Origin of the sequence: Shewanella sp. SP2S2-6 (assembly GCF_031931965.1) — a bacterium.
Classification (GTDB): Bacteria; Pseudomonadota; Gammaproteobacteria; order Enterobacterales; family Shewanellaceae; genus Shewanella; species Shewanella baltica.
The window spans coordinates 1-57,671 of the sequence record NZ_JAUOEQ010000015.1; the positions used below are offsets into that span (position 1 = coordinate 1).

The 57,671-nt window shown below is 45.7% G+C and carries 52 protein-coding genes (1 of these 52 running past the window's edge); 25 read left to right on the forward strand and 27 right to left on the reverse strand.

The genetic code is table 11. The features are described 5' to 3' along the window. Positions 1-333: 333 nt before the first annotated feature. From Q4Q57_RS11830 to Q4Q57_RS11840, 3 genes are all read left to right on the forward strand, one after another. Positions 334-681: a hypothetical protein gene (locus Q4Q57_RS11830; protein WP_226060031.1), complete on the forward strand. Its 348-nt coding sequence runs from the start codon at positions 334-336 to the stop codon at positions 679-681. A 204-nt stretch (positions 682-885) separates the two neighbouring features. After that, entirely contained in the window at positions 886-1,611 is a 726-nt protein-coding gene (locus tag Q4Q57_RS11835; protein WP_259541327.1) for a DUF2971 domain-containing protein, read from the forward strand. A gap of 400 nt (positions 1,612-2,011) precedes the next feature. Continuing rightward, positions 2,012-2,416, forward strand: coding sequence for a GNAT family N-acetyltransferase (locus Q4Q57_RS11840; RefSeq protein WP_311890935.1), 405 nt, complete (start codon positions 2,012-2,014; stop codon positions 2,414-2,416). Positions 2,417-2,454: 38 nt separating this feature from the next. On the opposite strand, the gene Q4Q57_RS11845 is transcribed toward Q4Q57_RS11840, so the two are convergent. Both Q4Q57_RS11845 and Q4Q57_RS11850 read right to left on the reverse strand, forming a co-directional pair. Beyond that, positions 2,455-2,805, reverse strand: coding sequence for a hypothetical protein (locus tag Q4Q57_RS11845; protein ID WP_311890936.1), 351 nt, complete (start codon positions 2,803-2,805; stop codon positions 2,455-2,457). 80 nt (positions 2,806-2,885) lie between these two features. Further along, positions 2,886-3,428 (reverse strand): GNAT family N-acetyltransferase, encoded by a 543-nt coding sequence (locus Q4Q57_RS11850; RefSeq protein ID WP_311890937.1) that lies wholly within the window; start codon positions 3,426-3,428, stop codon positions 2,886-2,888. Positions 3,429-3,598: 170 nt separating this feature from the next. On the opposite strand from Q4Q57_RS11850, the gene Q4Q57_RS11855 reads away from it, so the two are divergent. Further along, entirely contained in the window at positions 3,599-4,615 is a 1,017-nt protein-coding gene (locus tag Q4Q57_RS11855; RefSeq protein ID WP_311890938.1) for a GGDEF domain-containing protein, read from the forward strand. A 120-nt stretch (positions 4,616-4,735) separates the two neighbouring features. Here the strand turns inward: Q4Q57_RS11855 and Q4Q57_RS11860 are convergent, their stop codons facing one another. Next, positions 4,736-4,966: a hypothetical protein gene (locus Q4Q57_RS11860; protein WP_300479054.1), complete on the reverse strand. Its 231-nt coding sequence runs from the start codon at positions 4,964-4,966 to the stop codon at positions 4,736-4,738. A gap of 71 nt (positions 4,967-5,037) precedes the next feature. Between Q4Q57_RS11860 and Q4Q57_RS11865 the strand changes: the two genes are divergently transcribed. Further along, complete coding sequence (locus tag Q4Q57_RS11865; RefSeq protein ID WP_311890939.1) at positions 5,038-5,454, forward strand: META domain-containing protein; 417 nt, start codon at positions 5,038-5,040, stop codon at positions 5,452-5,454. 123 nt (positions 5,455-5,577) lie between these two features. Here the strand turns inward: Q4Q57_RS11865 and Q4Q57_RS11870 are convergent, their stop codons facing one another. Together Q4Q57_RS11870 and Q4Q57_RS11875 are read right to left on the reverse strand one after the other, a co-directional pair. Further along, entirely contained in the window at positions 5,578-6,912 is a 1,335-nt protein-coding gene (locus Q4Q57_RS11870; RefSeq protein WP_106651526.1) for a dicarboxylate/amino acid:cation symporter, read from the reverse strand. Positions 6,913-7,119: 207 nt separating this feature from the next. Continuing rightward, positions 7,120-7,416 carry a hypothetical protein gene (locus tag Q4Q57_RS11875; protein WP_106651527.1) on the reverse strand — a complete coding sequence of 99 codons (297 nt, stop codon included), beginning with the start codon at positions 7,414-7,416 and terminating at the stop codon, positions 7,120-7,122. A 212-nt stretch (positions 7,417-7,628) separates the two neighbouring features. On the opposite strand from Q4Q57_RS11875, the gene Q4Q57_RS11880 reads away from it, so the two are divergent. Further along, complete coding sequence (locus Q4Q57_RS11880) at positions 7,629-8,072, forward strand: GNAT family N-acetyltransferase (protein WP_006080323.1); 444 nt, start codon at positions 7,629-7,631, stop codon at positions 8,070-8,072. Between the two features lie 127 nt (positions 8,073-8,199). Here the strand turns inward: Q4Q57_RS11880 and Q4Q57_RS11885 are convergent, their stop codons facing one another. Both Q4Q57_RS11885 and Q4Q57_RS11890 read right to left on the reverse strand, forming a co-directional pair. Beyond that, positions 8,200-9,495 carry an HAAAP family serine/threonine permease gene (locus tag Q4Q57_RS11885; RefSeq protein WP_311890940.1) on the reverse strand — a complete coding sequence of 432 codons (1,296 nt, stop codon included), beginning with the start codon at positions 9,493-9,495 and terminating at the stop codon, positions 8,200-8,202. Positions 9,496-9,944: 449 nt separating this feature from the next. Then, the gene (locus Q4Q57_RS11890; protein ID WP_311890941.1) at positions 9,945-12,509 is read right to left on the reverse strand and encodes an acylase; all 2,565 of its coding nucleotides are present in this window, start codon (positions 12,507-12,509) and stop codon (positions 9,945-9,947) included. 244 nt (positions 12,510-12,753) lie between these two features. On the opposite strand from Q4Q57_RS11890, the gene yjjX reads away from it, so the two are divergent. The 3 genes from yjjX to Q4Q57_RS11905 all read left to right on the forward strand — a co-directional run bounded on the left by yjjX (position 12,754) and on the right by Q4Q57_RS11905 (position 17,058). Further along, positions 12,754-13,314: an inosine/xanthosine triphosphatase gene (gene yjjX / locus Q4Q57_RS11895; protein ID WP_311890942.1), complete on the forward strand. Its 561-nt coding sequence runs from the start codon at positions 12,754-12,756 to the stop codon at positions 13,312-13,314. A 4-nt stretch (positions 13,315-13,318) separates the two neighbouring features. Then, on the forward strand, positions 13,319-14,362 hold the full coding sequence (locus Q4Q57_RS11900; protein WP_311890943.1) for a bifunctional helix-turn-helix transcriptional regulator/GNAT family N-acetyltransferase: 1,044 nt from the start codon (positions 13,319-13,321) through the stop codon (positions 14,360-14,362). 239 nt (positions 14,363-14,601) lie between these two features. Next, a complete protein-coding gene (locus tag Q4Q57_RS11905; protein WP_311890944.1) occupies positions 14,602-17,058 on the forward strand; it encodes an ankyrin repeat domain-containing protein in 2,457 nt (818 codons plus the stop codon). Between the two features lie 194 nt (positions 17,059-17,252). Here Q4Q57_RS11905 and Q4Q57_RS11910 read toward each other — a convergent pair whose 3' ends face one another. After that, positions 17,253-18,443, reverse strand: a complete 1,191-nt coding sequence (locus tag Q4Q57_RS11910; protein WP_311890945.1) for a serine hydrolase domain-containing protein — start codon at positions 18,441-18,443, stop codon at positions 17,253-17,255. A gap of 252 nt (positions 18,444-18,695) precedes the next feature. Further along, entirely contained in the window at positions 18,696-18,941 is a 246-nt protein-coding gene (locus Q4Q57_RS11915) for a hypothetical protein (RefSeq protein WP_311890946.1), read from the reverse strand. Between the two features lie 238 nt (positions 18,942-19,179). On the opposite strand from Q4Q57_RS11915, the gene Q4Q57_RS11920 reads away from it, so the two are divergent. Together Q4Q57_RS11920 and Q4Q57_RS11925 are read left to right on the forward strand one after the other, a co-directional pair. Further along, positions 19,180-19,497, forward strand: coding sequence for an ankyrin repeat domain-containing protein (locus Q4Q57_RS11920; RefSeq protein WP_261272233.1), 318 nt, complete (start codon positions 19,180-19,182; stop codon positions 19,495-19,497). 281 nt (positions 19,498-19,778) lie between these two features. Further along, positions 19,779-20,174, forward strand: a complete 396-nt coding sequence (locus tag Q4Q57_RS11925; protein WP_107949014.1) for a hypothetical protein — start codon at positions 19,779-19,781, stop codon at positions 20,172-20,174. Between the two features lie 96 nt (positions 20,175-20,270). On the opposite strand, the gene nqrF is transcribed toward Q4Q57_RS11925, so the two are convergent. The 6 genes from nqrF to Q4Q57_RS11955 form a co-directional block, all read right to left on the reverse strand. Beyond that, entirely contained in the window at positions 20,271-21,488 is a 1,218-nt protein-coding gene (gene nqrF, locus Q4Q57_RS11930) for an NADH:ubiquinone reductase (Na(+)-transporting) subunit F (RefSeq protein WP_126492686.1), read from the reverse strand. 77 nt (positions 21,489-21,565) lie between these two features. Further along, a complete protein-coding gene (nqrE, locus tag Q4Q57_RS11935; RefSeq protein ID WP_006080315.1) occupies positions 21,566-22,174 on the reverse strand; it encodes an NADH:ubiquinone reductase (Na(+)-transporting) subunit E in 609 nt (202 codons plus the stop codon). Between the two features lie 9 nt (positions 22,175-22,183). Beyond that, the gene (locus tag Q4Q57_RS11940) at positions 22,184-22,804 is read right to left on the reverse strand and encodes an NADH:ubiquinone reductase (Na(+)-transporting) subunit D (RefSeq protein ID WP_028761892.1); all 621 of its coding nucleotides are present in this window, start codon (positions 22,802-22,804) and stop codon (positions 22,184-22,186) included. Further along, on the reverse strand, positions 22,801-23,607 hold the full coding sequence (locus Q4Q57_RS11945) for a Na(+)-translocating NADH-quinone reductase subunit C (RefSeq protein ID WP_006080313.1): 807 nt from the start codon (positions 23,605-23,607) through the stop codon (positions 22,801-22,803). Before Q4Q57_RS11945 ends, Q4Q57_RS11940 begins: the two co-directional genes overlap by 4 nt. After that, entirely contained in the window at positions 23,597-24,805 is a 1,209-nt protein-coding gene (locus Q4Q57_RS11950; protein WP_311890947.1) for an NADH:ubiquinone reductase (Na(+)-transporting) subunit B, read from the reverse strand. The genes Q4Q57_RS11945 and Q4Q57_RS11950 overlap by 11 nt, the downstream gene beginning before the upstream one ends. Further along, positions 24,805-26,178 carry a Na(+)-translocating NADH-quinone reductase subunit A gene (locus tag Q4Q57_RS11955; RefSeq protein WP_071938532.1) on the reverse strand — a complete coding sequence of 458 codons (1,374 nt, stop codon included), beginning with the start codon at positions 26,176-26,178 and terminating at the stop codon, positions 24,805-24,807. The genes Q4Q57_RS11950 and Q4Q57_RS11955 overlap by 1 nt, the downstream gene beginning before the upstream one ends. Before the next feature lie 454 nt (positions 26,179-26,632). Here Q4Q57_RS11955 and Q4Q57_RS11960 point away from each other — a divergent pair, with 454 nt between their 5' ends. The 3 genes from Q4Q57_RS11960 (at position 26,633) to Q4Q57_RS11970 (ending at position 29,290) form a co-directional block, all read left to right on the forward strand. Then, positions 26,633-27,673 (forward strand): NADP(H)-dependent aldo-keto reductase, encoded by a 1,041-nt coding sequence (locus tag Q4Q57_RS11960; protein ID WP_311890948.1) that lies wholly within the window; start codon positions 26,633-26,635, stop codon positions 27,671-27,673. Between the two features lie 363 nt (positions 27,674-28,036). Continuing rightward, the gene (gene ompV / locus Q4Q57_RS11965) at positions 28,037-28,810 is read left to right on the forward strand and encodes an outer membrane protein OmpV (protein ID WP_311890949.1); all 774 of its coding nucleotides are present in this window, start codon (positions 28,037-28,039) and stop codon (positions 28,808-28,810) included. Between the two features lie 21 nt (positions 28,811-28,831). Continuing rightward, positions 28,832-29,290, forward strand: coding sequence for a CC0125/CC1285 family lipoprotein (locus tag Q4Q57_RS11970; protein ID WP_006080308.1), 459 nt, complete (start codon positions 28,832-28,834; stop codon positions 29,288-29,290). Positions 29,291-29,436: 146 nt separating this feature from the next. Here Q4Q57_RS11970 and Q4Q57_RS11975 read toward each other — a convergent pair whose 3' ends face one another. The 4 genes from Q4Q57_RS11975 to Q4Q57_RS11990 are packed head-to-tail and all read right to left on the reverse strand — an operon-like array spanning position 29,437 to position 32,665. Beyond that, complete coding sequence (locus tag Q4Q57_RS11975; RefSeq protein WP_311890950.1) at positions 29,437-30,729, reverse strand: ATP-binding protein; 1,293 nt, start codon at positions 30,727-30,729, stop codon at positions 29,437-29,439. Continuing rightward, the gene (locus Q4Q57_RS11980; RefSeq protein ID WP_311890951.1) at positions 30,726-31,430 is read right to left on the reverse strand and encodes a response regulator transcription factor; all 705 of its coding nucleotides are present in this window, start codon (positions 31,428-31,430) and stop codon (positions 30,726-30,728) included. Before Q4Q57_RS11980 ends, Q4Q57_RS11975 begins: the two co-directional genes overlap by 4 nt. Position 31,431: 1 nt before the next feature. Next, positions 31,432-31,815, reverse strand: coding sequence for a DUF3019 domain-containing protein (locus Q4Q57_RS11985; RefSeq protein WP_071938536.1), 384 nt, complete (start codon positions 31,813-31,815; stop codon positions 31,432-31,434). Between the two features lie 10 nt (positions 31,816-31,825). Further along, positions 31,826-32,665 (reverse strand): MipA/OmpV family protein, encoded by an 840-nt coding sequence (locus Q4Q57_RS11990; protein WP_311890952.1) that lies wholly within the window; start codon positions 32,663-32,665, stop codon positions 31,826-31,828. 447 nt (positions 32,666-33,112) lie between these two features. Between Q4Q57_RS11990 and Q4Q57_RS11995 the strand changes: the two genes are divergently transcribed. Both Q4Q57_RS11995 and Q4Q57_RS12000 read left to right on the forward strand, forming a co-directional pair. Next, positions 33,113-33,409, forward strand: a complete 297-nt coding sequence (locus tag Q4Q57_RS11995; RefSeq protein ID WP_107949036.1) for a hypothetical protein — start codon at positions 33,113-33,115, stop codon at positions 33,407-33,409. Positions 33,410-33,463: 54 nt separating this feature from the next. Next, positions 33,464-35,740 (forward strand): TonB-dependent receptor, encoded by a 2,277-nt coding sequence (locus Q4Q57_RS12000; protein ID WP_311890953.1) that lies wholly within the window; start codon positions 33,464-33,466, stop codon positions 35,738-35,740. Positions 35,741-36,147: 407 nt separating this feature from the next. Here Q4Q57_RS12000 and Q4Q57_RS12005 read toward each other — a convergent pair whose 3' ends face one another. Beyond that, positions 36,148-36,591: a hypothetical protein gene (locus Q4Q57_RS12005; protein WP_107950321.1), complete on the reverse strand. Its 444-nt coding sequence runs from the start codon at positions 36,589-36,591 to the stop codon at positions 36,148-36,150. Positions 36,592-37,049: 458 nt separating this feature from the next. On the opposite strand from Q4Q57_RS12005, the gene Q4Q57_RS12010 reads away from it, so the two are divergent. Next, entirely contained in the window at positions 37,050-37,379 is a 330-nt protein-coding gene (locus Q4Q57_RS12010; RefSeq protein ID WP_159075007.1) for a ClpXP protease specificity-enhancing factor SspB, read from the forward strand. Between the two features lie 58 nt (positions 37,380-37,437). Here Q4Q57_RS12010 and Q4Q57_RS12015 read toward each other — a convergent pair whose 3' ends face one another. Continuing rightward, positions 37,438-39,138: a methyl-accepting chemotaxis protein gene (locus tag Q4Q57_RS12015; protein ID WP_107949042.1), complete on the reverse strand. Its 1,701-nt coding sequence runs from the start codon at positions 39,136-39,138 to the stop codon at positions 37,438-37,440. 347 nt (positions 39,139-39,485) lie between these two features. Between Q4Q57_RS12015 and Q4Q57_RS12020 the strand changes: the two genes are divergently transcribed. From Q4Q57_RS12020 to Q4Q57_RS12035, 4 genes are all read left to right on the forward strand, one after another. Then, positions 39,486-40,823, forward strand: a complete 1,338-nt coding sequence (locus Q4Q57_RS12020) for a cysteine desulfurase (protein ID WP_107949044.1) — start codon at positions 39,486-39,488, stop codon at positions 40,821-40,823. Positions 40,824-40,936: 113 nt separating this feature from the next. Continuing rightward, on the forward strand, positions 40,937-41,383 hold the full coding sequence (locus Q4Q57_RS12025; protein ID WP_106651552.1) for a SufE family protein: 447 nt from the start codon (positions 40,937-40,939) through the stop codon (positions 41,381-41,383). A gap of 187 nt (positions 41,384-41,570) precedes the next feature. Beyond that, the gene (locus tag Q4Q57_RS12030) at positions 41,571-42,737 is read left to right on the forward strand and encodes a membrane dipeptidase (RefSeq protein WP_311890954.1); all 1,167 of its coding nucleotides are present in this window, start codon (positions 41,571-41,573) and stop codon (positions 42,735-42,737) included. Positions 42,738-42,820: 83 nt separating this feature from the next. Continuing rightward, positions 42,821-43,993, forward strand: a complete 1,173-nt coding sequence (locus Q4Q57_RS12035; protein WP_311890955.1) for an AAA family ATPase — start codon at positions 42,821-42,823, stop codon at positions 43,991-43,993. A gap of 27 nt (positions 43,994-44,020) precedes the next feature. Here Q4Q57_RS12035 and Q4Q57_RS12040 read toward each other — a convergent pair whose 3' ends face one another. Next, positions 44,021-44,338: a cupin domain-containing protein gene (locus tag Q4Q57_RS12040; RefSeq protein ID WP_107949049.1), complete on the reverse strand. Its 318-nt coding sequence runs from the start codon at positions 44,336-44,338 to the stop codon at positions 44,021-44,023. Between the two features lie 180 nt (positions 44,339-44,518). Here Q4Q57_RS12040 and Q4Q57_RS12045 point away from each other — a divergent pair, with 180 nt between their 5' ends. Beyond that, positions 44,519-47,035: a toxin-antitoxin system YwqK family antitoxin gene (locus Q4Q57_RS12045; protein ID WP_311890956.1), complete on the forward strand. Its 2,517-nt coding sequence runs from the start codon at positions 44,519-44,521 to the stop codon at positions 47,033-47,035. 156 nt (positions 47,036-47,191) lie between these two features. On the opposite strand, the gene Q4Q57_RS12050 is transcribed toward Q4Q57_RS12045, so the two are convergent. Then, positions 47,192-47,566 carry a PH domain-containing protein gene (locus Q4Q57_RS12050; protein ID WP_106651556.1) on the reverse strand — a complete coding sequence of 125 codons (375 nt, stop codon included), beginning with the start codon at positions 47,564-47,566 and terminating at the stop codon, positions 47,192-47,194. 198 nt (positions 47,567-47,764) lie between these two features. Beyond that, positions 47,765-49,681: a peptidase U32 family protein gene (locus Q4Q57_RS12055; protein WP_106651557.1), complete on the reverse strand. Its 1,917-nt coding sequence runs from the start codon at positions 49,679-49,681 to the stop codon at positions 47,765-47,767. Positions 49,682-49,897: 216 nt separating this feature from the next. On the opposite strand from Q4Q57_RS12055, the gene rluA reads away from it, so the two are divergent. From rluA to Q4Q57_RS12070, 3 genes are all read left to right on the forward strand, one after another. After that, complete coding sequence (gene rluA / locus Q4Q57_RS12060) at positions 49,898-50,575, forward strand: bifunctional tRNA pseudouridine(32) synthase/23S rRNA pseudouridine(746) synthase RluA (protein WP_012588501.1); 678 nt, start codon at positions 49,898-49,900, stop codon at positions 50,573-50,575. A gap of 95 nt (positions 50,576-50,670) precedes the next feature. Continuing rightward, entirely contained in the window at positions 50,671-51,132 is a 462-nt protein-coding gene (gene asnC / locus Q4Q57_RS12065) for a transcriptional regulator AsnC (RefSeq protein ID WP_006080290.1), read from the forward strand. 206 nt (positions 51,133-51,338) lie between these two features. Next, positions 51,339-55,793: a rhombosortase-dependent M36 family metallopeptidase gene (locus tag Q4Q57_RS12070; RefSeq protein ID WP_311890957.1), complete on the forward strand. Its 4,455-nt coding sequence runs from the start codon at positions 51,339-51,341 to the stop codon at positions 55,791-55,793. 62 nt (positions 55,794-55,855) lie between these two features. Here Q4Q57_RS12070 and Q4Q57_RS12075 read toward each other — a convergent pair whose 3' ends face one another. From Q4Q57_RS12075 to Q4Q57_RS12085, 3 genes are all read right to left on the reverse strand, one after another. Beyond that, complete coding sequence (locus Q4Q57_RS12075; RefSeq protein ID WP_311890958.1) at positions 55,856-56,368, reverse strand: hypothetical protein; 513 nt, start codon at positions 56,366-56,368, stop codon at positions 55,856-55,858. 155 nt (positions 56,369-56,523) lie between these two features. Further along, complete coding sequence (locus Q4Q57_RS12080; protein ID WP_006080287.1) at positions 56,524-57,294, reverse strand: ABC transporter permease; 771 nt, start codon at positions 57,292-57,294, stop codon at positions 56,524-56,526. Next, positions 57,291-57,671, reverse strand: the 3' portion of a protein-coding gene (locus tag Q4Q57_RS12085) for an ABC transporter ATP-binding protein (protein ID WP_311890959.1). It continues 558 nt past the right edge of the window; 381 of the gene's 939 nt are visible here — the last part of the coding sequence; its start codon lies off the right edge, out of view — the gene reads right to left on this strand; its stop codon occupies positions 57,291-57,293. Before Q4Q57_RS12085 ends, Q4Q57_RS12080 begins: the two co-directional genes overlap by 4 nt.

The window sequence follows — 57,671 nt, forward strand, 5'->3', positions numbered from 1 at the left end:
ACTCACGCAATTTGTCTATTCGCCCTGCGGCAACTCCGAGGGGAGGTGTATTCCTTGGAGTTTTGAGTCGTTAGATAGCGATTCATCAGCAAAAAATAAGCGCGAAAAATGAGAAAGCTAAAACGATATCAAGTGATTAGAGTCAAAGCTGTATAAAAAACAGCTACCGCAAAAAAGTAAATTCCTATAGCATCATTTATACCCATTTACACGGATGTGGCAGCGGCCATATTTGAGATTTAGTCCAACAAGCGATTTATGCCCTGCAAACAGCGCAGCGCATAAATACTAAGACGTTATGTGCCAATTTGAAATCGGAGTAATTTATAAAGCATGAGTATTACTGGAAAAGAGGCCGTTGTTTTTCTATCTACTATCGAAGATAGAGTTTCACTGTTCAAAAAAGATAACACTGATAAGTTTTGGAGTTACAAAATAAAATCAGCTAAAAAAACGGAATTTGCCTTTGACCCTAATACCAAAACTGGCCTGTTTATCCGGATTGATCGCGAACCTCCAGTTTTGGCTGGAGTGGAGAACGTTGAACGTATTTCCGGGAAGGATGTATCAACGGCACTTGGCAGAGTATTTTCTGGCGGCCTGCATAAAGCCAACTATCAGGCATCCATAAAAGACGTTTCGGTACTGGAATCATTAATTAGTTACTATGAAAGTTTGTAAGCACATAACAAGCGCATCATGGTGGAAATTTTACTCGCAGGAAAAGCGCTCCTAAAATCTCCATAGGCAAATCGTTACCCATAGAAATTTTAATTCGAGACTCACTAATCAGAGCTAAAAGTCTGACTCGGAAATGTCCAAAAGTGAGTTTCATAAAGTTTACTCTGACCCCACTAATTAAAGAGCCTTTAGCTGGATTTTCGTATGGTGAAACAACAAGTTTTTTACAAATATAAGTCACTTGATAATTTTGAATTTTTACTCGACTTGATTCTCAGGGAAAGATTATATGCGGCCCAACATCATGAGTTAAATGATCCAATGGAGGGCGTTGTTAAGATTGACGGAACAATCCCAAAGGATAAAGAACAAGAATGGGATGAACTGATTAAAACTTTTCGCATAGTCTGTTTTAGTCGGGATAAAGATCATCCCCTAATGTGGTCCCACTATGCAAATGGAGCTAGAGGATGTGTCATTGAGTTTCAGTTAATTGATGACCAGCAAGTGCATAAAGTCTCATATCTCAAAAAGCCAATCTTAACTGAGCGCCATATTAATAGGGAAAAGGCAGAAAAAATCCTCTTATATAAAGAGAAGCCTTGGAAATATGAGTCAGAGAGTCGCTGCCTACTTGGGGGAAATGAGACATTTCTACCTATTAACATCAAGTCTGTGACATTTGGAAGCAGAACTGAAAAAACTAAGGTAGATATGTTACTGCACATCTTATCGCTATGTAAGCCTGACTTGAAAGTCCTTGTTATGGGTGAGCAATGGCTAATCAATGGCATAAAAGTAACTTCTTGTAAGCAGCGAACTTACGTATGCGACAGGGTTAGGACTCAAGATTATTGTCCGCAATGTACTGAGGTTAAAATGACCCAAGAAGATTATGTTTTAAGAAATAGAGGGTGGAAAGGCTCTTAACAAGCGCATTAAATCGCTCGCAAGCTCGCTGGGGCAATAATCCATAGAAATTTTAATCCGAAATCAATTAATTATAGTAAAAAATCTAACTAGGTTCTGCCCAAAAATATGTTATGTAGATTGTTAAATCTACAGGTTACGCTAATGCCAAAAAAGTGAGCCATGGTGATAGCGAGACGACCGTCCGCCCCATGGACGGGGCGGTCGAGCATCCAAGGACTGACGAGCGAATGCCATGGCAAGCCTGTGTGAGTGGATATCAGCAAACGCTAAACTGCTAACAACTAAAGTGACAGTTCCCCCGACACTACTTTCCAACACATTTCTGTCCAATATTGAGTTTACTGATAGTTGCTATATGCTTTAAAAGCAAAAAAATATTTTTAAGGAAAAAATTTAAGTGAAATTTGAAGTTATTCATGAAGAAAATAACGCGATTGTGGATGCGCTGGTAGACGGCGTTAGGCAATTTAATGCTGGGCTATTAGGGCCTGAGAAATCAGTGCCTTTGACTGTCATAGCACGTGATGAAAATGGCAAGTTGATTGGTGGTGTGGGTGGCAGGACTATCTATAAAAACTTCTTAATCAATGTGGTCTGGGTTGATGACCAAACCAGAGGCACAGGGCTTGGGTGCAAACTCATGGCGCTTGCTGAAGCTGAGGCGAAACAGCGGGGTTGCTTGGTAGCTCAAGTGGATACCTTGTCAATTCAAGCACCTGTGTTTTATGAAAAACAAGGGTTTGAGATCATAGGCATAGTCACCACTAACCCTCAGCGCATCTTTCTGATGAAGAAGTATTGATCAAAAAAGCGATTGAGAAACAGACTGAATTAACACACTCAGCAATGGTCGAAATGGGCGTTTTGCATGCACAGTAGACCAATCTGCTCTTGGGATAAAATGGCGCACTCTAGCGCCTTTTTTGTATTCGCGCGGCTGACTTGCGCATCCGTCAGTCGCGTTATCGTCGCAGAATAGGCATTGGTTCGGCCACAATCGAGCCAAATATTCCCTACTTCGACCCAATAATGCTGCGCTTGCCCTGAATCGGAAACAAACTCGACTTCAAATCCCTTCGCCTCACATTCATGGTGGGCGCACTCAGATAAGACCAATCTCAAGTTGTCCCAAGCCGATAAATTGACTTCGGCATAGGCCGTTAATAGTGACTCAACAAATTGTACATTCATGTATTTATCTCCGTTATTTAACCTGAACTCGGGTTATTTACGCAGTAGAGATTGAATCCTTAATGTCTATCATCGAACAACTAAGCTTGGGTCTTTGCCGCCATTAAATAGTAATCCCGCGCTGACACAGTGAAAAAATCCACCACCTGCATGTGCGCTTTTCCCGAGTGGGCGGCAAAGGAACGTTCATTATCTTCGGCAATAAAGGTCAACATATAGCTAAAATGCGGAGCAACTTGGCGACGAATTTCACTGACTAATGCCTCAAAAATCCCTTGTCCACGGTAGGCTTGCTGCACCCAAATCGGCCCGTATTGGCAAGAGTTAGTCTTAGTTAATTTAGGCCCATCCCAATCGAGTTGCGGCAAACGATTCAACAAAGTGCGATAAATGGGCCAATGTTCGAAAAATCCCCACCGGCCGGCAATCACATAACCGACGATCTGCAGCTCAACCTGCGCCACTACGACCCAATGATGCTGCACTAATTCGCTCAATTCACTGTGGGAAAAAGCTTGCCCTTGCAGTCCCATATTGGCGGAAGCTAATTCGTCATTGAGATGTTTTTTCTCTAGCATCGCTAATAAATCAACATCTTGGGGTAAGGCTAATCTAATCTTCACAGTGTTCTCACGGCATAATGTTGGCTTTAGGCCCACAATTTAAGGCCGTCAGTATACTCGGTTGGCTTAGTAGGCACAGCTAGAACAAGGTGCTATTTAGTGCCTTGATTTGCTAAATCCCCTTTTATTTCCCAAACTTAATGGATATCTAGCCCTAGTTAGGCGTTTGTATGTTGCCCGAGACCATCAATCCCAACCTGAGTTTACTTGATAGCGACAATCAGCAAGTGAATCTCACTCGCTGGATGCACCAATGTGAGCTAATCAACAGCTATTACAACGCTAACACGGTTTTTATATTCCAAAAGACCAGCGCCGGATTTGAGATCATTGTCAGTGCAATCACTGAAACAACACAATTTACCGCGGGTACTTTGTACCCCGCTGAGTTCGAACTTTTCCAACAAATCCAAAATAGCCAACCCGATGGCTTATATCACAACCTTGGCAGTTTTATGTTGGATGATTTACCACGGGATTTTGATGGCATTCAGCACATTCTCTCGCGCCCAATCGCTTGGCCCGATGGCAGCCAATTTGGCGCCCTGTGCGTACTCAACCCACATATGGCAGAGCCGCTAGCCAATGCCGCTATGCTCGAACCGTTTCAGATATTGCTGCAACAGGAATTGTCTCTGCTGTGCCAGAACCATCGCATTGAATCCCTTTCGATGCGCGATCAAGAAACCGGCATGCTCAATCATTATGGTTTTTTGATGATGGCGCCAAGACAGCTCAATTTAGGTCGCCGCTTTGGTGCCCATGCAGGCATCATCTTCTTTGAATTATTGAGTCCGGATAACGCGCCAGTCCCGCTTGAGGATAATCATCACAGGCTGTTGGGTAAGTTAATTCAAGATACGATACGGACCGCAGACGTAGCCGCCCACTACAACACCACGCAATTTGTGGTACTGGCCTTTGTCGATGGTGAACGGGATATTCAACATATTATGAAGCGGGTTGAAAAACTGCTTGAACAGCAAAATCATCTACTTAGACTCGATGCGAGCTACAGTTTTTTCACCCCGGAATCCAGCGCCAAACTCGCGCCCATGATGGAACTCGCGCGGGGTAAACTCGATTCAATGCAACCACCAAAGCCTGAGGTTGAAGACACGCCAGTTAAGCCCGCTATAGACTCAAGCTTATACGATAATCCCGCCGCAGATTCGGCGGCGCTTTAAGTTAATGAAGCAGTGATTTAACGAAAAACTGTGAGTTAGCGAAGCGATAGGTTAACCGAGCTTTGATTTAACGAAATGGCGATTTAACGAGTTTTGGGTTTAATTTGAGGCAGTACAAAATCACTTAGATTGCTCATCCTGGCGCTTCGCCCATTGGATAAACAGCACCACGGGATAGGGTGACATCAGGACCAATCCTAAGCCAATCAGGCTTGAGATCAGTAACATGCCGCTTATCTCTAGACTCCATTGCGTCAACATATAGAACCCAAGTCCACAAACTAGCATCAATACGCCTAACCAATGTAAAAACTTCAACAAATTCATAGTACTTTTAAATGTGTCCGACATATAAACCTCTTTAGATCTTTGATAAAACTTGTCACACTATGGCCATAACCATGGAAAAAGGAACCGTAACGATGTTAAAACAAAGATTCATCTTAGGTGCGCTACTGTTGGGACTCACCGCCTGCCAAAGTACCGATATAGCCCAAAATGAGACCATTCCATTAGAGGGCAGCTGGCACATTGAGATGGTTCAAGGCCAACCGACTATCGATTACAGCCCAGCGCAAATCACCTTTGAGGCCGAAGGCAAATTACACGGCAACAACAGCTGTAATAACTTTTTCGGTCAATATACCCAGCAAGGCCAAGAGCTTAAGCTATCTCCTGCTGGTAGCACAATGAAAGCCTGTGTCGATGCGCTAATGCAGCAAGAGCACAAAGTCATGCAAGCAATGCCATTAGTGGCCAAAGCTAAGTTAGTGCAAGGTCGCCTGACGCTACTTAACAGCGACGGCAAGCCAGTGCTAGTCTTAAGTCAATTGAAGTAAGCCCTGTGAAGTAAGCTAACTGAAGTAAACTCAACGAGATAAGCTTCAGCAAAGTACAATTGACTCGCATAAAAAAACCGCCATTGGCGGTTTTTTCGTTCTACAACCAGCAACCGAAGACGACTAGACTTTAGCGCTTTGCTCAGCCGCGGTTTCGAGGGCGATATTCTGCTCGGCTAGCACGGCACTTTGCACCATATCGGCATTGTAGTGCTCCATATCCAATTCATCCTCAGATTTAGCAATCACAGTTGTCGCCACTAAATCACCGGATACGTTAACTACCGTGCGTGCCATATCCAAAATCCGGTCAATCCCAGCAATTAACGCCACGCCTTCCAAGGGTAAACCGACTGTCGATAATACTAACGTTAACATCACCAAACCCGCGCCTGGTACGCCAGCCGTACCAATTGAGGCTAAAGTCGCCGTTAAAATGATGGTGAGGTAATCTACCCAAGTTAAGTCAATACCAAAAGCTTGGGCGACAAAAAGAGCCGTCACACCTTGATATAAAGCGGTGCCATCCATGTTAATGGTTGTACCCAGCGGCAATACAAAACTGGAAATTTTCTTGTTCACACCTAAGTATTCGCTGGCGCATTTCATGCTCGCAGGTAAGGTACCCGCTGAACTAGAGGTAGTAAATGCCACAGCCATTGCATTACTGATCCCCTTGAAAAAATGTAAAGGATTCAGTTTAGAAAACATACTCAAAACAATACTGTAGAAGCCTAATACGTGAATAATGCAGCCAACGTAGACGGCAACAATAACCTTAAGCAGAGGGAGTAACATTTCAATCCCGTATGCTCCCGCCACCCAAGCCATCAATCCAAATACACCATAGGGCGCCAGCTTCATCACCATATCGGTTAACTTGTACATGGCTTCAGCAAGACTCTCGAACACTTTAATCGCTGGTTTTCCATGGTCACCGATCAACACTAAGGCAATCCCTAAGGCAACCGCAAAAACGATAACTTGCAAGATCTGACCGTTAGCTAACGCCGCGATAGGGTTGGTTGGGACTATATCAATCAGAGTCTGCATTACCGAAGGCACTTCCTTCGCTACATCAGAAACACCTGAGGGTAAGGGTAAATCAAGACCCGCACCTGGCTGGATAACATATCCAACGGCCAATCCAATACTGATAGCAATTGCCGTAGTACAAAGATAGAAAGTAAAGGACTTAAAACCAATCCGGCCCATCTTGGCAGTGTCTTCCATCGAAGTCACACCCACGATCAGTGAACAAAACACTAACGGCACAATCAACATCTTAATAATATTGACGAATAAGGTTCCAATCGGTTTTAACACCGTCGCTTGCTCACCTAATACTACGCCAACCGTAATTCCGAGCACCATACCGACTAGAATTTGTAGCCACAGAGGCACTGACATCCAGTAGGACCATGTACGGCCTAACATTGATGACGTTTGTTTTGACATGTTAATAACCTTGAATTTGAAATGAAGAACGGGCGAATGCCTATCCTTGGCTGGCACTAATTTATTCCCCAAATTAGCTGAGCGCAGAGTCTAGCATAACGGGCAAAAATCTAAGGATGATCTGTATCACGTTGATGCCAACCGCCGTAAAACCAGCCAAATATGCCAACGACATCGACCAACGCGACTGCATACTTAACCTTTATATTAAGCATCAAAATAGACTGTCACCATAACAGGTGCAATTTGCTGACGATAAAGCGCTGCAGGCGGTTGCTCACGTTCAATCAAATAACTCCAGTAATCGTCATCAAAACCACTGAAAATAAAGTCAGACTTACCCTTAGCTTTCAAGATCAACCACCACCAAACTAATCCCCATAAACCAAAGCTCAATAAAGTGAATACAAAGTGTAAACGATGATTAATTTTCTCATCAGCACCAAGCTCAAAGGCAGGTAAAACCTTAAGCTTATAGCGGCGTGTCGACTTAACGAATCCCATCATTAGCTCACTTAGTTCAAAAAGGGTACTAGAGATAAGCCTAGCAGATAAGACTTTAGTCGTACAAAAATCCGCAACAACAAATAATATCAGTGCCAAACCTGCCACTGCCGAACTCGTTATCCCACAATGTTCCATGCTAAAGTGAGCCACAAAATGGTTGTTCACTAAACAAGAGCGGTATTACTCAATAACCGCCTAGGAGTTGTTGTATGTTGATCCGTAAAGCTAAGGCTCAGGACCTCAGTGCCTTAGTCCAATTTAATCAGGCGATGGCCCAAGAAACCGAAGGCTTAGCCTTAGATGAAGTGACACTAACCCGCGGCGTGGGCACGCTACTTGAAAGTCCGCAAAAAGGCTTTTACCTCGTCGCCGAAATTGAAGGTGAGATAGTCGGCTCGCTTATGGTGACATTTGAATGGAGCGATTGGCGCGCCAAGGATTATTACTGGATCCAGAGTGTATATATTCGCCCGCAAAATCGTCGCCAAGGCATTTATGGCAAGCTCTACAGTGAAGTCAAACAACTGGCCGAAGCCAATGGTGGCGCTGCCAGCTTCCGTTTATATGTTGAGCAAGAAAACCTCGCCGCCCAGCAGACCTATCAAGCCTTAGGGATGAAGCAGAGTTACTACTTAATGTACGAAGAAAAATAAATCCTTCAATAGCTTATTCACAATAAAAAAGGATCGGGCCAATGGCACGATCCTTTTTTTACGAGTCACGATTCAGATTAAAAGCCTAACGCTAACTCCTCGTTAAGCTTCACTGCACTCGTAAAACTTAACGGAAGAAACCAAACAGAATCGCCGTCATCGCCAGTAAACCTGCAATGATCACGAAGATATTGCTGATACGGCCGCGATAGGCTTTTAACGCTGGCACTTTATACACGGCATACATAGGCATCAAGTACAGGATAGCCGCGATAATTGGGCCACCTAAGGCTTCAATCATGCCTAAGATACTTGGGTTGATCACAGCCACAGCCCAGATAGTGACAAACATAAAGCCTAGGATGAACTTGTTGATCTTAGCGTCTGTGACTGATTTGCCGCTTGAGCGCAACTGCTTAACGATCACGCCTTTCATGCCTTCTGTCGCGCCCATGTAATGGCCGAAGAAAGAGGACACAATCGCGATAAAGGCGATTAACGGACCAAAGTAGCTCACAAAACCACTTGAATGCACGTTAGCTAGGTAAGACAGAATCGGTAAGTTCTGCGCTTTCGCTTCTGCCAATTGGGCTGGCGATAACGACAGCACACAAGAGAACACAAACAACATCACAAAGCCCACTAACATCATCGAAGTGTTACGTAAAATCACGTCGGCTTTACGAGAAGCATTGGCGCCATGATCACGTTTTAGTGACACAGAGAACTGTGAAATCGCAGGAGAATGGTTAAAGGCGAACACGAGCACAGGAATCGTTAACCACACAGTCCCTAAAAATGCACCCGCTTCTGGCACAACTTGTAAGGCATCCATTTTCCACTCAGGGATCAGGTAGATAGACATAAAGGCCAAAATACCCACCAGCGGATACACCAGCAATTGTGTCACTTTCAGCATAAACTTCTCGCCCGCAACCATCACAGCCATCATACCGAGGATCAATACACCCGATAAAATAAAGCGTGGTGGCGATGCCATGCCCAACTGATTGACGATAAAGCTATCGACTGTGTTGGTAATACCCACACCGTAAATTAATACAATCGGGTAGATAGCAAAGAAATACAGTACGGTAATGGCCTTACCTGCGCCAACACCAAAATGCTCTTCTACGACTTGGGTAATGTCGCTACCGGGAATGCTTGATGAACAAACAAAACGAGATAAACCTCGGTGAGCAAGATAGGTCATAGGACCGATAATTGCCGCCATTAATACCAAAGGCCAAAAGCCGCCCATGCCCGCATTGATAGGTAAAAATAAAATTCCAGCGCCAACGGCAGTGCCGAACAAACTCAACATCCAAGTCGTGTCTTGGCGAGTCCAAGGTAAGTGTTTCGTTGAATCTAGATTCTGTGTGCTTTGAGGTGTTCCAAGAACACTGGTCGCATCTTTTTGCATATAAAAGTTACCTTACGGTGTGACTAGCATAATAAATTCGCGCTAAGGATAACCAAAAAAAGCCCATAAAAGTTGATCTGACACGGCTTTATGTAAGGGAATTTCATAATAAACTGATATTGAGATCTAGATCGCTGATTTAATGTAATAAGTTTTCAATACAGCAGCAAAAAACACACATAAAAAACCGCTTAAAGACACAATACTTTCACCTTAAACCAAAAGCAGCGACATAGCATAAGCGCCGAGAAAAACACCGAATTGGATCTAGATCACAAAAAGCCACAAAACGAGATCCAATGCCGCATATCGATAGCTAAAGTCGATCAAGATCACATCCGCTAATGTTAAATTTTTACAAATCGCTATCAGTCGCAAACGCCATAAAAAAACGGCTCATCCGAATTCAACTTCGAAGTGAGCCGTTAACGATTAACGCAAAATCAGACTTAAGGTTTCTGTAGCATAAGCTCAGTGGTCGACACCACGGCTGGCGCTATATCAGCCTCTTTGAACAATAACGGACGGAAACTTTTCTCGCTTGAGTACAAGATGCTTTGATCGGCAAACGCTGGCGTTAGGATATTACTCGACTCAGAGTAAGTTAAAATTCCCCGTGCCACAGGCCCTTCGTCAGTAAAGTTCACCGCCATCATCCAGCTCGAACCGTAACGCACTTGATATCCCTTCGCCGTTAAGCCAGAACTCATCGCCTTGCCAGTAACCACGTCCATCACAGGTGCGTACTTGTGCTGCGGGATTAAAGTGTCGTCACCCGACAGACTGGTCGAGAACACGTTGAATCCACCCTCGGCATTGTGGCTACCCGGCCAAGGTAAACGCGACCCGCTTGGCGTCCCGTCAGGCAGCGATTTCTCCACAAATTGCACCTCATCCAATGGCGCATCTAAGGCAAACCCCGCCGCCTCAAGATTCAGTGCGCTGTGGGCTAAGGCCACTAAGGCGCTGCCATCTGTGGTCAAGCTTTTAGGTGTCGTCGCCGCATTGGCGGGATCGAATCCTTGGGTCAACATGGTCGTTTGGCTGAATTGGTGGGCAAACTCACGCAGTAAAGCGCCGCCTTTGCTGTCGTTATCTTGCTTACCATTCCACGCTTTTAACGCCGCGCACGCCGAAGTGACATCCTTAGATAAACTCGCCGACACTACCACAGGCGTGTTGCCTTGAGCCTCACACTGGGCAATCAAATCTGGCAGCACTAACTCAGCAAGATAACTGCGATTGGACAACACAGCCGCTTCGAGTTCTTCTAAGCTAAACTTGCCATCTGCCCCAGCCGCATCTTGCATTAAGCTCAAGCCCATACGCGTTCGCAGCGACAACTGCCCAGCTTCTGGACCATACATAGGCGAGAAGTAAGTCAGCGGTTCATTCAAGTTAGTCGACCAGAATGAGTCATTGGAGTTTTGCACAAAGTCGCTGCGCTCAAGCTTGGGCGCGCGGGCATAGGGTGTTGGACCATCAAAACTAAACAACGATGTGTTACCGGGTAAAATCGTAAATCCGGCCTGCGCCTTAGCCGCTTTAATATCCGGCGAGGTTTTTAACAACACCACTGCCGATTCAGACAATCCCGGGACTGTCGAGTCGTCGATGTAGAAAGCATTGCCCTCTTTATCGGCGTACATAGTGTTATTGAAGATAACGCCGTCGTAGTCCTTAAAGGCCTGTTGGAACTCCTCTTTATTGGTCGCCATGTCCATCGCTAACCAATGGTCAACGGGGTCCATATTGCCCATATTGGCATCTTGGAGCATAAAGGCGCTGCCATCATCCCAACCAAAAGGCGCTAAAGCAGGTGGCGCTTCAACCATAGGGCCTTTTGCCGTGGTGTAAATATCCTTCTCGGCCACTAACATGCCCGCAGGACCTGCATTCACTAGAATCGATACCGTCTCTTTAGTGATCGGCATAGGTTTGCCATCGAACAGATATTGCATCCGATCGCCCGAGACTAACTCTAAGTTATACATCACAAAATGTTCGGCGGTTGAGAAGGTATGAGTCCAAGCTAAATCTTTGTTAAAACCGATATTAATCGGCCCGGGCATACCCACTAACGAGCCGCCCATCATGTCTAAATGTCCAGGGATCGTAATATGGGACTGCCAAAAACGCAGGTTACCCGTATGCGGAAAATGCGGATTGCCGAGCACCATGCCTTTCCCGTTCTCGGTTTTATCCTTACCTAAACCCCAACCGTTAGAGCCGAGTCCACGGGGGTTAGTCTCTGGCGTGGTGATGCGAGCCGCGCGGGCAATCAACTTAGACTGCATATCGGCCACAAATGCCGTTTGGTCTTGGCTTGGCGCTGGCCCTAGGATACGCGGCATATATTCCTGCGCATCTCCCGGGTTCGCGTAAAAAATCAAATCGAGGAAGTTGGCGGCGCCCGGTAACAAAGCGATTGAAAACAAATAAGTTACCACATCCTCAGGCACTATGGGTTTCACCCAAGGCTGACCGCTACAGAAAGGTTCTGCCGTTTGTGTACCCGCTTCAACATCGGCCAGATATTGGTTATAACCAGAGGTAAAACCTTGGATAAGTGCCCGAGAGTTTTCACTAAACTGTGGCCATTTTTCTTCGGCTTGTGCTCTGATCTTTAACGCTTTGTAGGCAAAGTCAGAGATCAAGTTGCCGTTATCTTCCGCTGTGGGTTGGCCCGTAGTGAAGTCAATCGACGCATGGGGGCCAAAGTACATGGAACGCTGCGAGTTAGCCTTAATAAAGCCATCGGCTAACACACATAAATTGTCCTGTGCCTGCGCATAACCACTACCAAAACCTAAGCTTTCTAAGTTATCGGCTTGGATATGTGGTACGCCGTAGGTGGTGCGGCGAATATTGGCTTTGAGTAAACCGTTGGGGGCAAAAGCTTGCAGTTGAGTTTCGGGTTCGGTGGGCGTAGTGCTATCTTCGCTATCGTTACAGCCGGCGAGTATTACACCGCAGGCCATCCCCATAGCGATCACGAGTTTGTTGAATTTCATTATTATTATCTCTTGGTTTTGGTTCCTTCAATTGCCTATCCCTGCCTCCATTACTGAAAGAGCAATAGACATATGTCGCTTCCTAGTCCCTAAGGCTGGCTATTGCCTCCCCTACTGTTGGCTTTTTACTGAGCTTCGCCGACGACTGTGGCAGAATAGAAAACCCAAACACTTAGACACCTCATACCATTTAAGCAATGATTCAAACGAGCGTCTACATTAAAAGCCGAATTAAATAACTTATATGCAACAAAACATCATCAAGATAACAGTGGGTTCTCAAAACCCGGTAAAAATCAACGCGGCAACTAACGCCATGGCACAACTGTTCCCCGACAGCATAATAGAAGCCAGTGGTATGGATGCGCCTTCAGGTGTTGCGGCGCAGCCAATGACAGATAAAGACACTCGCCAAGGGGCGATTAATCGGGTGCGCTATTGTCAACAGCAGGTTCAACAAGATACTCAGGCCGACTACTATTTTGCGATGGAAGGCGGTGTCGATTGTTTCGACTTTGGCCCAGCCACATTCGCCTATATCGCCATAGGGCATAAAGATCAGCTTGCCATTGGCCGCAGCGCAATTTTACCTCTGCCAATGCAGGTTTATCGGGCATTAGAAGCGGGTGAAGAACTCGGACATGTGATGGATAGATTGTTCAATACTATCAATATTAAACAAAAAGGCGGTGCCATAGGCCTGCTCACCCACGGCCACGCCACCCGTGAAAGCAATTATACCCAAGCGATTATTCTCGCCATGGCGCCGCTATTAAATCCCGATATTTACGTACAGAATTGTTAGTAACATGTTGCAAGCGCAGTTGAAGCCCGCTAACTTAGTTGTGACATGCAACCAAATCCATTCGACTATGGCTCAAACAGACGCACCATCGACTCCAGTTATGCCTATGACTCACGCTAAGCAAACGGCGGAGTCAGGCTCATCCGCCCAACTTAGGCATTTATCTCGCTATCTGGTGAGAAATTTAGGCATGCTCAACGCCGCCTTTGGGGATCTCCCCTTATCACCCGTGCAAGCCCACGCCCTGTTTGAGATAGGTAAGCAGCCCCTGACCATCAAAGAGCTGGCCTGCAAACTCAGCATAGATAAGTCCAATGCGAGCCGAGCGATTAAGCATCTGATTGATAAAAATCTTGCCCAGAGTCAAATACACCCACGGGACAGTCGCTGTTTAGTGGTACAACTCACACCCGCAGGGAAGAAGTTACTCCTGAAATTAGATACTCAACAAAATCAATTATTTCAAGAAATCTTAGCCCAACTGACCCCAGCACAAACCTCACAAATCGAAGAGGCGCTCATGTTGTATAACCAAGCCGTACATAACGCCAAACACCAAAGTGGCTGCCACATTCGCCAAGCCACTGCCCAAGATGATGCCGCAATTGCCAAAGTCATCCGCGATGTCTCAGCCGAATATGGCTTAACCGCAGATAAAGGTTATAGCGTGGCGGACCCGACCTTAGATTGCCTAAGCCAGATTTACTCCCAAGCGGGCGCCAACTATTGGATTATTGAATTAGAGGGGCGCATTTTAGGCGGCGCCGGTATTGCGCCGTTAGCTAACAATGATGGCGTCTGCGAACTGCAAAAAATGTACTTTATGCCCGAAATCCGCGGTAAAGGCTTAGCTAAACGTTTAGCGCTGCTGGCACTCGATTTCGCCCGTGAAACGGGTTATCAAAGCTGCTATTTAGAAACCACCGCTGTACTAAATGAAGCCGTAAAACTCTATGAGAAATTGGGCTTTGTGCATCTGTCGGCTCCCCTAGGGAACACAGGCCACGACGCCTGCGAAATGCCTATGCTGCTAGAACTTAATCAATAGAATACACAGCAAAATTTAAACAGAAGTCACAATGCCAAACAGCCATGATTAAGCATGTTTGGCATTATCAATTTGTATCAGCAAATGTTATTCAGCAAGATGATTTAAATTATCAGTCTTAGGGCATAGTTTTTCTTAACTTAATTGCATTAAAATATGGCAATTTTACCTCGCTCAATTTTTAATAAATTGAAAGGTGCTTGATACCATTTTGTTAACGGCATTAAATAGGGAACATTATGCTCAGTTGGATTTTTAGTGATAAGAAACTCACACTTCGGGAAATATGCCTCGATAACACGCTTTCGACCTCGGCTAAAATAAAGAAAGTTGATCAATTTCTTGCCGATAGTGGAAATCTCAACTTTATTGATCTCAATATTTCGCCCTGCAATATATTAGTTCCACTATCTTGCAGTCCTCAGTCCGATTTAGTGCTTATAAAATACTTGCTCAGCAAAGGTGCTAAAATCGAATGTAATGGTTTCAGTGCCTTGCATTCGGCTATTGAATATAACAACTCTGAACTCGTTACCCTATACCTAGACTCTGGTGCCAATCTTTACTTTCAAAATCAATACAATAATTGCTGGCTCAACTATCTATTCCATCCTAATCCGCAGTATATCTATCAGGATCATCAACGTAGAGATATGATAGATCTTCTACTTGCAGCTAAGTTAGACATCAATAAACCGGTGAGTTTCTGGACCAATGGTGAAGTAAACCACCCGCTAGAAATATTATATGATGAACGAAGTAAAGATCTATTCCTGCATATCATCAATAAAGACATCCCATTAGAAATAGGTAAATTAAGTCTAATTGAAAATATTATTTTTTCGAGTGGATTTTGGGGGGTTGAAGCCTTTGCTCCTTTAGTAAAACGCTTTCCTGAATATAAAAAGTCCCGTTATATTATGGCAAATGACAGTAGCTTCTGGGACGATGCCAATTTACTCGAGCTTTGTGTTTATGCTAAATCACAAGAATATACTGAATATCTGCTAGACCATTATCCGCAGCTCAAAGCCGACTCCCACGCCAAAAGTTTAGTCTATGCGGCATTGACCTCAGAATTTGACCTTAGGATTATCGAAAAACTAATTAAGGCCACCGTCGATATCAATCGCATCTATAGGATGGCTCCGCCCGAGGCCGACCATTCCCCCTTGCTCAACCAATATCTTGATCACGCCAAATTTACCGATGTAAACAAACGGAATTACATCTATCAAGCCCTTGAACTCTTGCTCAAATATGGCGCTAATCCTAATGCCGAATTTGTGAATACGGGTAAAGCCTATGAGATGTTAGTCTGGTCGAACTTACGACTACTGATTTATCCCATGGTCGAAAACAAAACCTTTCTGCCCGAGTTCCTCGATCTGTTCCTGCAATATGGCATGGATATCAATAAAAAATTTGGTGCGGTGGATGAACCGACCTTACTCACCCTCTGCCAGCGTGGTTCAGGTAAAGAAGATCAAGCAACACTTATTCAAGTGATGGAATATCTGCTCACCAAGGGGCTGGATTTAAGCCTCACCAATATCTACAACACTAACTATGTGTCTGCGGCGGCTATCTCCTGTCGAACCCAACTACTTGAATGGCTTATTAACCAAGGCGGGGATATTTTTACCCATTGCGGCCATGATAACTCGCCCATTCTACACAAGGCGATTTCGACCTACTGGTGGGATCAAATCACTGGCCCCATGCGACGTAATACTGTGGAACTCTTACTGCGCCACGGAGCTAAAATTGAAGAATTCTCAGTGGATGAGCAATTTACGCCACTCATGTGCGCCAGTTACTACGGCGCACAGTCCTGCGTAGAGGCGCTACTCGAACATGGCGCCAATCCTAATGCCATCAATGCCGAAGACACCACCCCCGCCCTTTGCGCTGTGATAGGTGGCAGTTCAATCGAGTTCCCCCGCTTTGAATCAACGGCGGTGCGGATCTTAAGACGATTGCAACAATATGGCGCCAACTTAACAACTGAGAACTGCCGCGGCAATAGCCCGCTGATAGCGGCTATTGAGCATGAATATAAAGAGATTTTCGAAGCGCTGCTGCAAATAGCCTCCTACAGTGAAACTCAGCTTAAGCGAGCACTCGAAGTCGCGGAGCCAGAAAGCTATTTCAGCCGTCGCCTGCTACAACATATTAATGGCGAAACAATGCAACAGCCGACTCAAGTTCAGGCGCAGACTGAAACTAAACCTATATCAAATATGCAGACAACCGAGACGGCAGATGATAACGCTCCTGCTGGCCAACCAGATATAGTGTCTAAAAAGGCCAAATTAGAGATAAGTAATGCGGCTTCAGATAAAAACCAAATCCCAACGCTGTTTGATCTCAAAACCAAAGTGCAGAGCTTCTTTAAACTTATCGCAAAGGATCCCGATATCACTGTCGCCCAATTTAAAGGCATAGAAGAACAGCTCGATCTGCTGATTGAAAAACTGAATGATTTTAGCTTTTTCCGCAATCAGGCCACCCAAGCGGAGTTTGAAGAAAGCGTGCAGGAATATATCGATGATACGGTCGATGAGATAAACAAGTTAATCGAGGATGATTATCCCGCCCTAACCGAAGCTTTAGTCGATTCAGTCTGGACGATTTTGCAGTACTTTAGGGTTGATATCGAAATTGAAACCGCACTGAGAAAGCGCTTCTGGTAACGATTAGCACCTACTTTGGGTAGCGGTTAGCACCTTAACTGCCAACGAGAACCAAGAGTAAAGCCCCAATTTTGGGGCTTTACTCTTTCGAGGTTAACGCTAACAAAAAGTGACGCTTTGGATACGGATATAGGCAGACTTAGCGGCCTATCAGCCAGCATAATGGCGAAAGCTAAGGTTTAAATATCAGAGGCTTAAACATCAGAGGCTTTAGCACGCAGTAACTGGCTACGGATGACTTGGCGAATCTGATTATGCAGTTCAAATACTCGGTTACGATCGTTAAGGTTTAGCGATAGGTTTTCCAGCATCACCAGATCCAAATTAAATTCAGGATAATGCAGCGTCATCGACATATAGCCAGAAACATAACCCGTATGACTGTATTCGACTAGGCCATCGTCCTTATTGATCCTCACCCCATAGCCATAGCGCATATTCGGCCATAAAAATTGGATCCCGGTATACGCCGTAGTCATACGTTGATAACTCTCTGTACTCAGCAACTTGCCAGAATGTAATAGATGCTGAAAGGCGGCATAGGTGGGCGCTGAGGTAATCAATCCCCCTGCGGGCAATAAAGTTTCATCAATCACTAAGTCAGCAGGGGCAATTACCTCACTTTCCTGTAAACCTACGGCGAGTGAAGGCACTTTGGCGTGAATCGCCTCAATACTGCCAAGCTCAGCACTCAGGCCATTAAGCTGGTATCGCGTTGCAAACTGCGCTACTTGCTTGGCAAAGGATTGTTGATTTATCTTCTCAAGCACTTGCCCAAGCAGTGAATAACCCAAATTAGAGTATTCAAATTGGCTTCCGGGCTCAAAGCGATTGGCCTTACCCAGTTTATCGACACCCGATGTATGAGTCAGCAGTTGATGCAGCGTAATCCGCGTGTCATAACGACTGGGGTTCAAAACACTCGTATTTGTGGCCGCTTCAGTGGCTTTTAGCCCCCTAGCTTCCACGTCAAGATCGCCAAAAAGGTAATGATTTAGCGTTTGATTTAAATCGAGTTTCCCCGTATCAAGTGCCTGCAACACTAGCGTTGCGGTAATTTGTTTAGAGAGCGATGCCATCACAAAGCGCGAGTCTTGATTGATACCTTCGCCCTTTTGCAGTTCAAGCTGCGGCTTGCCCTGCTCAAGCAGGATAACACTGCCACTCAATGGCTGCGGCGAATCCTTTATTGCGGTTTGGATTAAGGTCTTAATCTCTGCCGACTTTGAGACAGAGGATGCGGTTTGGCTTTCAACGGCAATCGAATTACTGCCTTGCCCGATTTGCTCTTGTTCAGCACCTGTTTCTAATAACAGACCAAAACTATTGGCACTTGGGAATAATAAAAAACCAGTCAACAGGGTACTGATAACACTCAAACGCATGGGTTATCCTTAACGTAATTAACAAATAATGCTCCTTGCTAGAAAAAAGCAAGCTTATCACAAGCGCTTTTTATGGATAATACAATTTAATCTTTACAATTGAATTATAAAAGAAATATTCCATATAAAAAAGACACAACAAAGTGATACCTAGGGCGACGAAGCTAATCCGAGCAGTATAAACCATGTGGCAGTCTGCCCCAGTTTGTAGACTGAATATCTCAAGTTGCAGCGAATACACATTCAAAATGGCTATAAAACGACAATAGTAATAATTATCGCACCTAACATATATAAGCCTGCAGAAAGTGATATCGATTTTAGTGGGCTAAACTCCTCAACTTCCAACGTCTGTATATCTTCAATTTTGACTAGTTGCCCTTCTCCCTCGATCTGCTGTTCCGTTGCACTTTCGACTTGAAATTCCATTTGTTCGCCAGATATTGTGGTGACTTTGACCTTTTCACCTATGTAGCTGGATACCGATTGAGAATCCAATTTAACTTCATTGAGTGAAGAGCATGCGCAGAGGGAGAAACAGATAAGTGATACTACTGCTCACTTTTTCAAACAAGCCTCCTATCCTACAACTATTACATCCATGATAAGTTATACCTGTAGACATAAGCATTTAGGTATATGCTACTCAGCTTACGGAGTTTCGCCCACAAGTTAAAGAAACCTAGACTAAATCCACTTAAATTAAATCCTTTGGATGAGGTTAAATAGCGATCAAATGAGCACTGAACTCATCGATGCGGTTAAAGCCAAAGATACGCTTGCTGTTAAGCGCATTATTGCCAATGGCGCTAATCTTGAAGGCGTGGACGATGGCGGGATGACGGCACTCTTGCATGCCTGTGAGTTGCAGTCTTTTGAACTGCTCAAATTATTGGTGGATGCGGGGGCCGATGTAAATCATCCAAACTCGCAGGGGTATCATCCGCTCGATATTGCTTACTGGCATGGTGAGTTTCGCATGGGATGCTATACCGCTGAGAGTGAGCGCATGGTGAGTTATTTAACGCGCCATGGTGGTAAATCCTTTAGCTAGGTGATGAAGCCCCACGACCTTGATTCACCTCGGCCGAAAGGCCGCAATCGAAAGATGGGACACAACGGTCAGGGTCAAACGTCTGACGCGATAGCATAAGTACGCTTTATGCCCAAGGCGCTTTCAACTTCGTTAGGGGCATCTTGGCTGATATGAAGGTACCTATCCTTAAAGCAACCTCAATTACTGTTCACTTGAACGTAAGCCGAAAGCGGATTATGTTGTTGATTTTAAATGACTGGTAAAATTGTCGATTTGATTATCTGTTCTAAGGAGAGAGCATGTTCTTTACATTACTGCTTATTACATTTGCACTATCTATAACCGTTTCATTTCTTGTTGTTTCGATTTTCAAAAGACCACTAGGAGAAATATTTTCTCGAATAATTCAAGATTCAATAAGTGCCGCTTGGCAAAAATATATTATTTTTGCCACATACGTTGTGGGTATTTCTGGTGGAGTTAGAATTTATGATTTAGAACGCTACATTACCGCTCGACATAAAGATGTTGAAATTCTACAGCTAACTCTAGAACGTTGGACTATTGAGATCTATCGGACAATTATTGAAACTTTACAAAGTATCGCATGGATGTACCTTATCGTATTCATATTTGCCCTTATCGCATATGTCATTGTTAGAGGCTTTGAACTTAAAAACGCTAACAAGCAATAAACAAAACTCGCGTTAAGTTGCCTTAACGCGAGTTTTTAGTTTCAAACTTTAACCGCTAATTGAAGCTCTGATTAAGTTCTAGCTTAAGTTTAACGGCTAATCACCAAAGTCATCGAGTAAGATGTTTTCTGGTTCAACACCTAGGCTTTCGAGCATCTTAATTACTGAGGAGTTCATGATTGGAGGACCACACATGTAGTACTCGCAGTCTTCTGGTGCCTTATGATTTTTAAGATAATTCTCATAAATCACATTATGGATAAAGCCAGTGTAGCCCGTCCAATTATCCTCAGGCAATGGCTCAGATAACGCCACATGCCAAACGAAGTTATCATTCTCGGCCGCTAGAGCATCGAAATCCGCTTGGTAAAACACTTCACGGGTCGAACGAGCGCCGTACCAGAAGCTCATTTTACGTGTGGTTTTCTTACTCTTAAGCTGATCGAAAATGTGTGAACGCATAGGTGCCATGCCCGCACCGCCACCGATAAACACCATTTCCGCATCGGTTTCCTTCACAAAGAACTCACCGAATGGCCCTGAAATGGTCACTGTATCGCCCGCTTTCAGGTTGAAGATGTAAGATGACATCTTACCCGCAGGCACATTGGCCGATGGCGGCGTCGCAATCCGCACGTTCAGCATAATGCGGCCCTTTTCATCGGGATAGTTGGCCATAGAGTAAGCGCGCAACACTTCTTCGTTGACGGTAGAGACAATGTCAAACAGGCCGTATTTATCCCAATCACCACGGTATTTTTCAGGAATATCAAAGTCGGCGTATTTCACCACATGGGCTGGCGCTTCAATTTGAATATAACCCCCCGCTTTAAAGCGAACATCTTCACCTGCGGGTAACTCAAGCAATAACTCCTTGATAAAAGTCGCCTTGTTATCGTTAGAGATCACCAGACATTGCCACTTCTTCACCCCAAAGATTTCTTCGTCGAGCTCAAGTTCCATATCGGTTTTCACTGAGACTTGGCAGGCGAGACGACAACCTTCTTTAGCCTCTTTCTTGGTGATATGGCCCATTTCAGTCGGCAGAATATCACCGCCGCCCGCTTTGATTTTCACTCGGCACTGACCACAGGTTCCGCCGCCACCACAGGCTGACGGAATAAAAATACTCTGACTCGCCAAGGCGCCGAGTAACTTGTCACCCGCCGCAACTTGAATGCTTTTTTCGGCATCTTCGTTGATGCTGATCGTCACTTCACCCGTAGCCACTAATTGCTTTTTGGCGATTAGAATCACTATCACCAATAGACAGACCACTAGCGTGAACATGCCTATGCCAATTGCCATTTCCATCGTATTACCCTTTTCTAGCTCTTTTCTAAAAAGAATCTGGTTTCACTTTCTCAACTCTTGGCTCGCCTACTCTAGCTTTACAGCGAGATCCCAGAGAAAGACATAAAGCCCAGCGCCATCAAGCCTGTTGTGATAAAGGTGATACCAATACCTTGTAAGCCTTCGGGAATCGCGTTGAATTTCATTCTTTCGCGCAGTCCCGCCAGCAGCACAATCGCCACCGCCCAGCCAAGACCCGACCCCATAGCAAACACCACTGACTCACCGAAGTTGTAATCACGGTTCGCCATAAAGATCACCCCAGCAAAAATCGCGCAGTTCACTGTGAGCAAAGGTAAGAAGATCCCAAGGGAGTCATACAGGCTAGGAATGTACTTATCCAAAAACATTTCAAGGATTTGCACTAATGCCGCAATCACACCGATGAAAGTGATCAGTTGCAGGTAACTTAAATCGATACCGGGTAATCCCGCCCAAGACAGCGCGCCAGGCGCGAGCACTTTGACGTAAATTATCTGGTTTAACGGCACGGCTAAGGTCATCACCACTATCACGGCTACACCTAAACCAAAGGCAGTTGACACCTTTTTAGACACGGCCAAGAAAGTACACATGCCTAAGAAGAACGACAGCGCCATGTTGTCGATAAAAGTGGCCTGCAAAAATAGATTTATATAGTGTTCCATATCTGCTCCTTAACCCCGTTTCCGCTGGATCACATTGATAGTCCAGATCAGCACACCAATCAGGAAGAAGGCACTCGGTGGTAACTTGAACATCTCGTTTGGCAAGTACCAACCGCCGTTTTCAATGGTGGTGAACACAGGGTGACCGAATAAATTACCTGTCCCTAGCAGCTCGCGTACAAAGGCGACGCTGATCAAAATCAAGCCATAACCTGTCGCATTACCGAGCGCATCGACGACCGCTAAATGCGGTGGATACTTCATGGCGAAGGCTTCTGCGCGGCCCATGATGATACAGTTAGTGATAATTAACCCAACGAATACAGAAAGTTGCTTAGATAACTCATAGGCCACGTCCTGCAGTACCATGTCGACAATAATCACCAAGGAGGCGATAACCGTCATCTGCGCGATAATGCGCACACTGGTCGGGATAAAGTTACGGATGGCAGAGATAATCAGGTTAGAAAACACCAACACAAAGGTCACTGCGAGCGTCATCACCACAGCGGTTTGCATTGAGTTACTGACCGCCAGCGCCGAACATACGCCCAGCACTTGCATCGCGACGGGGTTATTGGCAAACACTGGCCCCGTTAACATGTCACGCATGGATAAAGTGTTGCTCATTTTGCCTCTCCCAACTCACCTTGCAATTCACCCTGCGCGGCCGTCGCTTTCAGCTGATTGAAGAAGGTTTGAAAACCCTCAACCCCAAACCAAAACTCCATTGCGCGCTGCACGCCGCGGCCTGTCATGGTCGCGCCACTCACAGCATCGACACCGTGGACATCGCCTTCTTTAGCGCCGCCTTTAACGAGGCGCATAGCAAATTTGCCTTTTTCATCAAATAATTGCTTACCCTTCCACAGCGATAACCAATGGGGATCCGTTACAAAGTCACCGATACCTGGGGTTTCACCGTGCTCGTACACCACTAGCCCTTTAATGGTGTTGAAATCGGGTTCAACCGCCACATAGCCGTAAATCATCGACCACAGACCTTTACCGTAAAAAGGCACAACCACACTGTCTAACTTGCCATCGGCATCGAGCACTTTAAATACGCGGGCATCGTTCGCACGGGTTTTAATCTTGGCGATGTCCTTTTTCGGTGCGCTTGAGGTCTCAGGATTAATCGCCGCCATACGCTCATCGAAATCGAGCACGTTAGCGTCTGAGTCCACCTTACCTGTGTCTAGGTTGATCAATAATGGCTTAACCGATTTAGCGAAAATATCCCTAAAATCAGTGTTCTGACCTAAGTTCACATCGGCTGCCATCAACACATAACGCTTCACTTCGTCACGTTTTTTGGCGACTTTACGTTCTTTCAAAATGCCTGCAGTGCCTGTGATCATAAACGAGCACAGGAGGCAGAGCGTGATGGTGAAGATCATGGTCCCCACCACAGTATCTTTCTTAAAGACCATGACGTTTTAATCTCCGTTTGATGTTGGCGCGGGCCACCAGATAATCGAACAGCGGCGCCCAAAGGTTGGCGAACAGAATGGCTAACATCACGCCCTCAGGCATTTTGGGGTTAGCGACACGGATAAGCACTGTCATAAAACCAATCAAGGCACCGTAGGCAAATTTGCCTTGGCGAGTGTAGGAAGTGGTCACAGGATCGGTGGCCATAAACATCATCGCCAGCGCAAAACCGCCAGTGACTAGATGCCAAGTCCACGGCATTGCCATCATTTCATTGCTGCTAGAACCGATGTAATTACAAAGCGTTGCAGTCGCTATCATGCCCAGCAACACACCAAGCACAATGCGCCAATCCGCTAAACGGCTGATCAGCAGTAATGAACCACCGATCAAAATCGCTAAGGTACTGGTTTCGCCAATTGCGCCCACGGTGAAGCCAAAAAAGTTGTTCCACCAATTAGGATCGCTAAAGGCGCTAAACCAAGAGTAATCAGCAAAGCTCAGCTTGCCCGCTGCGGTTTGTGCCAGTGCAGTCGCACCAGAGAAACCATCAACGGCAACGAGCTGTTTAATGGTTGCAACTTCAGAGGGATAGGCGAAGTAGATAAAAGCCAAGCCCGCCAGCGCAGGGTTAAGGAAGTTATATCCCATGCCGCCAAACAGCTCTTTAGCCACAACCACACCAAAGGAAATCCCCATGGCCACCAGCCATAGCGGTGTCGATACTGGCAAAATTAAGGTAAATAGCAGGGCTGTAACGAAGAAGCCTTCGTGCAACTCTTGGCCGCGAACCCGCGCAAACACCACTTCCCAAAACAAACTGGTCAGCAGCGCCGTCAGGTAAATCGGCAGATAAAAACTAAGACCGTAGAGGAATAAACCCAATACCCCAGTGTCTTGGCTAAGGCCGCCAAACAGGGTATTAAAGATTTCTAACTTCCACACATCTGGGGTCGATAATCCGCCCGCGAGCGCAAGCTGCGCCTGTAGGCCAATGTTATATAGACCGAATAAAATGGCAGGCATTAAACACAAACCGACTAACGTCATGGTACGTTTCACGTCAATCGCGTCACGCACATGCACTTTACCCTTAGTGCTGCGGCCACTGGCAATGACGAGTGAACGCACAAAGCCCTTCATCGACTTACCCGTTGCGTAGTATTCTTCCTGTAAATCAGTAACTTGCTTAGTCATTAACCTTCCCTCTCGATAACATCTAGACAGGCACGTAATTCTTTACCAAAGTCATATTTGCCGGGACACACAAAAGTACACAGCGCCAGATCTTCTTCATCTAACTCCAATGCACCTAAGGCCTGCGCCTCATCGGTATCACGCACCACTAAGTCTCGAACGAGCAAGGTGGGTAAAATATCCAGTGGCATCACGCGATCTAGCTGACCAAAGGCCATCATGGCGCGGGCTGAACCGCCCTGATGGGTAGTGAATTCGAACAGCTTAGTGGCACCAAACAAACGTGATGTCACCGCGCGGGTAATAGAGAATTTATCCGAGCCACCCCGTACCCAAGAAAGTACATGGTGCTGCGCATCTTCGCTCAGCACTGACACTTGGTTGTGGAATCGGCCTAAAAAGTCATGCACACCAACCGCGGTATGGCCAGATAACACAGAGCCCGATACCACGCGGTTTTGGCCGGGTTTGATGTCATCACTGACTAAGGGACTTAACTCGGCGCCCAACTGAGTGCGCAGTAAACGCGGATTCAGCACGCTCGGGCCACCTAAGGCGACGATGCGGTCGGTATACAACTCACCGGTTTGGAATAATTTGCCGTAGGCAATCACGTCTTGATAACCGATATGCCATACCTGACGCTCTAAACTCACAGGTAGAATAAAGTGAATATGAGTGCCGACTAAACCTGCAGGATGAACCCCGTCAAAACGGCGCAGCTCAAGTTGCGGCAATGCCTCTTTCACAATCGCTTCGCCCTTATCCTGACACAGGTAAACCTTGCCCTCGGTTAAGCGGCTCAACACCAGCAAGCCAGCTTTAAAAGCTTCGGTTTGCTCGGCGATAATCAAACGGGGATCGGCGGCCAGTGGATTAGTATCAATTGCGGTAACAAAAATCCCTGCGGGCGTGCTATCGAGCGCAGGCACGCGCGAGAAAGGCCGCGTACGCAGTGCAGTCCATAGACCGCTTTTCACTAATTGCGCCTGAACGGTTGACCTTGCTAAAGCGGCGATGTCTTGATGGATTTCGAAGGAAATCTGTCCATCGCGGTTTTCGCCGTCATCACAACGAATGACAACCGATTGTAGAATTCGGCGCTCGCCGCGGTTAATCGCCACGACTTGGCCACTAGCGGGTGCAGTGAACAACACGCCCGGTGTTTTTTTATCTTCAAACAGGGCTTGGCCCTTTTGAACCCAATCGCCCTCTTCGACCAACATCGTCGGCTTAAGTCCAACGAATTCTTCACCCAGAACAGCCACTTGGGATGGCTTAGCACCGAGTTCAATGACCTGTCGTGGCTCGCCAGCAATCGGCAAGTCGAGGCCTTTTTTGATCGTTACAATTTGGTTTGAAAAATCTGCCATCACAAATATCAACCATGAAAAATTTTTAGATAAATTTAGGGTAGAGATTTGTTAACGCAGTTTCCGATATTGGCGTCACATTCCGCCGCAAATTCGTAAGTTAGATACGTAAATTTACGCAGTTTTGTGACACAGATTCACTTCCAAACTCGCCGCGATCTATAAATGTAGTTTTATAACAATTTATTCATAATTACGTCATTACTGATTTAGTCATACCTAAGGTTTACGAAAATAAGCCAAAATCCCCATTTCAGTGCAGCAAAGCGATAAAACCGTTAAAAGCGCGACTCAGAGAACAAACTTCAACCAATGGCATGCCTCAACATGGCGCAATACCACTTTGGGTACTGGCTATTTTTAACGCACTAACATTTCATCCTATGGTTTAACCTTTGCTTTACAGCAAAAGCTTGGTAGCCTCAAACTAAGAGAGTTTTCGTAGGAGAAACAGATGGAATACAGACGCATACCGCATTCTAATCTCGAGGTCAGCAAAATCTGTTTGGGCACTATGACTTGGGGCGAACAAAATACCCAAGCCGAAGCATTTGCACAGCTGGACTATGCCATAGGCAATGGCATCAACTTTATCGATACGGCAGAAATGTATCCCGTCCCACCTAAGCCCGAAACCCAAGGGGAAACAGAGCGTATTCTTGGGCAATATATTAAGGCTCGCGGCAACCGTGACGACCTAGTGATTGCCACTAAAATTGCCGCACCGGGTGGTAAGAGTGATTATATTCGCAAGAATATGGCGCTGGACTGGAACAATATCCATCAAGCGGTCGATGCGTCACTCGAGCGCCTGCAAATCGATACTATCGATCTCTACCAAGTTCATTGGCCCGACCGTAATACCAACTTCTTTGGTGAACTGTTTTACGAAGCGCAAGATCAAGAAACTCAAACCCCAATCCTCGAAACCCTAGAAGCCCTTGCCGAAGTGATCCGCCAAGGCAAAGTGCGCTATATAGGAGTGTCGAACGAAACGCCTTGGGGTTTAATGAAGTACCTGCAACTCGCCGAAAAACACGGCTTGCCGCGTATTGTGAGTGTGCAAAATCCCTATAACTTGCTCAATCGCAGCTTCGAAGTCGGCATGAGCGAAATCAGCCACCGTGAAGAGTTGCCGTTGCTCGCATACTCGCCCCTAGCCTTTGGTGCCCTAACCGGAAAATATTGCAACGACCAATGGCCCGAAGGTGCGCGCCTGACCTTGTTTAAGCGTTTCGCCCGTTACACAGGTTCGCAAATGGCTCTGGAGGCTACAAAAGCCTATGTCGATTTGGCCCGCGAGTTCAAACTCTCGCCCGCACAAATGGCGTTAGCTTTTGTTAACTCGCGTAAATTTGTTGGCTCAAATATCATTGGCGCCACGGACTTATATCAACTTAAAGAAAATATCGACAGCCTGAAAGTCACCTTATCGCCCGAGCTATTAGTGCGATTAAACGAACTGTCCGATAAATTCAGATTACCTTGCCCTTAGCCCCCGAATCTTAGCCCCTAGGCTTAGCCGGCTAAGTCGTTTGAATAACCAATAGCATCAGGCCAATACACCTGATGCTATTGATTTCTTTTAGCTAAACGCCGCTTTACCATTCTAAATATCGCCCTTTCATTGCATTTCGCTTTGGGTTAACGGCAAACCCTCTACCCCAAACTCTCTTGCACTGACCAAGCACAAAGCTATCGTATTACCCTCGTTAAACTCGCAGTAGCATGCTCAGCTCAATACCCTACAGCGGTCCTTCGACAAAATGCTTCAGGTTACATTCGGATACAGAGTCCTGTTAAGAACTGAAATATAGTGGCGCCACAGTCACTAGACAGATGTCTTAAGGATCAAAAAATGAAAAAACTTTGCTTTGTTATCACAAGTATTTTGATGTCGAGCCACGCGCTTGCTGAAAGCAATACCTACATTCGTAACGGTAATATCTATAGTCATCAAGATCAGTTTTTTGCTGGCGCAGGTGTTGCTACTGGCAGTCAATTTTATAAGGGTCAAGATCACCAGACAGGTGTCTACCTCAATGGCGGTTACCACGGTGAGGACTTCAACGCCGACCTGTCCGGTATCAACTACCGCTTTTTAGGCACCAACGACAGTGCCGTTAACTTCAGCATTTTTGTGGTTGCCAATCCAGGCTTTGATGCCAATGACGCCGATATTTTAACGGGCATGAAAGATCGCAAATTCAGTGGCGATCTGGGTTTAAACGCCGACATTCATTTAGGCACGGGCACGTTATCAACCAAATTCCAACACGATGTGACAAATGTTTATGATGGTTTTCAAGCTGATATCACCTACTACCATCCAATCAATCTGGGCTTTGGGGATCTGGTACCTTATGCGGGTGTGCACTATTTCAGTAAAGACTTCGCAAACTACTACACAGGTGTGCCGTCATCTGAAGCAACGGCGCAGCGCCCTGCTTATCAAGCCGACGGCACCTTTGCCTATAAGCTGGGTTACGCTTTGGTAATTCCAGTGACTAAGCATTTAGACATTACTCAAGCCACTGGTTACTCGCACATAGCTGCCAACATGGCTGACTCTCCGCTAATCGACAGTAGCAACCAGTGGGTTACTACTCTTGGCGTGAGCTATAGCTTCTAACTAACCTGACGAGACAAGACCATGACATCGATCAAAAAAACGTTTTTATGTGCTGGATTAGCCTTGATGCTTTCAGCTTGCGCCACTTCCTACGATACCGAAAAGCAATTTTGGTCTTTCGGTAAAGGCTTTGAAACCGCACAGATTGCACCCGATAGCTGGCAGATAAGCTTTGTTGGCAATACCAACACTGACCGCGCATTGGCCCGAAAGTACGTCATGCGTAAATCGGCTGAGTTATGCAAACAGGCTGGTTATAGCTACTTCACTTTCACTCGCGAACAAACCGATCGTGACGCAGTGGGCCAATTTGGGGTAGGAAAGAACAGCAGTAACGACATTTTGTGGGGGAGTTCGACGATGAATCAAGAAACTTCTGTCATGGTCGAAGTCACAGGTTTACATAGCAAACCTGAAAATACGAACTCACGTATCTACGACACGGATTACATACTTAACAATGTCGATGTGAAAGGTTAATTGCTCATTGAAACAGCACCAGCCTAGCTCCTAGGCTGGTGCTGGTTTATCGCTACATCGCGACATTGCTCGCTTTGTCTGATGGTTATGCAGCGTTAAAATCCAGTCTTAAACTCTTGCCTTAAACTCCGCTTTAAAATTCAGCGTTAAACTTCAGCCTTGAATTTTAGTGACATGCGAGCGCCACCGAGATCAGGAGAGCGTCCAATACGTAATGGGGCATTCATCCAGCAACCAATTCTATCGACAATCGCCAACCCCATACCATGACCGGAATTTCCACGACTGTGCTGACCACGCACAAAAGGCTTAATCACCTGCGCAGACTCCAGTTCGTCTATGCCTGGACCGTCATCGTCAACGTGTAACCAGGTCGCGCCCTCCTCGACTGCCAACGTCAGCCGAATCTTTGCCTTACCAAAACGCAGCGCATTATTGAGCAAATTATTTACCTGCATTGATAAGTACTTAGGGTCTGTCTTGATCTTGAGCGCTGTGGGATAGGGAACCAGTTCAACCGAAAAATCGGGGTACACTTGACCTTGATACTTTTCGAGCAACCAAGCATTGAGTTCAATCGACTGCCAATCGGGCTGGATATTCGCTTCATCGAGGCGGGCATAACTCAGCAGCGTCATCACCAAGTCTTCCATAGTGTCTAGATCGCGGTTCAAGCGCTGGAAATACTTCACTCTAAGCTGTTCGTTTTGGGTTTCTTCCAGCGCCTCAATGCCGAATCTTAGCCGTGCGATCGGAGTTTTTAAATCGTGAGAAACAGCTCGACTGAGCAGTTTGTTGTCATCGATCAATTGCTGAATACGATCCGCCATACGGTTGAATTCGCTTTCAATAGTACCTATGTACGACGTTTTTCTAACAGGAATTCTCTGCTGCAACTCCCCCATGCCAAACGCTTGGGTCGCCTGACTGAGATTAACCAACTGACGGATCAAGGGCGACACCCACACCAACAATATCAGCACCACACCACCATAAAAAAGCATGGTATACAGCTTATTCAAGTCAAACTTGCCATCGGTTGGCGTGACAATATCGGTATTGATGTTCAATACCTGCCCCGTTTTCGGCAGTAAATAATGCAAGGAGATACCGTCATCGGACTCCAGCAACAGCGATTCCCCGGCATAAAACGCGGTTTTTAGATCTGAGGGTAAAACGAAATCGGCTTCACTCGCTAAAGAGAGTTGCTCTGAATTTAGCTGGTTCCAGTTTGCAATAACACTCTGATTGTTAACGCTATCGTTATCGAACGTTTGCGCCAGTGTGCCGCCCAGCAGTTTTAATGCGGCGAGGTGAGAGGCTGGGGTTTGCGTGTCATTATCAGGATCTAGCAGACTGGCAAACTCGCTTATCGACCAACCTAGGCTGGCAATGGCCACCAGCACGACCAGCACCAGAGAAGTCATCAACTTCTTCATAAAGCTTGCTCACCTTCGTCGCGGCAAAAAAGGTATCCCTTGCCACGGATGGTTTTTACTTTATAGGGCTGACTCAACGCTTCCTGTAATTTCTTGCGTAAACGCGATATGCGAATATCAACTGAGCGATCTAGGCCGTCGTATTCAATGCCCCGCAGTTGAGCCACCAGTTCATTACGGCTGACAATCGTGCCCGCCTTCAATGCCAGTAGCCACAACACATCGAACTCATTGGCATTCAAATCCAGCGGCTGTTTATCGATAGTGGCCGATTTTGCCGTAGCATTGAGCACCAGCGAATCAAACACTAACTGTTGTTTTTGCTCCTCATCACCCACACGGCGTAACAGGGCTTTTATCCGCGCTAACAACACCTGTGGCCGGATCGGCTTTGTCAGGTAATCATCTGCCCCGACATCTAATCCGCGGATCTCATCCCCATCCTCAACACAAGCCGTCATAAAGAGAATCGGCCCAGCATAAAATGCTCTCGCTTCCTTACAGACATCGAAACCATTCTTAACGGGTAACATTACGTCGAGTAATACTAAGTCAGGGATCTCTTCGGCTATCATCTCTAAGGCAAAATCGCCTTGGCTGGCAACCGTGACTTCGTAACCGTGGTCGAGTAAATAATCACTGATCCATTCAGCCAGCGAGATATCGTCTTCGACCACTAAGATGTGTTTTTCAACTGACATATTAGAATAACCTCCAACCTGACTGACTCTGTTTAGGGGCCTTATAAACCCAAGTCACCACCACTTTGACCTGCGCCAGTGGTTGCACGTCATCATTACGGATCAAACTAAAGGTCGCCGTTTTATCGCCTTCAAAACTATATTGGTATTCTTGCATGGCTTTGCCGCTCCAGCAGATTAGCTGGTGCTGGCGGTCAGTCAGTATGAGGCAATACTCGCCGCTCGCAGGTGTTTGCCATCGAAACAACACATCTTGATAGCAAGTTTGCCCCTTATGGAGCGCAATGCAGCGCTCTGGGGTCGCAGTAAAAATCACCGAATCATCTTGACCCCAAGCAAAAAAAGGCGCGTTCAGTAACACTAGCCACAAATAAAATCGCTTCATGCCCACGCCCCTAAAACACGTAGCTGATAGAGGCATTAAAGTACGATGCATAGCCAGCTTGATTGAAAGGGCTGACGGTCACTTCTTGGGATAACACATTGAAGCGATACATGGCTCTAAATACAAAGCTCTCGCTCAGCGGATAGGCAACACCGAGCTCCATGCCATAGCTAAAAGAACTGTTCGGGTGATATTCGGGAAAGCGTTCGGTCGCTTCTTCTTTACTGACACCAAAAAGATAGCGATTCAAGGTGGCTGATGAATAGCCTACGCTTCCCAAAACGTGAAAGTTCCAATTACGTACCTGCCAAGACTTACCCAATCTGGCGGAACTCTGAATACCCTGATCATCATAATAATCAGATACTAATCTGTACTGGAAAACGTAGTTATCGCCCCAGTAACGCGTGGCACGAAAACCTGCGCCAATATAGAGCGAATCTTCCGATAGTAGATAAGCATTGCGGCCAGCTTCATCGAGTGTGCTGGGGTCCACATCTGGACGTGACCATGAACCCTGTAAATTCGCCAATAACAGATCAAAGGACCAATCCTCTGAACTCCAAAGATTCACCCCAAGATTAACCCCATCCTGAGATTGGTGGATCATCTCAACAAACATGCCTTTGTACTGATACATGCCACTGACCAACAGCGACAATTGCGCAGCGCCGGAATCGGTTTGCCGAACATCAATTTGGTTGACCCCGTAAACACTCATACCCAGTTCAAAATCACCGCCGTCGGCAAGGCGATTTGAACCTCCGTTGACACTGCTGGCAATATCAGATGCGGCAGCGGCACCGGGAAGAATGCTGAGCGTTAACACAAAAAGCCAAAGAATACGCATGCCCATTTAATCCACATTTCTAGTCGTTATTTAGCGCTACATATTACAACAGTTTGTTAGTCTTTTTATCCGCCACTGCACAAGCAGTGGCTTTTTTGCGACGAAAATATCGTCAGATAGCAAGAACAGTCAGCAAAGCGCAAGGAAGTGAACTTAAGCGAGGGGGAAACTTCGCACCTAATACGCTTATCCGCTGAAACGATTGAGGCCTTAAAACCTTCATGTTCGTCATTCAACATTAATCAGGATAATAGAATCCATAATAAAATCAAATTAATAGATTAAATCATCCCATCATCGAAACCGATTAAACATTCTTTATTAACAAAGGTTAACTAGACCCAAGACTGACAATTCAAGTAGGGTCTGGTCACAAATTAGGATCAACTGTATCTCGCGCTCGACGACTCGTGCGACGCTAAGATAAATCTGACCCATAGAAGAATAATGACTCACTCAAGTTCCCCAACTCACAGAAAGTGGCTTTGGCTACTACTCGGCTTGTGGCTGATTGTCATCCAATCGGTTGCGCTGTCGCATTCTGCTGAACACAGTTTAGAACATGAGCATGCCCACTGTTTCCTGTGCGATTTTGGTCATGAGCAAAATGCAGGTCCATCGTCTGTGCTTATGCCGCCGATGGGATTGCAGCAAGCTGAAAGCATCCCGCAGAAACCTTATCAACAACCGAGTTTACCTTGGTTACGTCACTTCAACGTGCGTGCACCGCCCTTACTGTCTTAAGCAAATTCAATCATTTAAAAAATCTATTTTTTGCTTATCTAAAGGAAAGGCACAATGAAACTTGCACTATCTTCAATAGCGCTAGCAGTAGCTGGCGTGTGTTCACCGGTTATGGCCGCTCAATTACAAGGTCAAGTAACCGATCTGCAAGGCGCACCTATCGCTGGCGCCCTTGTCAGCATCGACGGTGGGACGAGCACAAGCACCAATTCTCAGGGCCAGTATCAGTTAACTGTGGCCGACAATAGTCATATCCATCTCCACATTAGCAATGCCGACTTTAAGCATGTTGATAGGGATTTGCAGATAACAACTGGCGCGGTAACGCAGGATATTTCACTGACGAAAACGGCGATGGAAAACATTGTCGTGACCGCATCGCCGCTCGCCCGCTCTGCGCTCGAAAGCACGACGCCAATTAGTGTACTGACCGAAGATCAACTCAAGCTCAATATCGAGCCGACGCTGGGTGACACCTTAGAAAAACTGCCCGGCGTACAAGCCTCTCACTTTGGTGCTGGGGCGAGTCGCCCCATCATTCGCGGCATGGGTGGTCCTCGAGTACAAGTGCTTGAAAATGGTCTGTCTGTTGGTGACGCATCAACGGTATCGGCCGATCACGCGGTAACAGCGGAAGCCGCCTCGGCGCAGCAAATAGAGATCCTGCGCGGCCCAGGTACATTGCTTTACGGGAACGGCGCCATTGGCGGCGTGGTCAATGTGGTGGATAAACGCTACCACGAGAGCCCAGTCGATGAACTGTCGGGACAATTTGGCACTCGCTACGACACGGCCAGCAATGGCCGCACCTTTAACGGTGATATCGATGGTGGCAATGGTCAGTTCAATTGGCATGTAGATGGCACCCACCGCATTACCGACGATGTCGATATTCCGGGAAATGCCATTGCCAATCTGCCCGAAACCCATGGAAAGCTGGCGAATAGTAATCAAAAACTCGACGACTATGCCGCGGGTGTTGGCTATACCGGTGACACGGGATTTGTCAGCGTATCCGGCGCGCGCACTGAATCGAATTACGGTATTCCCGGCCGCGGCGAAGCCGATGCGCCCGACATCACCATAGATTTAAAGAAAACCGCATGGCAACTGCACAGTGGTTTGTTAGATCCTTTTGCAGGCTTCAGTAAACTGCGTTTTGATGCGGGCTATACCGATTATCAACATGCTGAGGAAGAAGATGGGGTTGCTGGCACAACTTTCTTCAACAAACAAAGTGAAGCGCGCTTAAGCCTTAACAATCATCCTTGGGGTGAGTGGCAAGGCACTATGGGGCTACATGCTGTGCACCGTGACTTTGCCGTTGAAGGCGAAGAAGCGCTGACACCAGACAGCAAAACCGATACCTTAGCCGCCTTTATCGTGCAAGAACGTAAGGTTGGGGATTTTCGCGTCGAACTCGGCGGCCGCTTGGAGCATTACCGCTTAGCGCCAGACGGCATGACGCTAGACACGCTAAATGGCGAACAACACTACCAAGCCGAAGACTTAGTCGATAATGATTTAACTGTATCGGCGGGCATGATGTGGGACTTAGATCCTGCCTATAACTTAGGACTGTCGCTCACCCGCGCCCAACGTTCGGCCACCGCCGAAGAGCTTTACAGCTATGGTCCCCACGATGCTACCCAAAGCTTTGAGCTTGGTTCGCAGTTCAGCATTGAAAATGGTCAAATCATCACTAACAATGGCAATAACGATAAAGAGATCGCCAACAATATCGACTTAACCCTGCGCAAATTAGAGGGTGCGTGGACAGGCTCATTGAGCATGGCCTACAACCGAGTCAATAATTTCTATTACGAGAAAAATACGGGCTTAGTCGCCTCTGATATAGTCAACGGCGATGCTGAAGGTGATTTACCGGTTTACCAATACACCCAAGGTGATGCCGAGCTTTATTCCCTCGAGGCCCAAGCCAGCATCCCGTTTAACGATATTTGGTCATTGGATATGTTCAGCGATTACACCCGTGGCAAGCTGGTCGATGGTGGTAACTTGCCACTCATTTCGCCCATGCGTATCGGTTCAACTTTAAACTTTGACCAACAACAATGGCACGCTGAAGTCGGCGCGATTGGCTATGCAAAACAAACGGATACCGCCGAAAATGAAACCGAAACAGCAGGCTATGCGCTAGTGAATGCCGCCGTCACCTACCGTTTATACACTTCTGCGGGTGACATGCTGTTCTATGTCAAAGGCACAAATCTACTCGACCAAGACGCGCGGCCACACACCTCGTTACTCAAAGATTACGCACCACTGATGGGACGCAACTTTATGTTAGGTGTCACCTATAACTTCTAAAAACAAGAGTTGTAAAAGACAATAAGTTAAGCCCAAAGCGAAGTCCTAGACTTCGCTTTTATTCATCTATTAGTCACTACGTAAGACAAGTTGCTACAGGCATATTCACATCAGTAGCAAATCACAGCGGCTATTATCGCGAGACTGATTTAGCAAAAAAGGTTTACATCAATTTAAACCAAATCTGATTATCGACAAGTAACCAGCCAGACACGGCCAATAAACAGCTTCAATGAGCTGTCCAAAATACGTTTATCTGGCAATAACCGTTAACGTTGAGAACCGTTAAGTCGTTATAGCGCTACCTTTAACGTCATCACCATAAAAATATCTAAATAAGCCATATTAATCAATACCATGTAGTACACCACACAATATAAGTCACTAGATTGCAAGGTATGATCTGGTTACATGTCAGTATCGAGAGATAACGATTCATCAACTATCTTATATTTTGAGTGCCATACAAAAGTCGCGCGCATGGCATTAAAATAGAAGAACATAAAAACGATGGCTAATGGAAGTCCTTGAACATTACCCAAATCGCTCCATTGAAGAATTTTAGATAAGACAAAATAAAACAACATCAAAGTGGCTGCGATTCTCGATTTTCTATAGATAAAAAAAGCCATCACTGCCATTAGCACGACATCAATCATAAGAAATGGATCAAGGAAATAATTCAGCGTCGCGTTTTCAGTTTGGGTAAAGAAACCAATGGTACTAAAAACTAATGTTATGCTGAGTGAGATTAATGTCACTATCCAACCATTTTTAATTGCAGACAGACACTGTTCTTGAGTCTCAATCTTGAACAGACTTTTCAAAGATGCTTTATTTTTTCCTGCCATGATAAATCTCCGTTTAAAAAACTGGCAATTAATGTTCAAATACCAAAGTAAAGCCAGTTCACCAAGGTTGATTATCACCAACTAAACTTTCCTTCCCTTCTGAATCTTCTTATCATACATGAGCAGCGAAAAAATCAGCTCATACGTTAGTTTGTATATGAGCATCTAGTGGCATTAAATGTCGATAATGGAACACTTAAGTTAACTCAACATACCTATTAAATGACTATTTTTCACATAGTAACGCCTAAAGTTCAATAACTTGATGCCATGGGAGCTGAAGAACAAAAACAGTAAAGGAATATCTCACTGTGAACATAAAAGCGAAAAATGCAGGATAAAATTTAATGGAACTAATTTTAATCACCTTGTTAATACTGCCGTTCATAATTATTTTTTATAAACGGAATCGATTCTTTCCCTGGTCAACACGCCTTAACTTATACCGAATGAGAGATATGTTAGAAAGTACTGATAATGCCAGAAAATTCTATCAAATTTATTCTGATATCATTAAAGCTAGCAAAACGCCTTATATTATTATCGATACAAATCATTATGCTGTTTCGGTACCTGAATCGAAAATAGATCATGTAAAAGATGAAATAACACTGAGCATACACACTGCAGCGATAAGGGGAGCCCACTATCAAAACAATACGCTCAAATTTCATGCAACCTTTGATAAAATAAGCACAGAAGTCATTGTGCCAATTACCGCGATCAAAGCCTTGTACGCCAAAGAAGATGGGATAGGTATCGAATTCGGTGAAGATAACTCACATTAACTCTCCAATATAAGAAAGAGAATTAGGATTAAGAGAATTACCTTTTTATATTATATGACTAAACAGCGCGTACCTTAAACTGCTGCATGGTTTCCCTTAATGAGTTGGCCTGCTGAGACAATGACTCACTGGCTTTTGCCGTTTCATTGGCGCTGCCAAGTACCAATTCCCCTGAATCTCGAATCGCATTAATCCGCTCGCTAATATCCTCGGCGGTGACGGCTTGCTGCTCGCTTGCGGTCGCGACTTGAGAATTGGCCTGAGTCAATTCAGTTAAGGCATCTAAAATCTCAAATAGGTGCTGCTTGGCTTGATTAACGAGCAGTGACGACTCACTGATTTGCTTGTCGTTATTAGCGAAGGATTCGACTGAGGACTTAGCATCTTTCACGAGTGTTTGGATAAGATCGCTGATCTCCTGCGTGGCGGTTTGGCTACGAGTTGCCAGCGCCCGCACTTCTTCGGCGACCACAGCAAACCCACGTCCTTGATCTCCCGCCCGCGCCGCTTCAATCGATGCATTCAAGGCCAACAAGTTCGTCTGCCCCGCTATCGCATCGACCACAGAAACAAAGTTGAGGATTTTTCCGGTACTCGCTTGAACCTGTTGAATAAGTTGATTCGAATACTGGGCGCTGGCGACTAACTGTTTGGAAATTTTTTCGCTCGCATCGACAACCTCGCAACTTTCTTTCACCTTATGCTCGGCTTGTCCCGCTGAGTACGAAGCGGTTTCGGCACTGCTCGCCACTTCAGTGATCGTTGCCGCCATTTGGGTCATAGAGGCGGCGACTTGATCGGTATTATCCTGCTGCCTCAACATGGCCTCACGATTGTTCTCGGCCACCGCATTAAGCTCGGTCACCATAGAGGCAATTTCTTCACTTCGAGCAATCACTTGGCCGACAGTTTTACTTAAGGTCCACGCCATTTGATTCATACTGACGGTGAGTTCGCCCAGTTCATCCTTAGAATCGACGCGCAGCTCTTGGTTAAAGTTACCCTGTTCCATCTTAGCGGCAGAATTACGTAACCGATTGATAGATTTGACCATGTATTGACTGCAAGCAATGCCAATCAATAGGCCTATGACTAAAGACACGATAGAAATAATCGTTAAGCCATAAATAGCCCTAAGCTCTTCATCCTTAGTCACAGAAACCGCGGTTTGAGTCATTTGCTCTAAACGCTCAACGAACTGACTTAGCTCAGTATTAAACTCGTTTTGCGTGACCTCTAAGGATTCAACCCGCTTAGCTAAGGCGGCTGGTTCTTCTTTTTGCTGGATTCCAGTGATGACAGTGGCAAGTAAAGCCTCATAATCACCAAAACGTTGAATAATCGTGCCAATATCTTGATTTAACTGCTGCGTTTTTTCATGTAATAGCGGATTTTTAGCCTCTTTTAATGCCGCATTGAGCATAGACTGAGTCGAGAGTAACTCCTTATTAATGTCTTCTTTATGCTGAATAACATCCGCAATAAACGCCGCTAAAATGGGCTGACTCGATGCGGCTTCAATATCCGCCGCACGAAACGCTTTTTCTAAAATGACTGAGCTTTCGAGCTGCTTAATGGTGACGTCGGTTGATAATCTCACTAGTGGAATATTTTCCTTTGCAATGCCTTGGATTTCCTCAGAAACTCGCTGCATCTTCAACAGACTAAAACCAGACAGAATCAGGATCAGCACTAACATCACCCCAACGAGGGCGATCATCTTATGTTTAATCCGTAAATCTTTTAAAAACTGCACCATAAAACGGGTCTCCAACAAACACCGATATCAAAGGACGTCCCATTTAGAATAGTCGCAGTTTTCACTTTGGGTGGTTGAATTGAGCCTAAAGTATTAGCTGAATTTAAAAGAAAAACTGAAACATTAGAAAAATCGCATCATAGCTAAGCTCGATGATACGTTAGAAAGTCAAAACCCATTTAAGGCACACGAAATACCAGAGGGCATAAGTTTGAACAAACCTTGGTGAAATTAGACACTCAATACCGCCTTCCAATGTCAACGCCTCAACAAACCGCTAAAACTTGCATTAACATGGCAGATCACAGAAGATCCCTTGGCCTTTTTCATTGCCTTTAGCCTCATCTATGACTCAACCAGCATCGCCTACGCCAAATACTGTGACTCACACAGCGACGAATACTGTTACCTCACATCATTCGGCAAGTGCCTCGCCTGATGCCACAGCTGTTCTTTGTTCATTAGAAGCAGAGCAGCACAATGCTAAAATTAGGTCACAATTCCCAGCGTTACATCAACTGCTTGATGGCTATCCCTTGTGTTATCTCGACACCGCAGCCACCAGCCAGAAACCGCAAATGGTGTTAGATGCCATGGCGCAGTTTTACGCTAACGACAATGCCAATGTGCACCGCGCGGCGCACCAGTTATCGGCGCGCTCGACCTTAAGTTATGAAAAAGTGCGCGATCAACTGCAGCAATTTTTAAAGGCCGAACGCCGTGAAGAAATCATCTTTAGCCACGGCACCACAGAATCAATCAACTTAGTCGCCTTTGGACTCACTGCACACGTAAGCGCAGGTGATGTGATATTAATCGACGCCGCCGCCCACCATGCCAATATCGTACCTTGGCAGGAACTGGCCAAACGCACGGGGGCAGTGATTAAGCCTATCCCTCTCGATCAAGCTTGCCGCTTAGATGTCAGCGCCTATAAAACCTTGCTCGAGTTAAAGCCAAAAATTGTCGCCCTATGCCATGTGTCCAACGCCCTAGGCACAGTTAATCCCGTGGCTCAGTTAGTTCAGCTAGCAAAAGCCCAAGGCGCAATAATCTTAGTTGATGGCGCGCAGGCAGTGGCGCATTTAACGCTGGATGTGACTGAAATAGGATGTGATTTTTATGTCTTCTCTGGGCATAAAATGTATGGTCCCACTGGCGTTGGCGTGCTTTACGGCCGTTTCGACCTGTTAGATACTCTCGCGCCACTATTAACTGGCGGTGAGATGATTAAACGCGTGAGTTTTGAAGCGACAGAATTTGGCAGCCTACCGAATCGCTTAGAAGCGGGCACGCCGCCAATTGCCGAAGTCATAGGTTTGGGCGCGGCCATTACATTTTTACAAACCGAGCTCACGCCGCAAGTTCAAGCTTATGAAGCTGAATTAGTTAACTATTTACAAAGCCAATTGCGCGCGCTCGGCGAAGTGCATTTATACGGCGCCTTTGATGACAATATCGGTGTCGTCGCCTTTAATCTTGCCGATGAACATCATCAAGATGTGGGGATTTTGCTGGACCAACAAGGGGTTGCCGTGCGCTGCGGCCATCATTGTGCCATGCCATTAATGCAGAGTTTGAATCTTAAGGGCTGTTGCCGCGCCTCTATCGGTATCTACAGCAATAAAGACGATATCGACCGTTTTGTTGCCGCGTTGGTCTCGGTAAAAGACTTGCTGCTGTGATCCAGTCTTTAGCCACTGAACCACGCGACTCATGTGCTCAAAATAAGTTACGTCCCAGATAAGTTACGCTCAAGACAAGTTACGCTCAAATAAGTGAGACAGGATTTAGCCCTATGACAGATTCAACTAGCCCTATGCCAAATGAGGCCGACTTTCACTATTCAGTGCAAGATGCCGAGACCTTGCTGGCGCGCTTTACCAAGGCAGCAAACTGGCAGGAAAGATATCGCCAAATTATGTTGTTAGGGAAAGACTTACCGAGTTTAAGCCCAGAACTTCGCGTCGAAGCCGCTCAAGTAAAAGGTTGTGAAAGTGATGCGTGGATTTATCACCTCGAACAGGCTGGTAAACACTATTATTTAGCCGACAGCGATGCCCGCATCGTCAAGGGATTAATTGGCTTATTACTTGGCGCCTGCCATGGCAAAAGTCGCGCTGAGATCCAAGCATTTGATCCTGCAGCTTACTTCAAACAATTGGGACTAGAAGGTCAGCTCAGCCCATCACGCACCAACGGCCTTAACTCTCTCGCCAAAGCCATGCTTGAAGCCACTCGATAATCATAACCTTAGGGTTTCATTTACTGGCAAAAGTACTGGCACAAACGATAATGAACACAGCTCTGCAACAATAAATCATCATCACTCCAGCCTAGGGGCAAAGGCCAAAAAAGGGATTTAATCAAAGACTTCTACGCCCTAAAAAGGTATAAAGAAGTTACATTTGCGTTATTGATAGGAATCGAGCATGCCCATCAAGGCAGTCAATCACTACCGTCGTACACTCCTTAAAGGTCTTGGCGCAGCAACCCTGTTAAGCCCACTCGTCAGTTTACCTAGCTTTGCCGCCGCACAGAGGCGGATATATGTCGATGGTTTATCCTTCCTACCCGATGACTTAAGTGATGTAACCGCCGCTAAACTCGATGCCTATCTTTGCGATATTTCGGCGATTGAGACTATAGAACAAGCCGATGGCACTCAAAACTACAAACGCACCTATAAAGCCTGTATGGAAAGTATCAAGCAGGCTGCAAAACGGGTAAGCGAACATCCTGACATTTTGTTGCAAGGCCTGAGTGGACGAGATATTCAACGTGCTCGCGACAGCCAGCGCACTGCGGTGTTTTTTCAAATCCAAGGCGCAGATTGTGTCGAAGCAGACAGTGAAGCTAACCAGTGGGCACGGGTGGATGAGTTTCATCAACAAGGGCTGCGCGTATTGCAGCTCACCCACCACTATGGCAACACCTTCGCTGGTGGTGCGTTAGACAATGATGCCAACGGCGGACTCAATCGGCCGCTCACCGCCCACGGACGCGAACTTATCGCCAAACTCAATCACGCCAATATCTTGGTCGATGTGAGTCACTCCAGCGCTCAAACTGCTTTAGATGTCGCAAAAATCACGAAATCTCCCATAGTGCAGAGTCACGGCGCGGCGCGCGGCATAGTAAACCATGCCCGTTGTTCCCCCGATGAAGTGATCCGCGCCATCGGCGATAGCGGCGGCGTATTCGGCGTATTTATGATGAGCTTCTGGCTTACCAATAATGCCGTGCCTACGATCGATGACTATATTCGCCAGTTGGAATACGTATCGCGCGTCGGCGGTGTAGATAGTGTGGCAATCGCCAATGACTTCCCACTGCGCGGCCAAGAAAACTTGCTCGCTCTTAATAATGACAACGCCCAAGGCATTAAAGAATATCAAGAATGGTGGTACAGCTTAAGGGCGAAAGGCGTGCTAGGTTTCGATGCAGAGCCAAGGCATGTCGTGATCCCCGAGCTAAATCATATCGATCGCATGAGCCGTATCGATGATGCCTTAGCCAAGGCGCGCTTTAAAGCTACCGATCGCGACCGTTTCATGGGTGGCAACTGGCAACGCGTGCTCAATAAAGTACTAGTGTAAACGCCATTGTTTTATCGCTCTGTTTAATTTACGTTGTCGATAATTTTACTGGCTTATCTGCCCGCTTCAGTCTTGGATATTCTATGCTGACCACACTCGCCATTTTTAATTATCGCTCTCTGCGTGAAATCGTCTTGCCCCTAGGGCAACTCAATTTAATCACAGGGGCAAATGGCAGTGGTAAATCGAATCTATACAAGGCGCTACGTTTACTGGCACAAACGGCGCAAGGCGGCGTCGTCAACGCCTTAGCCCAAGAAGGCGGACTCGACTCCAGCTTTTGGGCGGGGCCAGAAAACTTCACCAAAGGCATGTTAGCAGGCGACACCGCCATTGAAGCCACCGTCAGGCAAGCGCCAAAACGCCTAAAGCTTGGGTTTGCTGGCGAAGATTTTAGCTACCTTATTGAACTCGGTTTACCTAAACCCGACGCCACTACGCTGTTTGGCTTAGATCCACAAATCAAGCGCGAAGCCATTTGGAGCGGACCTAAGTATCGCCCCTCCACTGTGTTAGTTGAGCGCCGTGGTCCTATGGTGAAAACCCGCAGCACTGATGGGCAAGGCTGGATAACATTAGGCGCCCACCTGCAAACTGGCGACAGTATTTTTACCGAACTTGCCGATCCAGAGCGCTGCCCAGAAGTGCTCAAGCTTCGTGATAGTATTCGCGCATGGCGCTTTTACGATCACTTCAGAACCGATGCCGAAGCCCCTGCACGGCGCCCACAATTAGGCACGGCCACACCAGTATTGCACCACGATGGCCGTGATTTAGCCTCGGCAATTCAAACCATTTTTGAGATTGGTGATAAAACCGCTTTCGATCATGCGGTCAGCGATGCGTTTCCCGGTGCTAAGGTTCGAATCGAGCCTCAAGAGGGCGGCATTTTAGTGCTCGCATTTCATCAGCATGGTTTATTAAGGCCACTCAATGCCAGTGAATTGTCGGACGGCACCCTGCGTTATTTGCTGTTAATCGCCGCCCTACTGACCCCAAGACCGCCAGAGCTTATGGTGTTAAATGAGCCAGAAACCAGTCTGCATCCAGATTTATTGCCCGCGCTGGCACGCTTAATTGCTAAGGTATCAGAGGAGTGTCAGCTGTGGGTGGTATCCCACGCCAATCGGCTTATCAATGCCTTAAGCCAATTTGAACACTGCAATACCTTGGCCTTAGACAAGACCTTAGGACAAACGCAGATCCAAGGCCAAGACTTGCTCAATACGCCCAGTTGGCTATGGCAGAATCGTTAGTCGGCGGTGTTAACGCGATTGCCCTCATCAATCGTAAAATACCGCGAGCCATAGGGTTTCTGAACTTTTAGAAGTCGAAGCGACGCGGTGTTTTTGATGGGGCACAATCGTTAAGTAATCACCTGGGGTTAGCGTCACGGGTTCACCTTGTTCAAATTCAAGCGTCGCCTCCCCTTTAAGTAACATCACCCATTCATGCTGAGTTTGATCGTACCATTGACCGTCAGGCGTAGCTTGCCCATTAGAAACGATGCGCTCTATGGTCACAGAGTCATTACCCGCCAGTTTTTCAAACACTTCCGCCGATAAATCTGTGGGTAATTTTGCAAAAAAGTTATCAAGCATTTTGTGTTTATTCCTCTGCTTTTATTCGCTCTCTCTGCTGATTAAACAGTATTTTTAACAATCAAACATTGAGAAACGAAACCATTAACCGCTATGATATGCGCACTGAAATACTCAAGGGCCATGAGTATCCATCAGATAAGCTTATTGTTTTACATATGGATATGGAGATTTCCCCTGATGTCGTTGTTTCGCGCACTCAAAGCCAAGTTATTCCCCTCAAGCCAAACTAGCCGCGATCCAAAAGACATTCAGCTTCAAACTGAATCACCTGTAGCCTGCCAAGAACAAGCGCTAACTCAGGCGCCGTCAGTCGCTGTACCGCTATTCCAGCGTCACTTCAGCTTAAAAATCTATGCGACAAAGGCAGACGCGACCGCTTGTGAAGAAAATGCCGACCACAACTTAACTCTCTATCACTACGATGCGCCCCAAGCAATAGAACTCTTAGGCTGGGAAAATGCTAATGAATGCTGCGAATTTCATCATACCGAATTTGACCGCCTCGAAATGGGCAATCAACTCCCGTTTCCAGAGCAACATTTTTGGCTCGGCACAGAAAAAGTCTGCAGTATCACAGCTCAAAAGAACCACCAGGAAACCACATTATGGCAGGCTGAACTTAACAATCGAGAGGCTCTGTTAATAAGCCACTTTACGCTCGATGCAGACTATAAAGTACAAGGCGACATTCAAGATTACGCCAGCTTAACTGGCCAACTACATCGCACTTATCATCAACTCGATTCTGAAGACGGCGCGGGTATGCTCAGAATTGTCACCCAAACGCCCAATCTCACAGAAGCCGTTGACTCAAACTACTTTGGTGAACGTCATGGCGTTTCCCGCCAGTTCGACGCTCTGGGGACCTTGTTATTTGAAGGTAACTTTATTAATGATCAACAACTTGGACAGCAAGCTTGGTATGATCATGAGGGCAACATAACCCAGAGTGAAGAACGCAGTACGAGCGGCATATTAGTCAAACGCTATTACAGTAATGGGCAAGTCAGAGAGGATGCTGAACTTGATCGTGATGGCAACTACGTCAATACCTTGAGTCGCTATTATGAGTCAGGCAAATGCTGGCTGACTCGACCTATGCTGGCGAATAAAATCCACGGCATTGAATATATGTACTATGAATGTGGCGCCCTTCAGGCCGAACTGAGTCACGAGCATGGCAACTTAGTTAAAGAGGTATGGTTTCATCCTAATGGCCAGCTCAAACAAAAAATACTCGTCAATGACGCGGGCAAGAGCTTTGAAACCTTTTTTGAAAATGGTCAATTGTCATGGCGTGAGCAATTTAATCCGCAGGGGCTTATCTATGGTATTCGCCAAGAATGGCACCCTAATGGACAGCTCGCATTACAACTTAACTTCGACAACGGTCTCGCACAGGGAAATCGTGAAAAATGGTACGCCAATGGCCAGCTTGAGGCAAAAATCCCATTTGAACAGGGTAAAGAGCAAGGCATGGCCTACTGGTATCATGACAATGGCCAACTGTCTCTCGAAATGTACCTAGAGAAAGGACTCAGGGAAGGCCTGTTTAAAAGCTACTACAAAAGTGGCGTGCTCTCGGCTGAAGGCCAATATAAAAATAACCTCTCGGTAGCCCCCTTTATCGAATATTACGAAAACCAGCAAGTTCAAATGTATTTACCGCACACCCAAGGCAACCGTGATGGCACTGCCCGCTGGTTTTACCAAGATGGCACGATACGCACTATCTCTGAGTATGAAGTGCGCGACGGCCAAGGCTACCTCAGAGAATCCAGTTTTTATAACAAAAAAGGGGTTCTCGAATCCTATCAAAGTCACTCAAATACCCGCTGTGGCTATCATCTTGAGAATAATCAAAGGGAATACTATCAAGAAGGTATTGCCGATACTCGCATCGAATACTATGAAGATGGCGCCATTCGCTGGTTGCTCACACGAACTCAAGGGGATTTATTTAGCTCTAAATCCTTGTCCCCTCAAGGTTTAATTCTAGAAACTGGCACAATTCAAATTATCGATGGCCGTTACCTCGATGTCGGCCATTGGCAACGGTTTACGCCCCAAGGACAAGTGTATCGCGAAGTCTGGCTAGATGAAGAAGGCCAGCTTATAGAAAGCCGTCACTACTTTGATTTTAATCAGTATCTATCGACTCAAGAAGATAACGAAGCAGAATGGGAAGACGCAGAGCCCCGTCATTATGGCTATGATGACTGTGATATCAGTGACTATGATGCAAGCGAAGACGAGGGTGATGACTTTGATTATGATCGTGCTGATTGGGAAAATGACGGGCTAAACCAGCGTTCAGATAACAGTAAACACAGTGCTAGCCATAGTAGCAATAGCGCATATTTGTCCCGCAACAAGTATCACAGCCCCAATGCCGATGCCACAGCGAAACAAGCACAAGCTCAAGCCGCAGCGGATGTCGACGCCAAAGAGCCGATATTGTCTTACCACTTAAAATTTGACGACGAAAGTAAGCTTTATGCAATGAAGCGCTATCATCCCAATAGCCACATTGCCGAAGAAGGTAATTTACAGATCCAAGGAGAAGAACAATTCTGGGTCGGTATCCACAATCAATATGATGAGCAAGGTAAGCTCAAGCTCTCAGAAACCTACACTATGGCAGGAGAGCCGATAGAGCACACCACCAGCACGAATGCGATATTGTTAAATTAATCAAGTTGATATGGATAATGTCAGTACCAATAGATATGAAGGGTAGTATAGATAATGCGGTAAGCCCTGATTTAACTTGGCTTACCTTATTTGTCTTACTTACCTTAATCGCCAGCTCGATAGAAGTAATGGAAATCTAAGTAGTAACACTTAAAACTAAAGTGCAAAAGTGGCGATAGTCTTTTGAATACCAACGACATCCGTACCACGTTTAAGCTCTTTGACTAAAGGCTCACTCTGGCCTGAGATCCAGATTTTGAGCTCAGCATCTAAATCAAAATGGCCAGTGGTTTCCACTTCAAAATGGGTAATGGATTTATACGGTATGGAATGGTAGGTGACCTTCTTGCCAGTAAGCCCCTGCTTATCAATTAAGATCAAACGTTTATTGGTGAAAATAAACAAATCGCGGATCACTTTGTAGGCGAGTTTTAATTCTTCTTGAATGCCCATAATAGGCCTTAATTCTTCGGCTAATTCCTGTAAATCAACCTCAGCAGCATTACCGAGTAAACCGTCTAACAGTCCCATTTTAACATCCCTTATTATTGATATTATTTTCAATAAGATATCTGCTGATAACCGAATGTGCAATATTGGGCTTTGATGAAAATATGGGAGTAGCTATGGTGAGGGTAACATAGATATAGGTAGACAAATTAAGCGCGCGGATGCAGGCTGAATGAGTGTGAGGAGCATTACACTCTGCAATGCTCCAAATGACAGATGTTAAAGGTGTTTCTGGCCTCGCACTTGACGGTTTTCACCGACCACCATCATTTCGCATTTAGGACAGTCAAAGACCAGCTTGAGCACATCGTTACCGATTTCAAGCACCATAGGATCGGCCTTGATGCCTGGTACTTCCTTCGGACACAAATTAAAGTTAAAGCGCAGACAATGCTTAGTGATCATCAATGGCACGTCTTCGGTGACGCCATTTTTCTCATAGGTGTCTTGGATCTCAATTACGCCGTGGCGTTGATAAAAATCCTTGGCCTTTTCGTTGGCAACGTTGCCTAAGTAACTCAAATGCTTGACGGGATAGACTGCATCTTGATTATGCTTCCACGGCAGTGGACGCACATAGCCTTGCACACGAGCAGCCTCTAAGGCGGCCACACCATCACGGCGCAGACCATTGAGTACAGATGCAGGCAAGAACCAAGCTTGGGCCGTATCGATACTAATGCTACGGGCAACAAAGTCAGTACTGCCGAGCTTACCCAGCTGAGTACGGGTATTTTGTAGGGTCTTGTCGACATCTGTCGCAGGTGTCTTCTCGACCGTTAAATTCACTGTAGCGCTTAGGCCATAGATATCAGTCAAGGTCAGCGCCAGTCCGTCTTCGGTGTCGCTCAACCGTAAATCGACGCCGATAATCCGCTTAGACGATTCTTTCGATAACAGGGCTTCGAAGGCTTGGTTATGGTTACGGTACAAAGTCATGCCGACTTTTAAATCCTTTGGCACCTGCAAAATATGCAGCTTTAAGCCTTCGGCGCGGTTAACTCGCAGGCCTTGCAGCTTGTCATCGGATTGTTTAGCCATGGCAAAATTCGCAGGGAAAAACGCTAAGCCATCGCCGTTATTAAACTCATGGGTTGAGCTCACTTGGATAAAGTCTTTGCCTATGCTGACCACTTTACCGACTTCTTCACCGATATATTTTGGCGAGCGGAAATCTTTAATGCCTTGGCTACGTTCGTTAACAAAGTAATCTGTGCTGCCACGGTTAAAAGTCTTTTCAGGATCGGGGATAAAAGAATGTTCACAGCGGCCGTGGGACGAAGCCTTAAACTCAGGGCGACGCGCCATAATCGCATCCAGCTTTTGGCGATAATGCGCGGTGACATTTTTAACGTAACTTAAATCTTTTAAGCGACCTTCAATCTTAAACGAGCGAATGCCCGCATCGATGAGCGCTTCAAGGTTTTCGGTTTGGTTATTGTCTTTTAAAGACAATAAATGTTCATTCTGCGCTAACACATCGCCTTGACGGGTTTTAAGATTGCCCGGCAGACGGCACATTTGCGAGCATTCACCGCGGTTAGCACTGCGGTTACTAAAGGAATGACTCAAGTTACACAAACCACTGTAAGCCACACACAGAGCGCCGTGGATAAAGAATTCGAGCTGCATATTAGTATGCGCGGCCACATCACGGATTTGGCTCAAGCCTAATTCACGGGCGAGCACCACCTGTGAAAAACCAACTTGCTCTAAAAACGCCACTTTTTCTGGACTGCGGTTATCCATTTGAGTACTGGCATGCAGGGCAATCGGCGGCAAATTGAGTTGCAACACACCCATGTCCTGCACAATCAGCGCATCGGCACCGGCTTCGTACAATTGCCAAATGAGTTTTTCGGCGTCGGCCAGTTCGTTATCCATCAAAATGGTATTGAGGGCGACGAATACCTGAGCATGATATTGATGAGCATAAGTACACAGGCGCGCGATATCTTCAACACTGTTACCTGCCGTTGCCCGCGCACCGAATGCGGGCCCCCCTATGTATACCGCATCGGCACCATGGCGTATGGCTTCTATACCGTAGTCAGCATTTTTTGCAGGCGCCAATAACTCAAGGCGGTTATGGACGTGAGAAAGATTCTCGGGAGTGTATATCTCTGGCTGGCTCATGGCTTCAAAGGCTCAACAGGGTCGTTAACAAAAAAGAGCGTAATTATAGCAAGAACTCAAATCCAGCTCTATCAGCAAATCATCAACTAATGTGCTTTACTTCGATGCTTTAGTCATCTCAGAAAGGTTCATGCCACAGGCAATCTTTGGGCGTCGCACTTGCACCCTCAAGCCTAGCAGAGTATCTTTGCGGCGCATTGACGAATAGGCCTCATTATGACTGATTTTATTTACCAACCACCGACAACTCCTTGGCTCGATATTCTTTATCAAGATAAAGACATTATCGTCATAAACAAACCTTCGGGATTGTTGTCTGTGCCCGGTCGCTCCCCCGCCCATTACGACAGTGTCTATGCTCGGGTAAAAGCTGAACATCCCCATAGCCAAATCGTCCACCGCCTCGATATGGCGACCTCAGGCGTAATCGTTGTCGCCCTTATTCGTAGCGCCGAACGTGAATTAAAACGTCAGTTCCACGACAGAGAAACCAGCAAGACCTACTTTGCAAGGGTCGCTGGCCATGTTAAAAATGACACGGGTAGCGTTGATTATCCTCTGATCTGCGACTGGCCAAATCGCCCCAAACAGAAAGTCGATCATCTTGTGGGCAAACCGTCTTTAACTCACTACCAAGTAATAAGTCGTGCCAAACGCTCAACGCTGGTGAAACTCACGCCAATCACTGGCCGCTCACACCAATTACGGGTACATATGATGGCGCTCGGTCATCCGATCTTAGGCGATGGTTTTTACGCCGACCCATTAGCCAAATCCTTAGCCCCTCGCCTATTACTGCATGCGGCAGAACTCACCATCAAACATCCCTACACGGGTGTCAGTATGACTTTTAGCGCAGAAGTGCCTTTTTGTGAGCCTTTGGGCGAACAATGATCACTAAAATCAACTAAGACGGGCAAAATCGGTAGCAATTCCCCATAAAAAAACGTAACTTTATGACAATTCATTACGTTATAGAGAATTTATTTATGGATACCGCATTTCAGCGCGATCAACTCGATAATCATATCCTCGAAGCCTTAATGCAGGATGCCCGCACGCCCTTTGCTGAGCTAGCTAAACGCTTTAGCGTGAGCGCCGGCACTATCCATGTTCGGGTAGAAAAAATGAAGCAAGCGGGGATAATCACAGGCGCGCAGATCACAGTAAATCCTAAAGCCTTAGGTTATGACGTCTGCTGTTTTATCGGTATCAATCTTAAAAGTGCTGGTGATTATCCTGCCGCCATAGCCAAACTCAATGCACTCGAAGAAGTCGTCGAAGCCTATTACACCACAGGCAACTACAGTATTTTCGTAAAGGTAATGTGCCAATCCATCGATGGTTTACAGCATGTACTCATCAATCGCATTCAATCTATCGATGAAATCCAGTCAACAGAAACCTTAATCAGCCTACAAAATCCAATAGTCAGAGCGGTTAAGCCTTAAACAGGAAAAACAGTAAATTCACCATAAATAATGTGCCGACCCATAAAATGTGACACAGGTCTTTTTTCAACCAAAAGTGTTAACTGGGTGATAAAATTGTGTTACAACTTCATTGCTAAAATCAAAGATTGCAGCATAACTATAACAATCAAGCTGAATGCACGTTCCCTATAGTGCTGAAAGCATTAATTGACAAGGAAGAAGTTGTGAAGACAAAACTATCGATCGCCATATCAGCGGCGCTGCTTTCAGCTGCCGCCAATGCAGACAACAATACACTCCGTATCAACCAAATCTCAAATAACCTGACCAACAGTCAACAAACTCAGGCCGCTAACTCAGTCAGCGGTATGAAAGATCAGTATGATGTCCAAACTGGCACTGCGACTTTCCAATGGGCGAAATCTGGTCAAAGAACCCCAGATATGGGTGCATTAGATGCTAAGTACAAACTCGCATTTGCTGCAGATTTTTACCTCAATCAAGTCACCGGATTATCGACAAGTAAAAACACCAATTTGAAGCCAATATTAGCAAGCCTACACGATACTGGTCGTGGCGCTATGATTGCAAAATATCAACAAGAATATCAAGGAGTTGAGGTATTCAATAGCAGTTTCAATGTTTTAATGGATCGTGAATTTAATTTAGTTGCAACTTCTGGCAGCTTATCACCCACAAGCACTGCAAATGTCACTGAATTGAAAGGTATAAAAACAGATTTCAATGATCCCGAAAATGCAGTACAAGCAGCATCAAGAGCAATGGGCGTTGCCGATGTGAGCATCAGTGCGACGTCTAAGATTGGTAAATATCAGTCCTTTAATGTAGCCGCGTCTAATAGTTCAAAAATGCTTAAGGAGGAACCTAGAGCTAAACCGGTATTTTTTGAATTAAAGGGCTCACTTGTTCCTGCGCATTATGTCGAAATTGAAGTCGCCGACAATGAAAGTGTGGATTCTGAATTCTATTCTTTTGTCATTAGTGATGTAGATAACAAAGTTTTATTTAAACATAATCTTACCGCACAGGAAGCTGCATTCAATTACCGTATATACGCTGACGAACAAGGTATTCCATGGGATGGGCCTCATGGTAATGTTGTCCCAGCTGAGAGCAAAGACCAAGTCGATGCGACTGAATATTTAGATGCTCCTATGGTTACTATCACTTCAGGCCCTATCAGCACAATGGACCCTTGGTTAGCAGAAGATGCTACAACAACCTCTGGTAATAACGTATTTGCTTACGTGGACGCCCTTGCTCCAGATGGCTTTACCAACGGCGACTTTACAGCTGAGATCACCAGCGATAAAACCTTCGACTACAAATACAATACAACTCAAGCTGAAAGCTCAGTTAATAACCGTAAGGCATCGATCGTTAACTTGTTCTACATGAACAACTATCTACATGATTTGTTTTATGATCACGGTTTTGATGAAGCAGCGGGTAACGCTCAAGCTCAAAACTATGGTCGTGGCGGCGAAGAAGGTGATGCGATTAGGGCTGAAGTTCAAGACAACTCAGGCTTTAATAATGCCAACATGAGTACACCTGCTGATGGCCGATCACCTAGAATGCAAATGTATCTCTGGGATAGCAAAGATGCCGTGAACGGGGAAGACTATGGCGTTACAGTGACCTCTGATGCTGCTATCGGTTTGCTCGATTCAACACAACGCGCCAGCTTTGGACAAGGTCAATTTGAAATCAGTGGCGATGTGGTTCGTTTAGTTGACGGAGTAGCTCCTGTTAACGATGGTTGTAGTGCACCAACAAATACTGCTGAATTAGCTGGAAAAATTGCCATTATCGATCGTGGTGTCTGTGGATTTACCGTTAAAGCTAAGTTTGCTCAGCAAGCAGGTGCTATTGGTGTGCTTATTGCGAATAACTCTGGCACTGTAGAACCAGCACCTATGGGTGGCACCGATGATACAGTTAAAATCCCTAGTATTGGTTTATCAAAAAATGATGGCGCATTGATTTATGCGCAACTCGATGCGACTAAACCCGTCACAGTCACCATGTTCAATACTAAGCCATTTAAAGATAGCTCTTGGGATAATGCGATTGTTGCCCACGAATGGGGGCACTACATCAGTAACCGTTTAGTAGGTAACTCATCAGGTCTAATCAACCAACAAGGCCGTTCGATGGGCGAAGGCTGGGGAGATTTCCATGCATTGTTAGTGATTTCTGAAGAAAATGATGCACTGATCCCTGGCAACGAGTTATTCCAAAAACCTTATGCTGCAATTACTTATGTTGCATCCTTCTTTAACGGCATACGTAACTACCCTTATAGTACTGATATGGAAGTCAACCCACTAACCTTCGGTAATGTTGAACTTGGCAAAGGAACTGGAGCTGATGTCAATGGTAATGCTGAAGTCCATGATGCAGGTGAACCTTGGGCCGCAATGCTTTGGGACTGTTATGTTTCATTAATCAACGACGAACGTTATAGCTTTGCAGAAGCTCGAAGCATGATGATGAACTACCTCGTTGCCGCTTATAAGATGACACCAATTGCGCCAACTTATACCGAGGCTCGTGACGCCTTACTTGCCGCTGCCTACGCAAATGAACCGAAAGACTATGAGCTTTTCGTTAAAGCCTTTGCTCGTCGTGGTATGGGTCTTGGTGCTGTTTCACCCGCTCGCTACGATGCCAAACATCAAGGTGTTGTAGAATCTTATAAAGCTGAACTATCTAGTTTTGGGGTTAGCAATCACACAGTCAATGCCGATTACGAAGGCTTGACAGTAGGTTATTGCAGTAAAGATGGCATTCTTGATAAAGGTGAGACAGGAACGGTTAGCTTCACAATAACTAACCGAGGCAGCAAAACATTTGAAGGACTAGAAGGTAAGGTTGAGGTTACAAGTGGCCAAAATATTACCTTTGCAAATGATGGCAAAGTCACATTTGGTTCTCTTGACTTATTTGCGGAAGCGACGAGTATTCCTATTGAACTGACGCTCAATGAGGCTGCAACTGCAGATAGCGTAGTATTAAAACTGACGTTCCCATCGTTAGATGAAGGAACTGAGGCTGATGAGTATAGCTTTACGACTACAGTTAACATGGACTTCAAAGATAAAGCCCCTGTTAGCAATATGTCTATAAGTGATATGGAAAATCAGGCAGGGTTAGTCGATTTTAAAGAGCATGTCATCAGCGGTGGTGATATGGCCAAAGGCACTGCGAAACTTGAAAGCGATTATGTAGACTACTTCCCTGTTGACACTCAATACCTTCGTATCGCCAACAACGGTTTTGCTTCAGACGTTGCTTACGAGACTAAGCCTGTAACTGTTGGCTATGGTGGCGACTTTAAAATTAGCTGGTTCCAATACTTTGAAATTGAAGAAAACTATGATGGCGGTGTGGTAGAAATCAGTATCAATGGAGGCGATTGGGCGGATGTAACACAAGTTGGTGGCGTATTTGAAGGTGCTGGCTATACAGGTGTACTCGAAGATCTACTTCCTGGACGTCAAACCTTTACTGGCTTCATGGCGTTCCCAGGCGCGAATGAAACAGTGAACTTCGGTACTAAATTAAATGGTAACGAAGTTCGTTTCCGCTTCCGTATTGTTTCAGATACTAACTCGAATGAATTTGGTTGGATTGTCGATAACATTACCTTCTCAAATATTGTAACGAGTGTGTTTAATGAACAAACTGCGGGCGATCTCAATGCCTGTGATAACCGCGTACCTAATGTAGTTTTAGCTACAAGTGCATCAGAAGTAAAAGAAGGTGAGACTGTTAACATTAATGCAACAGCAATTGATGCTAACGCCAATGATGTCCTCACTTATACTTGGACACAAACCGCAGGAACGACTGCTACGCTGACAGGAGCCAATACCGCCTTCTTAAGTTTCAATGCACCAAGTGTTGAAGCCAATGAGGTTTTAGAGTTCATGCTAACAGTGAATGATGGTACAGCGGATGTTGTTAGCACTGTATCTATCAAAGTAAATGATAATAATCGTCCAAGCGTCACTTTGACTCCTAGCGCTACAGAAGTTAAAGAGGGTGGCTCAATGAGTATCAATGCAACAGCAGTTGATGCAGATACTAGTGATACACTTACTTACTCTTGGGCTCAAACCTCAGGTACTGCAGCGACACTGACAGGTGAAACCACTGCATCATTAAGTGTAACCGCACCACTGTTGGATTCCTCTGAGGTATTAGAATTTACACTAACCGTGAATGATGGTACTGACGATGTTGTAAGTACGGTGTCAATCACCGTAAACAATAATAGTCTTCCAACCGTTAATTTAACCCCTAGTGCAACCGAAGTTAAAGAAGGTGAAGCAGTTAGCATAAACGCTGTAGCAGTTGATGCTGACTCCAGTGATGTACTTACTTACTCTTGGGCTCAAACGTCAGGAAATACAGTAACATTAACCGGTGCAAATTCGGCTTCGTTGAGCTTCACGGCACCGCAAGTCAGTGCAACTGAAACACTCACGTTTGCCTTGACAGTAAATGATGGAATGGACGACGTGGTAAGTACCGTGTCAATAAAAGTAAATGACATTCCAGTCGAAACACCGAGTAAATCTTCTGGTGGTAGTTTAGGTTGGCTATCATTCATCTTGTTACCTTTGGCTGCACTACGCCGCCGTAAATAATAAGATAACCAAAATTTAAAAGCCGCAATTTGCGGCTTTTTTATTATCTGCGACCTAACTCTCTAAATAGTGGGGACTTTATCCATTGGACTATAATCAACTTCCAGCTCAACCTGACCAAACTCCTGTAGATGCTTAAGCACATCAAGCAATAAAATACGGCTATCGAGTGGGATCAGTCGATAGGTATTATCAGCAATGTTATCAATGCTAAAGCCTGAGGAGAAGGTTGATAATGGCAACTGAGTAACAAGTACCAACGAGCCTTTTATCTTTCCAAATACAGACATTTGGGTATCGTAAACCACAGTTCCTTTGACTAACTGTTCTGTTAAGACAGTAAACTGACGGCCATTAAATTGATAACGATACAATTTATTTTTCTCTGTAGATGAATTAGCACCTTTGGGTGCTGAAGCTACTTTTTGCTGTAGATTTAACGCAAGATCTTGTGCGGGTGAAGCTGCAACCTTAGCACTGTTATCTGAAAGGTTGTCAGTGGCTACCGTTTCATTTTTTGCATTATTACAGCCAAATAAACAACTCACAACGAGTATGTATAAAGTATTTCTCATACTTTTATCCTTAAAAATGACGAGCCGAGTTATAGATTTACCTTAACAAGTTCCTATAACAAATGAAGCAAAATAATGCCTAAACCAAAATTTACGTATAAAAAAGGGCATAACAATTTATGCCCTTCAAAATCTCAACCTTGATTTTTAAGCAGTTACGAACGTAACCCTATTCCGCGCGAGACTAAGTAATACGCTAAGGTCCACAGGGCGACACAGAAACCGATCATAATGGCAATGGATAGTGGCACGCTGATGTCGGCGAAGCCTAAAAAGCCATAGCGGAACACGTTGATCATATAGACCACAGGGTTGAGTGCCGACACGCCTTGCCAGAAAGGGGGCAAGAGTGACAGGGAGTAAAATACGCCGCCAAGGTAAGTTAATGGGGTAAGCACAAAGGTGGGGATGATACTAATGTCGTCGAAGCTTTTAGCAAAAACAGCGTTAATTAAGCCACCCAATGAAAATAACACTGAAGTTAAAAACACTGTCATCACCACTAAACCTGCATGATGTAAGCTAATGTCGACAAAGAACATGGCCACTAACGTCACTATCAGGCCAACACACAAACCGCGCGCCACGCCGCCACCTACGTAGCCAGCAATCAGCACATAATGGGGCACTGGTGCCACCATCAACTCTTCTAAATTACGTTGAAACTTGGCACTGTAAAATGAGCTAGCGACATTCGAGTAAGAGTTAGTGATCACCGACATCATGATCAAACCAGGGGCGATAAACTCCATATAAGATACGCCGCCCATTTCTCCAATCCGGCTGCCGACTAAGTTACCAAAAATCAAAAAATACAAGGTCATGGTAATCGCTGGCGGGACTAAGGTCTGGATCCAAATTCGCGTAAAACGATTGATTTCTTTGCTTAAGATGCTTTTAAAGGCGATAAAGTAGAGCTGGTTCATGCAGAGACTCCCTGAGTTTTCTTCACGAGTTCGACGAAGAGTTCTTCTAAGCGATTAGACTTGTTGCGCATCGATAGCACTTCTATATTGGCCGCACTTAATTGGCTAAAGACATCGTTGAGATTATGCTCTTTCACCACATCCACCTCTAAAGTATGAGGGTCGGTTAAGCGGCAAGTCATGCCATCGAGTACGGGTGCAGTAGCTGTATCCCTACGCAAATCAAGAATAAACGTCTCCATATTCAGCTTACTCAGTAGCGCCTTCATGCTAGTGCATTCCACTAAAATACCTTTATCAATAATGCCGATATTACGGCAAAGCATTTCCGCTTCTTCGAGGTAATGGGTCGTTAGGATGATCGTCACGCCCTGCTG

What these genes read in the sequence shown, in the direction of transcription:
- Q4Q57_RS11830 (WP_226060031.1), top strand. Translation starts at nt 334, where the DNA reads ATGAGTATTACTGGAAAAGAGGCCGTTGTTTTTCTATCTACTATCGAA.
- Q4Q57_RS11835 (WP_259541327.1), top strand. Translation starts at nt 886, where the DNA reads ATGGTGAAACAACAAGTTTTTTACAAATATAAGTCACTTGATAATTTT.
- Q4Q57_RS11845 (WP_311890936.1), bottom strand. Translation starts at nt 2,805, where the DNA reads ATGAATGTACAATTTGTTGAGTCACTATTAACGGCCTATGCCGAAGTC.
- Q4Q57_RS11855 (WP_311890938.1), top strand. Translation starts at nt 3,599, where the DNA reads ATGTTGCCCGAGACCATCAATCCCAACCTGAGTTTACTTGATAGCGAC.
- Q4Q57_RS11860 (WP_300479054.1), bottom strand. Translation starts at nt 4,966, where the DNA reads ATGTCGGACACATTTAAAAGTACTATGAATTTGTTGAAGTTTTTACAT.
- Q4Q57_RS11865 (WP_311890939.1), top strand. Translation starts at nt 5,038, where the DNA reads ATGTTAAAACAAAGATTCATCTTAGGTGCGCTACTGTTGGGACTCACC.
- Q4Q57_RS11870 (WP_106651526.1), bottom strand. Translation starts at nt 6,912, where the DNA reads ATGTCAAAACAAACGTCATCAATGTTAGGCCGTACATGGTCCTACTGG.
- Q4Q57_RS11875 (WP_106651527.1), bottom strand. Translation starts at nt 7,416, where the DNA reads ATGGGATTCGTTAAGTCGACACGCCGCTATAAGCTTAAGGTTTTACCT.
- Q4Q57_RS11880 (WP_006080323.1), top strand. Translation starts at nt 7,629, where the DNA reads ATGTTGATCCGTAAAGCTAAGGCTCAGGACCTCAGTGCCTTAGTCCAA.
- Q4Q57_RS11885 (WP_311890940.1), bottom strand. Translation starts at nt 9,495, where the DNA reads ATGCAAAAAGATGCGACCAGTGTTCTTGGAACACCTCAAAGCACACAG.
- Q4Q57_RS11890 (WP_311890941.1), bottom strand. Translation starts at nt 12,509, where the DNA reads ATGAAATTCAACAAACTCGTGATCGCTATGGGGATGGCCTGCGGTGTA.
- yjjX (WP_311890942.1), top strand. Translation starts at nt 12,754, where the DNA reads ATGCAACAAAACATCATCAAGATAACAGTGGGTTCTCAAAACCCGGTA.
- Q4Q57_RS11900 (WP_311890943.1), top strand. Translation starts at nt 13,319, where the DNA reads ATGTTGCAAGCGCAGTTGAAGCCCGCTAACTTAGTTGTGACATGCAAC.
- Q4Q57_RS11905 (WP_311890944.1), top strand. Translation starts at nt 14,602, where the DNA reads ATGCTCAGTTGGATTTTTAGTGATAAGAAACTCACACTTCGGGAAATA.
- Q4Q57_RS11910 (WP_311890945.1), bottom strand. Translation starts at nt 18,443, where the DNA reads ATGCGTTTGAGTGTTATCAGTACCCTGTTGACTGGTTTTTTATTATTC.
- Q4Q57_RS11920 (WP_261272233.1), top strand. Translation starts at nt 19,180, where the DNA reads ATGAGCACTGAACTCATCGATGCGGTTAAAGCCAAAGATACGCTTGCT.
- Q4Q57_RS11925 (WP_107949014.1), top strand. Translation starts at nt 19,779, where the DNA reads ATGTTCTTTACATTACTGCTTATTACATTTGCACTATCTATAACCGTT.
- nqrF (WP_126492686.1), bottom strand. Translation starts at nt 21,488, where the DNA reads ATGGAAATGGCAATTGGCATAGGCATGTTCACGCTAGTGGTCTGTCTA.
- nqrE (WP_006080315.1), bottom strand. Translation starts at nt 22,174, where the DNA reads ATGGAACACTATATAAATCTATTTTTGCAGGCCACTTTTATCGACAAC.
- Q4Q57_RS11940 (WP_028761892.1), bottom strand. Translation starts at nt 22,804, where the DNA reads ATGAGCAACACTTTATCCATGCGTGACATGTTAACGGGGCCAGTGTTT.
- Q4Q57_RS11945 (WP_006080313.1), bottom strand. Translation starts at nt 23,607, where the DNA reads ATGGTCTTTAAGAAAGATACTGTGGTGGGGACCATGATCTTCACCATC.
- Q4Q57_RS11950 (WP_311890947.1), bottom strand. Translation starts at nt 24,805, where the DNA reads ATGACTAAGCAAGTTACTGATTTACAGGAAGAATACTACGCAACGGGT.
- Q4Q57_RS11955 (WP_071938532.1), bottom strand. Translation starts at nt 26,178, where the DNA reads ATGGCAGATTTTTCAAACCAAATTGTAACGATCAAAAAAGGCCTCGAC.
- Q4Q57_RS11960 (WP_311890948.1), top strand. Translation starts at nt 26,633, where the DNA reads ATGGAATACAGACGCATACCGCATTCTAATCTCGAGGTCAGCAAAATC.
- ompV (WP_311890949.1), top strand. Translation starts at nt 28,037, where the DNA reads ATGAAAAAACTTTGCTTTGTTATCACAAGTATTTTGATGTCGAGCCAC.
- Q4Q57_RS11970 (WP_006080308.1), top strand. Translation starts at nt 28,832, where the DNA reads ATGACATCGATCAAAAAAACGTTTTTATGTGCTGGATTAGCCTTGATG.
- Q4Q57_RS11975 (WP_311890950.1), bottom strand. Translation starts at nt 30,729, where the DNA reads ATGAAGAAGTTGATGACTTCTCTGGTGCTGGTCGTGCTGGTGGCCATT.
- Q4Q57_RS11980 (WP_311890951.1), bottom strand. Translation starts at nt 31,430, where the DNA reads ATGTCAGTTGAAAAACACATCTTAGTGGTCGAAGACGATATCTCGCTG.
- Q4Q57_RS11985 (WP_071938536.1), bottom strand. Translation starts at nt 31,815, where the DNA reads ATGAAGCGATTTTATTTGTGGCTAGTGTTACTGAACGCGCCTTTTTTT.
- Q4Q57_RS11990 (WP_311890952.1), bottom strand. Translation starts at nt 32,665, where the DNA reads ATGCGTATTCTTTGGCTTTTTGTGTTAACGCTCAGCATTCTTCCCGGT.
- Q4Q57_RS11995 (WP_107949036.1), top strand. Translation starts at nt 33,113, where the DNA reads ATGACTCACTCAAGTTCCCCAACTCACAGAAAGTGGCTTTGGCTACTA.
- Q4Q57_RS12000 (WP_311890953.1), top strand. Translation starts at nt 33,464, where the DNA reads ATGAAACTTGCACTATCTTCAATAGCGCTAGCAGTAGCTGGCGTGTGT.
- Q4Q57_RS12005 (WP_107950321.1), bottom strand. Translation starts at nt 36,591, where the DNA reads ATGGCAGGAAAAAATAAAGCATCTTTGAAAAGTCTGTTCAAGATTGAG.
- Q4Q57_RS12010 (WP_159075007.1), top strand. Translation starts at nt 37,050, where the DNA reads ATGTTAGAAAGTACTGATAATGCCAGAAAATTCTATCAAATTTATTCT.
- Q4Q57_RS12015 (WP_107949042.1), bottom strand. Translation starts at nt 39,138, where the DNA reads ATGGTGCAGTTTTTAAAAGATTTACGGATTAAACATAAGATGATCGCC.
- Q4Q57_RS12020 (WP_107949044.1), top strand. Translation starts at nt 39,486, where the DNA reads ATGACTCAACCAGCATCGCCTACGCCAAATACTGTGACTCACACAGCG.
- Q4Q57_RS12025 (WP_106651552.1), top strand. Translation starts at nt 40,937, where the DNA reads ATGACAGATTCAACTAGCCCTATGCCAAATGAGGCCGACTTTCACTAT.
- Q4Q57_RS12030 (WP_311890954.1), top strand. Translation starts at nt 41,571, where the DNA reads ATGCCCATCAAGGCAGTCAATCACTACCGTCGTACACTCCTTAAAGGT.
- Q4Q57_RS12035 (WP_311890955.1), top strand. Translation starts at nt 42,821, where the DNA reads ATGCTGACCACACTCGCCATTTTTAATTATCGCTCTCTGCGTGAAATC.
- Q4Q57_RS12040 (WP_107949049.1), bottom strand. Translation starts at nt 44,338, where the DNA reads ATGCTTGATAACTTTTTTGCAAAATTACCCACAGATTTATCGGCGGAA.
- Q4Q57_RS12045 (WP_311890956.1), top strand. Translation starts at nt 44,519, where the DNA reads ATGTCGTTGTTTCGCGCACTCAAAGCCAAGTTATTCCCCTCAAGCCAA.
- Q4Q57_RS12050 (WP_106651556.1), bottom strand. Translation starts at nt 47,566, where the DNA reads ATGGGACTGTTAGACGGTTTACTCGGTAATGCTGCTGAGGTTGATTTA.
- Q4Q57_RS12055 (WP_106651557.1), bottom strand. Translation starts at nt 49,681, where the DNA reads ATGAGCCAGCCAGAGATATACACTCCCGAGAATCTTTCTCACGTCCAT.
- rluA (WP_012588501.1), top strand. Translation starts at nt 49,898, where the DNA reads ATGACTGATTTTATTTACCAACCACCGACAACTCCTTGGCTCGATATT.
- asnC (WP_006080290.1), top strand. Translation starts at nt 50,671, where the DNA reads ATGGATACCGCATTTCAGCGCGATCAACTCGATAATCATATCCTCGAA.
- Q4Q57_RS12075 (WP_311890958.1), bottom strand. Translation starts at nt 56,368, where the DNA reads ATGAGAAATACTTTATACATACTCGTTGTGAGTTGTTTATTTGGCTGT.
- Q4Q57_RS12080 (WP_006080287.1), bottom strand. Translation starts at nt 57,294, where the DNA reads ATGAACCAGCTCTACTTTATCGCCTTTAAAAGCATCTTAAGCAAAGAA.